We start from the raw sequence: 55,801 nt of genomic DNA, 5'->3' as shown, positions 1-55,801 counted from the left end.
CGCCGTTCATATTGCCGAAGCCATACAATTGCGCAATGATATGGGGTTAGCGATGGATTGATATGGCTTGCGGTTGGCAAAAAGGCATCAATAGCGTTATAATAAAACCCTATCGTAAAATGGACGGAAAAACTGCTTATTGGATGGTGCGGAAGATGCTGACGGCAAGTGTATTTGTGAATATCCCCGTAAAAAGCATAGCGAAGGCGTATACCTACAGCGTGCCAGCTGAGCTCTCCTTTTTGGCGACGGGCTGGCGCGTTTTTGTGCCCTTTGGCGGACGCAAAGTCGAGGGCTTTGTGTTAGCGGTGGGGGAAAAGAGTGAGGCGGAACTGCAAAATATCCAGCTGAAACCCATATTGGCTGTGGTTGATGAGGAAAGCTGGTTTACCCCGGCCATGATAAAAGCGGCCAGCTGGCTGGCGGATTTTTATCTCTGTTCCTTGGCGGAAATGATGCGGCTTTTTATGCCGGGCAAGAGCGGTCTTAAAATATCGGTGCAGTATGAAGCCACAGCTGAAGCCCGTGACCACATTCTGCTGCAGATGCCGATGTATTGCGCGGTTTATCGGTACTTGCAGGCCGAAGGGCCTAAGGGACGAAAGGATATTGCCAAGGCACTGCCAGAGCTAAAGGAGGATTTGCCCGCCATCTTAGATAAGCTCACCCAGTACAAGGTATTGGTCAAGGACTATGCAGCCCAAAAGCGCGATAACGCCCGGTATGAGAAGCTCGTGGTTTTGACTTGTCAATTGACCGGTCAAATCCGGGAAGACTACAAGCGGAAAAAGGCCCAGCTCCAGCTGCTGGAGCTATTGGCAGCGGCTCCTGAGCAGACGATGACCATGGCAGCCATCAAGGCGGCGAAGGTCTCTTCGGCAACGGTCAAGCACCTTGCCGAGGCGGGCCTGGCAGAAATCCGCCAGCGCCGCGTGCTGCGGGACAGCTATGGTGATGTGCAGGCCACGCGGCAGCGCGTGGAACTGACAGAGGAACAGTCGGTGGCCGTAAAGGCAATGGAGCCGGCGCTGGCTAGGCATGACTATCAAGGCTTTCTGCTCAAAGGCGTCACGGGCAGCGGCAAGACCCAGGTCTATATCGAGATGGCTGAACGCGTGCGCAACCTTGGGCGGCAGGTTATCGTACTGGTGCCGGAAATCGCCTTGACCGGCCAAGTAGTCATGGCATTTAAGGCTTACTTTCCCGATGATATCGTCGTCATGCACAGCCGGCTGTCCCTATCGGAGCGCAACGATGCCATTTTGCGCGTGCGCCGTGGCGGGGCAGGTATCATCATCGGTGCACGGTCGGCGCTGTTTACGCCGGCCGATGATATCGGACTTATCATCATGGACGAGGAGCAGGATATGTCTTATAAGCAGGACGAGTCGCCGCGCTATCATGCTCGGGTGGTAGCCGAAGAACTGGCCCGCATTCATCAGTCGGTGCTGCTGCTGGGCAGTGCAACGCCCTCCCTGGAATCCTATTACCGTGCTCGCAAGGGGGAGTTTACGCTGCTGACGATGACGAAACGCATCGGTGACTTGCCGCTGCCGCTCGTAAAATGCGTGGACATGCGTCAGGAGTTGCGGCTGGGCAACCGCCATATCATGTCGCGCCCGTTGCAGCAGCTCATTGAGCAGACCATGGCGAAAAGGCAGCAGCTCATCATCATGCTCAATCGCCGTGGCTTTTCGACCTTCGTCATGTGCCGTTCGTGTGGGGAAGTCATCAAGTGCAAGCTCTGCGGTCTGCCGCTGGTCTACCATCAGGGGCATGGCGGCCGGCCGGGGAAACTTGCTTGTCATCACTGCGATGTGGCAGAGCCAATTCCCGATGCCTGTCCAAAGTGTGGCAGCCGCTATATCAAATACTTTGGTTCGGGGACCGAAAAGCTCGAGCAGGAACTTCATCAAATTGTACCCTCGGCACGGGTCATTCGCATGGACCGCGATACGACCAATACGAAGTTTGCTCATCAGGAAATCCTGGCGAAATTCCGCCGGCAGGAATACGATATCCTGCTCGGCACGCAAATGGTGGCGAAGGGGCACGATATTCCCAATGTCACGGCGGTCGGTATCATCAGTGCCGATTCCAGCCTCAATCTGCCCGACTTCCGGGCGGCTGAGCGCTGCTTTATGCTTATCACGCAGACGGCCGGCCGCGCGGGCCGTCATACGGAGCAGGGCCGCGTCATCATCCAGACTTATAATCCTGAGCACTATGCGGTTAACTGCGGTATCGCTCAGGATTACGAGGGGTTTGCGGAACAGGAACTCATACTTCGGCGGCAGCTCTTTTATCCGCCATACAGCCGGCTGGTCAAACTGTTATATCAAAGCGAGGATGAACAGGCTGCTCGCAGCGGTGCAGTCCAGCTTATCGCTGCCTTTCAGCAGCATTTCCATGGGGACAAGGGGCAGCAGGTCATTGGCCCGTCACCGGCAGTTATCGCGCGGCTGCGCGGTGTCTATCGTTTTGTGGTGCTCATAAAGACCGCCAATCTTTCCGCGGTGCAGGCTTTCCTGCGGGAGCAGGGACTGCACCTGCGCACCGATGTGGCTATCGACATCGACCCTATTACCATGCTTTGAACAGGAGACGGAGGGGCGTATTCAGCCCTTTTTCCGTCTCTTTTTTTGTGCTATAATAAAACGGTATGTTTTTAAATCAGCAATAACATCTATGGATGGTGAGAAAATGAAAGTTACCAAAGAAGACTTGCAGAACGTGGCTGTCCTTTCCCGCCTCGCGATTGCCGAGGAGCAGGAGGAGAAATATCTGGGCCAGCTCGATAAGATCCTGACGTATATGGACAATTTGTCGGCACTTGACACGACGGACGTCAAGCCGACCACCTATGCCCTGCCGATGCAGAACGTATTCCGTGAGGACGTAGTCAAAGAGTCCCTCGATCGCGAGGCTGCTCTTGCCAACGCACCGCTCAAGGAAGACGGCTATTTCAAGGTACCGAAGGTACTTGAGGACTAAGCAGGGGAGGAACAAACGTGAGATTATATGAGAAACCGGCGCATGTCCTCCATGACATGCTCGTCAATAAAGAGATTACGGCCGTAGCGCTGACGGAAGATGTATTAAAGCGCATCGATGAAGTCGAGGGCGACGTTAAGGCATATCTTACCATTACCCGCGATGAGGCACTGGCTCAGGCCAAGGCCGTGGATGAAAAGATTGCCAAGGGCGAAACGATTTCCTTCCTCGAAGGTATCCCGGGGGCTATCAAGGATAATATCTGCACCAAGGGGATCAAGACGACCTGTGCATCAAAAATCCTTGAGAACTTCGTGCCGCCTTATGATGCCACGGCGATGACGAAAATCAAGGCACAGAATCCGGTCATCCTGGGCAAGGTCAACATGGATGAGTTTGCCATGGGGGGGTCCACGGAGAACTCCGCCTACCATCCGACCTGCAATCCGTGGAATACGGACTGCGTACCGGGCGGTTCCTCGGGCGGCAGTGCGGCAGCAGTTGCTGCTGGTACCTCCATCTGGGCGCTGGGATCCGATACGGGCGGGTCTATCCGTCAGCCGGCATCCTTCTGCGGTGTCGTTGGCATGAAGCCGACCTATGGACGCGTTTCCCGCTATGGCCTTGTCGCCTATGCATCGTCGCTGGATCAGATTGGTCCTTTGACCCGTGACGTCACGGACTGCGCCAACATCCTCAACATCATCTGCGGCCACGATGAGATGGACTCCACCTCCAGCGAGGCAGAAGTCCCGGATTTCACCAAGGCCCTGGTGGAAGATGTCAAAGGTCTCAAAATCGGCCTGCCGAAGGAATACTTTGTGGATGGAATGGACCCGGAGGTCGAAAAGACCGTCCGTGCGGCTATCGAGAAATACAAAGAGCTCGGGGCAGAAATCGTCGAGATTTCGCTGCCGCATACGAAATATGCGATTTCGGCGTACTATCTGATTGCGCCGGCTGAGGCCGCTACGAACCTCCAGCGCTACGATGGCGTCAGCTATGGTGAGCGCGTCGAAAGTGACGACCTGGTCGGCATGATGACGAAGACCCGTACGGAAAAATTCGGCGAAGAGGTAAAACGCCGTATTGTCATCGGCAACTATGCCCTGTCGGCTGGTTACTACGATGCCTACTACCTCAAGGCTATGAAGGTCCGCACGCTGGTACAGCAGGACTACAATGAGGCTTTCAAGAAAGTCGATGTCATCATGGCCCCGACGGCGCCGACGCCGGCCTTCAAGATCGGCGAGATGGTTTCTGACCCGCTGCAGATGTACCTGCAGGATGCCTGCACGGTTCCTCTGAACCTCGCTGGCCTGCCGGGTATGTCGATTCCGTGCGGTTACAGCAGCAAGGGCATGCCGATTGGCTTGCAGATCATCGGCAAGGCGCTCGATGAGGAAACCATCATCCGTGCTGCCTACACGTATGAGCAGAGCCAGAACTATCATAACGAGATGGCCAAGCTGGGAGGTAACAACTGATGAAATACGAAGCCGTAATCGGTCTTGAAATACATTGTGAACTGAAAACCAATACGAAAATCTTCTGCGGCTGTGCCACCACCTTTGGTGCTGACCAGAACACCCATGTTTGCCCGGTCTGCCTTGGCATGCCTGGCGTACTGCCGACCATCAACAAGCGCGTCGTCGAGTTCGGCATCAAAGCTGGTCTGGCTACGAACTGCGAAATCAACAAGTACAGCAAGTTCGACCGCAAGAACTACTACTATCCGGATCTGCCGAAGAACTGGCAGACGTCCCAGTACGACCTGCCGATTGCTGAGCATGGCTGGGTCGACATCGATGTAGAGGGCAAGAAGAAGCGCATCCGCCTCACCCGTATCCACATGGAGGAGGATGCGGGCAAGCTCGTTCACTCGGGCACGACCATCAAGGATTCTTCCTCCTCGAATGTCGACTACAACCGTACCGGTGTGCCGCTTCTCGAGATTGTCTCCGAGCCGGATATGAGCTCGGCGGAAGAAGCCCGTGCCTACATGGAGAAGATCAAATCCATCATGGAGTACATCGATGTTTCCAACTGCCGCATGGAGGAAGGCAACCTGCGTGCCGACATCAACGTATCCCTGCGCCCGGTGGGCTCCAAAGAGCTCGGTACCCGCACGGAGATGAAGAACATCAACTCCTTCAAGAACCTCGAAGACGCCATCAACTACGAGATCGAGCGCCAGGAGGAAGTCCTGGAGGACGGCGGCCATATCGTGCAGGAAACCCGCACCTTTGACCCGGCCCGCGGCATCACCCTTTCCATGCGCAGCAAGGAAAATGCTCATGACTACCGCTATATGCCGGAGCCGGACCTGCCGCCAATCGTCACCAGCGAAGAAACCATCGAGAAATACCGCAGCGATTTGCCGGAGCTTCCGGATGCACGCCGTGCCCGTCTCGAGAGCGAATATGGCCTGTCGGATTACGATGCCGGCATCATCACCAGCTCTCGCGCCATGGCCGAGTACTTCGATGCCGTAATCGCTGAGGGGGCTGACTCGAAACTGGCTGCCAACTGGATTATGGGTGACCTGTCCAAGGAGCTCAATGCTGACGGCATCGACATCAGCAAGTCCCCGGTTGAGGCCAAACGCCTCGGCGAGATGATCCAGCTCATCATGAAGGACACGATTTCCGGCAAGATTGCCAAGAAAGTCTTTAAGGAAATGTGGACGAATCCGGACAGCCCGGAAAAAATCGTCAAGGACAAGGGCCTCGTACAGATCACGGATACGAAGGCTATCGAAGGCATTGTCGATGAAGTCATCGCCAATAACCAGAAAGCCGTTGACGACTACAAGGGTGGCAACAAGAAAGCCATCGGCGCATTGGTCGGCCAGGTCATGAAGGCCTCGAAGGGCAAAGCCAACCCGCAGATGGTCAACAAGCTGCTGGTCGAGAAACTGAACTGACAGTAATTGAGAATAACAGCCTTCCCTGCGGGGAAGGCGTATTCTATTTCAGAAAGGAGAACACCATGCCAAGCACGAAAGAAAAATTGCCGGGAGAAAACTACTGCTTTGCCTGCGGGCCGGAAAATCCCATCGGCCTGCACCTCGATTTTCACTTCGAGGAAGATAAGTATGTGGCCGAAAAGACCCTGCCCCATGAATATCAGAGCTATGAAGGCGTTGTTCACGGCGGCATTATCACGACGATGCTGGACGAGGCCATGGGGGGGTATCTCTACTCCGGTGGCGAGCGCGCTGTGACGGCGCGTCTTGATGTGCGCTATCGCAAGACCACACCTGTCGGCGAGCACCTCGTGATCACCGGCTGGGAGGAATCGCGCCGCGGCAGCTTCGTCAACATGAAAGCGACGATTGCGCTGGCTGATGGCACGGTTACGGCCGAAGGCACAGCCAAGATGGCATTGGTGGACTGACTGGAGAAAACGAGGCGATATCATGAAGTATAAAGCGGCGATTTTTGACTTGGACGGCACCCTTATCGATTCCTTAGCGGATTTAGGGGACAGTGCCAATGAGATGCTGGCAAGCTATGGTTTTCCTGCCCATACCATCGAGGAATACCGGTATTTTGTCGGCAATGGCTCCCGCAAGCTCATCGAGCGCTGCCTGCCCAAGGACAAGGCGCAGGATGCTTCCTTTGTGGATGAGGCACTGGCGCGCTATAAGGCCTGCTATGAAAAGAATCTCGTCCACAAGACGAAATGCTATGCCGGCATTGACGAAATGCTGCAGGCTTTGCAGGAAAAGAACATCCCGCTGGGAATCTGCACGAATAAGCACCAGTCGGCGGCCGATGAAGTCTGCCAGAAACTGCTGGCCAAGCATTCCTTCGTGGAAATCATCGGCGACCGTCCGGGCCTGCCGCGCAAGCCGGACCCGCAGAAGGTGCTGGCCATTGCAGCCAAGATGGGCGTCAAGCCAGAGGAAGTGGCCTACTTTGGCGACACCAGCGTCGACATGGAAACAGCCCGCAACGCAGGCTTCCTGCCCGTCGGCGTGACCTGGGGCTTCCGTCCGCGCCAGGAACTCGTGGAAACCGGCGCGGAAGTGCTTTTGGATAACCCCATGGAGCTTTTTGAGCAACTGGAATTTTAAGCAAGATTGAAAGAAAGAGGAAAACATCGTAATGAGAAAACAAGTTCCCGTCGAAAAAGGAAAATCATACGAGATTGAAATCAGGACGCTGGGTACCAGCGGTGAGGGGGTTGGCCGTTATCAGGACTTTACGGTCTTTGTGCCTTACGCTTTGCCGGGGGAGAAAGTTCTAGCAGTCATTGACGAAGTCAAAAAGACCTATGCCAAGGGCCATGTGAAGGAAATCCTCACTAAGAGCGCTGACCGCGTGGAGCCCGTCTGCGGCATCTATGACAAATGCGGCGGCTGTCAGCTGCAGCATCTTGACTATATGGCCCAGCTCAAGGCCAAACGCCAGCAGGTCATCGACGCCGTCACGCGCATCGGTAAGCAGCCGGACCTTTTCGTCGAGCCGACAATCGGCGCCGCAACGCCGTGGAACTACCGCAACAAGATGCAGTTCCCCATCGGCCGGGAGAAGGGCAAGACCATCATCGGCTGCTTCGCCCAGGGCAGCCACGAAATCATCGATACCACCGACTGCCATATCCAGAAGGAAGGCAATAATGACGTGGTCAATGCCGTGCGCGAAATCGTCACCAAGCTCAATATCCCCGTTTACAACGAGGACAAGCATACAGGTGTCCTGCGTCATGTGGTGGGCCGCGTGGGCAAGAACGGCGACATCATGGTGGTCATCGTGACGGCTACGAAGACCATGCCGCGGGAGAAAGAATTCGTCAAGATGTTGAGGGCCAAACTGCCGAAGGTAGTCAGTGTCCATCAGAATATCCAGACCTATCACAACAACGTCATCATGGGGCGCGACACGAAACTCCTCTGGGGCCGTCCCACCATCCAGGATGGCATCGGCCGCCTGAACTTCCATATCTCGCCGCGCTCCTTCTTCCAGGTCAATACGGCCCAGGCAGAGGTGCTCTACAACAAGGCACTGGAATTTGCCAATCTGACCGGTCAGGAAACGGTCATCGACGCTTATTGCGGTACGGGGACCATAACCCTGTTCCTCGCCCAGAAGGCCAGAAGTGTCATCGGCATCGAAATCGTAAAACCGGCCATCCTCGATGCCCAGAAAAACGCCCGGGACAACAACGTGCGCAACGCCGAATTCATTGTTGGTGACGCAACCCAGGTCATGCCACGGCTCTACAAACAGGGCGTACGAGCCGATGTCGTAGTGGTAGACCCGCCGCGCGCCGGCTGCACGCCGACGGTACTGGAAACCTTTGCCAACATGAAACCAGACCGCATCGTCTACGTCTCCTGCAACCCCGCCAGCCTCGCTCGCGACATCGCCCTCCTGGACGAACTCGGCTACAAAGCCGAAAAAGTCCAGCCTGTGGATATGTTTCCGTGCACTTCGCACGTCGAGACTGTTGTTCTCTTGGGTAAAAATGTTACAAGGTCAAAATCTTATGTGGATCTGGGCTTGGATGTAGAGGATTACTATAGAATCAAGGATTCGGAGAAAAATGATAGATAAATAATGGATAAGATTTGAAAAAACAAGTCTATTTAACCACGCCTGCGGGCATTGGGAAGAATCCTGATGTTCGCGGGCTTTTTGTGTTAGCACAGAAAAACTTGACTGGCTAATGGATGTTAGTTATAATAAGGCTAATGCTTATTAGCGGGATGGAGGAAGACATGTCTACTAAAGAGAAGATACTAGATGCGGCATTAACGTTATTTGCAGAGAATGGATACGATGGTACAAGTGTTGAGCAGATTGCTGGTATTGTCGGAATTAAAGCTCCATCGTTATACAAACACTTTAAAGGCAAAGAGGACATCTTGAATGCGTTGATTGAGTCTGCTGAAGTGCGGTATGAGGAAATGTTTGGATCTGAAAATAATATCGGGAAAGTGCCGCAGAGCCAAGAAGAGTTCATCAAGGTGACTTTGAAAAGGATTTCATTCACAATAAAGGATCCTGTAATCCGAAAGACGAGGATGCTGCTTGTTCAGGAGCAATTTAGAAATGAAAGGATTTCTGAGGTTACAACCAGGCATCAGCTGGATGGGATACAAAGGATGTTTGCAAAGATCATCAAAGGCATGATGGATGAAGGCATCGTAATAGATGATGATCCGGAATTGCTTGCAGTAGAACTTACTGCACCGGCTGTTTTGCAAATTGCAAGATCAGACAGACAGCCGCAATGTGAGGAAGAATGCATGGAATATATCGAAAAGCATTTGCGACATTTTTGCAAGGTATATATGAGAGAGATGTGATTGTATTGGTTGTAGTAAAGAGGACTTTATTGTACGCAGGCTATCACAAAATGAGATTCCCGCGGCATTAGTGCTTGCATGGAAAGTATTTTCAGAATCTGAATCACCGGATTATGCTCCGGAGGGAACAGAAGAGTTCCGCAAGAGCCTTCATGATGAAAATTATTTGGCTGTAATAGAGTATTACGGAACATTTGCTGGTGAGAAGCTGATCGGAATGATCGGTATCAGGGCAGATAAAAAGCATATCTGCTTCTTCTTTGTTGATGGTAAATATCACAGGAAAGGCGTTGGAACCAAAATGTTCTGTTATCTGCTGAAGGATTATTCCGGCAAAACGATAACGCTTAATTCTTCACCATATGGTGTGCCGTTCTATAAGGTGGTTGGTTTCGCGCCTACTGACGAAGAAATGACAGTCAACGGAATACGTTTTACGCCGATGGAATACAACGAGCAGGGAGAAAAACATGAAAAAAGAAATTGAACCAAAAGACACAACCAGAGCCGCAGCCTATGAGTTGTGGATGAAGGCGCCGAACCCGATGGTGACCTTCTTTAAGACGCTGGATGTTACAAATCTGATCAAGGTCAGTAAAAAAGGGCATCTAAAGTTTAATATGCTGCTGGATTACTGCATAGGAATGGCAGCCGCACCGATAAAAGAGTTCTATATCCTTCCTGTCGGAGATAAGTTGATTCAGTATGATGCTATTGCAGTAAACACAATCGTTAAGAACAAGAATAATGAAGTGAGTTCCTGCGATATCAGCCAATCAGCTGATCTGATCGTTTTTAATCAGGAGTATCTGAAATACACCGCTCAAGTCGCTGAAAGCTGTAGAGACAGAGATTTGTCCGAGGAAAGAATGGTCATCGGTACATCGGCTATTATCGACACAGAGATTGATGGTGCTGTTGGAATGAACAGTGGAATATTCAATAATCCCTTTATCATTTGGGGGAAGTATCGAACAAAGTATTTGCGATATTATTTGCCGATATCGTTTCAGTTTCATCACACGCAGATGGATGGGGCGCATGCAGGAAGATTTCTGGAAAATCTGCAAATTGAAATTAACAATTTGAGGAGGTAAATTTTCAGATATGAAACGAGCGCGACAGCATAAAGAGGAGCTTATGAAAGACGCGGTATTATACATTCACGGCAAAGGCGGCTATGCGGCGGAGTGTGAGCACTACAGGCCGCTGTTCCCCGACTGCGAAGTTATCGGTTTGGATTATCACACTTCTTCAGCCTAGGAAACCAGCGCGGAGATCCGTGCTGAGGTGACTAAGCTGAAAGATGAGTTTGAGTGCATTATTCTGATTGCCAACAGTATAGGTGCATTCTTCAGTATGAATGCCGGGATTGACGCAATGGCTCAAAAGGCCTATTTCATTTCCCCCATCATCGATATGGAAAAGTTGATCGGCGACATGATGCTGTGGGCAAACATGACGGAGGTTGAGTATGAATGATTACATAGCATATTGTGGGCTGGATTGCGAGACATGCGAAGCGAGGCTTGCAACAGTGAAAAATGATAATCCCGAACGGCAAGGTCAAGGAATAGGTAAGCAGTTATTAAATGCGGTTAAAGATTACAGTAAGGACAAGGGGGGGCTGGTATTGTTCTTTATACAAGCGAGTATGCGCCAGCGGCTAAGTTTTATGAGAAGAATGGGTTTAAGTTATCAAAGGGAACTATATGTATGTATTGCGAATGATTTAGGGATGCGCAAATCACGATTGTAGAAAAGGGAATGGCTATGAAAGACAAGTATTATGAACAAGCCGTAACCTGTGTAAAGGACACTGTTCTTCCTGCACAGATTAAGTTGTATAAGTCCTGTGGTGGTAATCTTGATAAGATCTACGGCGAAGCAATGAATGGAAACGGATATTTTGGAAAAGTAGTCAAAGCCGGACATATCTATGAACTTGGATATGAGAAATGCACTTGTCCCAAAGTACAGTCTGGTCAAGTTACTGATCCGAATCAGTGTAATTGCAGCAGGCAAAGTATTTTGTATGTTTTAAACTGCTTGGAACCCAATAGCACATTTGAGGTTGAGATCCTGGAAACGATATTACGTGGAGCAGAACATTGTAGGTTTCAAATTACGAAGAATTAAAGAACCATATTTTGGTTTGGCTTCGATAACAAATTCAAACTCTGTATTTCTTTAGATCGGAGTTTGGTGTGATGAGAGAGATAAAAACTGACCGGCTGCTTTTGCGGGCTTTCAGAGAATCGGATTATGATGATCTTTTTGAATAGTTGTCACAGCTTGAAAATGACGAGTTTGAGGGATATCCAGGGATCACTTATGAAAACGGCGGGGAGCATTTAAAATATCGCATAGAGTCTGGTGAGTTTTACGCTATAGAATTTATGCTGAATGTGATCCGCGTAATACTCCATCATGGAAACTTCTGGAGAAAGTTGGATTGAATCGGGAGGCACATTTCAAGCAGAACATCTATTTTAATAAGGATTCTGACGGAAAACCTGTATGGAAGGACACATATGTGTATGTGTTAACAGAAAATGAGTACAAGAATAGAAAAATGTCAGGGTCGGCTGACGGTATACTTTGAGGATCCGTTTTGGGTAGGAGTATTTGAGAGAATTGAAAATGGAAAGCTATCGGCGGCCAAGGTGACATTTGGCGCTGAACCAAAGGATTATGAGGTCCAGGAGTTCATCAACAGGCATTACTATCACCTTCAGTTCAGTCCGGCGATTAAAACCGATGTAAAGGACGTAAAGAAAAATCCAAAAAGGGCGCAGCGTGATGCGAAAAAGCAGACCCTGGAAAATGGAATAGGCACGAAATCGCAACAGGCGCTTAAACTTCAACAGGAGCAGAATAAGCTGGTGAGAAAAGAGCGAAGTAAAATGGAACGGGAAGCGGAGAGCGACAGACTGTTTGAGTTGAAGCAGCAGAAGAAAAAGGAAAAGCATAGGGGGCATTAAGAATTATGTGCAGAATAGAAAAAGCAAATTTGGAGGATCTTGATGAGATTCTTCGACTGCAGTATCTGGCATATCAGAGTGAAGCGGCTTTGTTTGATAATATAGATATTCCTCCTCTCACGCAGACGATAGATGAAGTAACAGAAGAATATGAAAAAGGGCTTATTCTCAAAATGATCGATGATGATGGTGCTATTATCGGTTCGGTTCGTGCGAAAGAAGCTGATGGAACCATATATATCGGGAAACTGATGGTTCATCCGGATCACAGGCGTAAGGGTTATGGAAGAAGGCTCCTGACGGAGATCGAGCGCAATTTTCCGGGTAAGCGATATGAGCTTTTTACAAGTACAAGAAGCAAGGATAACATCCGGTTGTATCAGGACAATGGATATAGAGAGTTTGATCAAAGGATCGTTAAAGATGACCTGATATTTGTTTATATGGAGAAAATGAAAAGTGAGGTGTCAATTAGGAAACTTTCTGCTGAAGAAAGAGCATCAGCTCTTGACCTTGCGTGGAGAGTGTTTTCAGAGTATGAGTCACCGGATTATTCAAAAGAGGGCACAGAGGAATTCAAAAAGTGCCTGCATGACGAACAATATCTTGTAGGAATTGAATACTACGGCGCTTTTGACGGGAACAGACTGGTGGGTCTTGTTGGAATCCGGTCTGACAGAAAGCATATCTGCTTCTTTTTTGTAGACGGGAAATGTCATCGTCAGGGGATAGGCACAAGGCTGTTTAAAGCGGTACGGCAGGAATATCCTGATCAGACGATCACCCTTAATTCCTCGCCCTATGGAGTGCCGTTTTATCATGCGCTGGGATTTGAGGACACGGACAAAGAACAGACAGTTAACGGAATTCAGTTTACACCGATGAGGTATGGGAAGGATATGGTATAGTGAATCATGGCAAAGGAAATACGACCTGATGAAACAACGAGAGCAATGGCATATAGGTTATGGATGCAAGCCCCGAATCCTATGGTAACGCTTTTTAAAAGACTGGATGTGACAAATCTTATAAGAATTTGCAAAAGAAAACATCTGAAGTTCAATATGCTGCTTGATAATTGTATTGGAAAAGCGGCAAGTAGCGTGGAAGAGTTTTATATTCTTCCTGTCAGAGAGAAATTGATTCAATACGATAGCATTGCATTGAATACGATCGTCAAGAATAAAGATGGAGGGGTAAATTCCTGCGATCTCTTGTTTTCAGATGATCTGGATACTTTCAATCATGAATATCTGACACATACAGCAGAGACCGCCAAAAGCTGTACAGACAGAGACCTATCAGATGAGAATATGGTAATTGGGACATCAGCTATTGTTGATACAGAAATAGAGGGTGTTGTCGGTATGTATAGCGGTTTTAACAATCCTTTTCTGATATGGGGACGATATAGCAGGAAATTGTTTCGATATCATCTGATGATATCATTTCAGTTCCATCATACGCAAATGGACGGAGCCCGTGCAGGAAGGTTCCTTGAGAATCTTCAAAAAGAGATTAATACTTTGAGATGACACAATACATGGTTTTAAAGAGGCGAGATTATGACATACAGAGTTATTGATAAAGAGACATATTACAGGAAGGGCGTGTTCCGGCATTTTACGGAAGACTGCAAGTGCTCGACGTCTATGACGGCGAGGGTTGATGTGACGGAGCTTGTTAAGTGCTCGAAGGAGAGTAGCACGAAGTTCTATGTCAATTTCCTATATATCCTTTCCAAGGTATTGAATTCCCGGGATGATTACAAAATGGGGTATCTCTGGCAGACTGAGGAGCTGATCTGCTACGATGTAATCAATCCGGCACAATATATTTTTCATGAGGATACAGAGACCTGTACGCCGGTATATACAAGCTATGATCCGGATTATGAGACCTTTTACAAGAATGCTTCTGATGATATCGAGGCGGCGAAACAGACAAGAGAGTATGGTCTTGATATGGAAAAGCATCCGAACTGGTTTGACGCATCCTACATTTCCTGGCTATCTTATGATTCCTTGAATATTGAATTGCCGGACGGTTTCCTCTATTTTCTGCCAATCATCAACTGGGGAAAATACCGTGAAGAGAACGGGAAACTTTTGATGCCGGTATCGGTTCGTATGAATCATGCCATAGCGGATGGATATCTGGTTGCAAATGTATTCCGTCTGTTAGAAAAAGAGATAGCTGCGTTTGCAATGGTAAAGAGAGGATGAACAGAGATGAGTAAATACGAACCTCTTTGGAAATGGATTCGTGATAATGGAACGGACAACTTCAAACTGACATATGCTGAGATTGAAGAGATTGCAGGGTACCGATCGACCATTCTTTTCTCAAATACAAGAAGGAATTGTTGGAATATGGCTTCTGCGTCGGAAAGATTTCCATGAAGGAAGAGACGGTCATGTTCCAGAGAATTAAGTGATGTCAAATATAATAACAGGTTTCAGGGTACTGATCAGTGTAGTGCTGCTATTTTGCCCGGTGTTTTCGCCGGTATGCTATATGCTTTATCTGATCGCAGGATTATCTGATATAATAGACGGAATCATTGCCCGGCAAACGAATACTGTTAGCGGATTCGGAGCGAGATTTTGTAGAGACTCCATAAGTGTTACAAGGCAGGCTTTTCCTTGCTTGCCCACAACGGTATCCGCTTCCCAGTGGCCTATTTCTGAGCGGTTTTCGGCTCCTGACGGGCGTTCTGTAATATCGTGGCTGATCTGGATTTTACCACGCTTCTCCTCAATGGAGCGCTTCTTCCTGCGCGTGCCACGGTGCCTCAACTTTTTTATGACGCTTGCCGTGGAGGCTTTGGGCGCGTTCAACCATCCACTATATATCGCACGGTAGATGGTCGTGGTGCTTATTATGCACTTGCCATATTCGACTCTCAGCCGTCCGGCGATTTCTTCTGGAGACCACTGGCATTCGAGCAGTCTGTGCTTCATATGCTCCAAGAGACTGGTGTATTCCAGCCTGTTATGGGGCTTACAATACGCACGACGTGTCTGATACTGTTGTTGAGCCACTATTGGAACATACTGGCTGTCAACGGAGTTCCGACGAAGCTCACGGGATATAGTTCCCTTGTTGCGCCCCATACTTTCGGCTATAGCAGTTATAGAATAGCCCTTGGCCCTAAGAAATAATAGATTTTCTCTCTCATATAGTGTAAGATGTTTGTAATGACGCATAGTTCCTCCTGGAAATGGGTTATCGCAAACACCATTATACCAGAGGCCTATGCGTTATTTTATTTTGAGTTATATACTGTTGCACTTAGATTGTAAATCCATCGGAGGAAAAAATGGGATTACAACATGGTGGAATTGAAGCACAAGACCAGATGAACGATGCAATGACTGCTGAACAGCAGAGAGAGCTGAAAAACGGCTTGATTTTGGTTCAGTTTCGCCGCTACTGGCGGTTTATCTGCATAGGGCTTGCAGTGTTCAGCTTCTTGAAGATGTGGCTTATTACAGGGAGATCCTGTCTGATAAGCCAATTTTTGTAGTTATCTGTACATAAAGTCAGGTGTTCAGGCCGATTGAAAACAAATAGTGATTACGTACATCCGTGTATACAGTATAAATGTCAGTATTGGCTTGACAATAGCGATGATGAAAGATAGAATTAGCCACATAATATTTAAACAAGCAAAGGTGCTTGATGACAGAAGGGATATTTCTGTTGTCAGGCACTTTTTGTTTGCATAGCCCAGTAAAGGTACTGGCAATGAATCTTCAATAGCTGCAAATTATGGCAATGGGGCCGATAGGAGCAGGAATTTATTCTGCACAACCTGTCGGCTTTTTTTGAAAGGAGGGGATTTTATTGGTCATAGATTTGAATAGCGATCTGGGGGAAAGCTATGGAGCGTATACTCTGGGGCACGATGAGGAAATACTTCAAATGGTGAGTTCAGCCAATATTGCCTGCGGCTTTCATGCAGGTGATCCGTTGGTCATGCAGAGGACAGTGGCACTGGCCAGGCAGCATGGGGTGGCGGTGGGGGCTCATCCGGGACTTCAGGATTTAGTCGGCTTTGGTAGACGAAAAATGGCGGTTTCACCTGAGGAGGCATACAGTATGGTGCTTTATCAGGTGGGGGCATTGGGGGCTTTTGTCTCAGCTCAGGGGCTAAAGCTGCATCACGTCAAACCGCACGGTGCTTTATACAATATGGCGGCCAAGGACAGGGTGTTGTCAGAGGCCATAGCGGCTGCGGTTTATGACGCTGACAAGAATCTTATACTATATGGCCTGGCTGGAAGCGAGCTTATCAAGGCTGGAAAGGCCAAGGGACTAAAAACTGCCAGTGAGGTGTTTGCAGACAGAAGCTATCAGGAAGATGGAAGCCTGACTCCCAGAAGTCAGCCAGGTGCTTTGCTGGAGGATGAGGAAGAGGCAGTAGCCCAGGCACTGGCTATGGCTGGGGAAGGGCAGGCAAGGACAGCCAGTGGCAAGCTTATCCCTGTCAAGGCCGATACTATCTGTGTTCATGGTGATGGTGCAAAAGCCCTGGCCTTTGCCAAAAGAATACGGGCAGCTTTGGAAACAGCGGGTATCAAGGTGGGAAGTTGTCCTTAAGAGAATTGATGGAGGTGCATGAAAATGAAAAATACGATGACTGTGCCAGAAGAAGTCCTGGCTGCGGAGAAAGGAACTGGCGAGGAAAAGAAAGTCAAATTCAACTGGTCATTATTGATGGGAGCAGCTTTCCTGATGGCTACTTCTTCCATTGGCCCCGGCTTTTTGACCCAGACTACGGTTTTTACCCAGCAGCTGATGGCAAGCTTTGGCTTTGTTATTCTGCTATCCATCATTCTTGATGTGGGAGCTCAGTTAAATGTTTGGCGCGTGATTGGTGTTTCCGGGAAACGTGGGCAGGATGTGGCCAATATGGTGTTTCCAGGACTGGGATATGTTGTTTCATTGTTGATTGTCATGGGTGGCTTGGCTTTCAATATAGGCAATGTGGCTGGAGCAGGTCTGGGATTCAATGTCATGTTTGATATTGATCCCATACTTGGAGCTGCCGTTAGTGCAGGTATTGCTATTTCCATCTTCCTCCTCAAGGAAGCAGGAAGGATTATGGACAAGTTTACGTTGGCAGCCGGATTTATTATGATTGTACTTACTGTCTATGTGGCCATCAGTTCGGCTCCGCCTATTGCGGAGGCAGCCATTAAATCTGTTTTCCCTGATACTATTGATACGATGGCTATTGTGACTTTGGTTGGTGGCACCGTGGGAGGCTATATAACCTTTTCCGGTGGACACAGGCTGGTAGATGCCGGAGTGACAGGCAAGGAGGCTTTGCCACAGATTACCCGCAGTGCGGTTACAGGTGTATGTGTTACCGGTGTTATGCGCGTGGTGCTTTTCCTGGCAACTTTTGGTGTGCTGGCTGCGGGGATGCAGCTTGACCCAGCCAATCCTCCTGCTTCGGTTTTCAGGCTGGCAGTAGGCGAAGCCGGTTACAGGATTTTCGGCATTGTCATGTGGGCTGCTGCAATTTCTTCTGTTATTGGTGCAGCATATACGTCTGTATCATTCCTGCGTTCGTTCTCTTCGTACATAGACAGCAATTACCGCTATGTGGTTATTGCCTTCATCTTGTTCTCCACACTGGTATTCTCATTTATCGGCAGACCGGTGAATGTCTTGATACTGGTAGGCACACTGAACGGCTTGATTTTGCCCATAGCTTTGGGTGTCATGTTGTTTGCTGCCTACAACAAGAAAATTGTTGGGGATTACAAGCACCCTGTTTGGATGACGATATTTGGCGCAGTGGTAGTTCTCATGACAGCCTATATGGGAATCATGGCTGTGACTACCCAGCTGCCTAAGCTGTTTGCCTGAATCATGATTTTAGGGGGGGCCTGCATAGGGAATCTCCTGTTTTAGCTAGGGGAGACTGACATGAAAAACAGTTATCAGATTTTGCCGGTCAGCGAAGGCTGCCTATATGTGAAGTTTGGAGAAAACATAAGCCCTGAAATAAACAGGCAAGCCAGGAAATTATCCAACTATGTGGAGAAACACCCATTTGCTGGTTTTATCGAAACAGTGGTGTCCTATACAGGGCTGGCCGTATTATATGCCCCTGAGGTGGTAAGAAAAGCAGGAAAAAACAAGATGAATGCTTTTCAGATTGTAGGGGAGTTGATGGAGGAGTACCTGCCACAGATGGACAGTATGCCTGATGAGCCAAGCCGTGTGGTTGAGATTCCTGTCTGCTACGGTGAAGAATATGGACCGGATCTTGAGTATGTGGCAAGTTACCATGGTCTTAGTCAGGATGAAGTGGTTGATATACACATTGGTGGTGAGTACCTGTGCTATATGATTGGTTTCTGTCCAGGTTTTCCCTATCTTGGGGGCATGGATGAACGCATAGCTACGCCGCGCCGGGAAACACCAAGACTGGCTATACCTGCACGTAGCATTGGCATTGCGGGCAGTCAGACAGGAGGTTATCCGATAAGTACCCCGGGAGGATGGCAGATTATAGGGAGAAGTGCCGTGGATATGTATGATCCTGCAGCAGAGCACCCGTCCTTATTGCAGGCAGGAGACCTGGTAAGATTCAGGAGCATAAGTGTTGAGGAATACAGGGAAATCAGGGGGGAGGCGCTATGAGTTTCAAAGTACTCAGCCCCGGACTGATGAGCACTCTGCAGGATTTTGGTAGACAGGGCTATCAGAAGGAGGGGGTAAACAATTCTGGTGCTATGGATATCATTTCCCTGCGGCTTGCTAATATGCTTGTAGGCAATGATGAGCATGAGGCAGCACTGGAGATAACCCTGGCAGGCCCTACACTGGAATTTACCGCTGACACACTTATTGCTATTACTGGAGCTGACCTTTCGCCTATGATTGACGGCATAGGCGTGAAAATGAACAGGCCGGTGGCGGTGGTTGCTGGTTCAGTGTTGAAGTTTGGCGGCTGTCTCAAAGGATGCCGCGCATATCTTTCCATGGCAGGAGGCTATGATGTACCAATGGTTATGGGTAGCAAGAGTACCTATGTTCGGGGCAGCGTGGGAGGATATAAGGGCAGGGCGCTTGCCAAGGGAGATGTTCTTGGCAGCGGTCAGGCAGGCAGCTATGCCAGACATCTATTGAAAAACTTGCTGTGCAAGGGTGCCAGATCTTTTCGGGCTGCTTCCTGGTATGTGAGTTTGCCTCATCTAAGCGGGAAAGAAATGAGGCATCCTATAGGTATACTGCAGGGGTTGCAGATGGGGGCATTCAGTGATGAATCATTGCATGATTTATTGACGAAACAATTCACGATAACCAATGCCTCAGATAGGATGGGCTATCGCCTGGAAGGTCCCAGGCTGCTATTGAAGGAGCCACTGGAGATGATCAGCGAGATTGCTGTTTTAGGTACCGTGCAGGTGCCTGCCGATGGAAATCCTATAATTCTGATGGCTGATCATCAAAGCATAGCTGGCTATCCCAAGATTGCCCAAGTCATAGGGGCAGATTTGCCCAGATTGGCGCAGATGCGGCCAGGTGCGAAGATTTCCTTCAGGGAAGTGCCTTTGAAGGAAGCAGAAGAGCAATTGCTGGAGATGGAGCGCTATCTGAGCAGTCTGAAAATCACATTGAAGCATAAGGCGTAGGGGGAATGGCAATGATCAGCATTGAGGAAATAAAAGATTTGATGAAGACTTTGGATGCTTCCAGTTTGCAAAGATTGGAAATCAAAAATGGCGATTGCAGTCTGACCATCGAAAAAGGAAGCGACGGCAAGGCAATGGTGGCTGCGCCGCCTGCTCAGAGATGGAAGCAGGAAATTCGCAGCGGGGCTATGGTAGAAATAAAAGCGCCCATGGTGGGAACTTTCTATGCAGCTGCAGACCCGGAAGCTGAGCCATTTGTGGAAGTTGGCAGTGCAGTAAATCCCGACACGGTGGTTTGCGTTCTTGAAGCCATGAAACTCTTTACGGAGGTTACGGCAGATTGTGGCGGGGAAATTGCAGAGATATTGGTCAAAAATGGAGATTTTGTGGAGTATGGACAGTCACTTTTCAGGGTTAAGGTGTGAGGCATAATGATTAAAAAGCTGTTGATAGCGAATCGGGGGGAGATTGCCTGCCGAGCAATCAGGGCTTGCCGTGAGCTGGGTATAATTTCCGTTGTAGTTTGCTCTGATATTGATTTGGATAGTTTGGCCGCGCAGCTGGCTGATGAAAGCTATTGCATAGGCAGTGCACAAGCTAAGAAATCTTATCTGGATATTGCCAGCATTATAGCGACAGCAAAGGCTGCAGAAGCTGATGCAATCTATCCAGGCTATGGCTTTTTGGCTGAAAATGCGGAATTTGCCGAGGCCTGTCTGAATGAGGGACTGATTTTTGTAGGGCCAAGCCCTGAGGCCATCAGGGATATGGGGGACAAGGCCGTGGCCAGGCAGACTATGAAAAAGGCTGGAGTGCTCATCATACCGGGGACGGAAGACGTAATTGAAGATATCGGGCAGGCGTCAGAAGCGGCGCAGGCAATCGGTTATCCTGTGCTGATCAAGGCCTCGGCAGGAGGTGGCGGCAAGGGCATGCGGGTGGTTGACAGACCTGAGGATTTGGAACGTGAAATCCGTCAGGCTATGCAGGAAGCAGAGCGTTCCTTTGGCAATTCAGGCGTTTATCTGGAAAAATATCTGACAAGCGCCCGGCATGTTGAAATACAGATTATGGCTGACCAATATGGTGAGGTGGTACATTTAGGAGAAAGAGATTGCAGCACCCAAAGGCGGCACCAGAAATTGTTGGAGGAGTCACCTTCTCCTGTGGTGGATGAGAATTTGCGGCAACAGATGGGAAAAGCGGCAGTACTGGCAGCCAAAGCCGTAAACTATGCTGGGGCAGGTACAGTGGAATTCATAGTTGATCGGGAAAAGAATTTCTATTTTATGGAGATGAATACCCGTATACAGGTGGAGCATCCTGTTACTGAGGCGGTTACGGATACAGACCTGGTCAAAGCACAACTGCTGGTGGCAGGAGGGAGCCATCTGCCTTGGAGGCAGCAGGATATAAGGGTTAAGGGATGGGCTATAGAATGCAGGATCAACGCAGAGGACTATCGCCATGGCTTTATTCCCTGTCCAGGACAAATCAATATATATAGGCCACCCAAGCTGGAAAATGTGCGTATTGACAGCGCTGTATTTGAAAACTGCAACATTACGCCTTTTTATGATTCCATGATTGCCAAGGTTATTGCTTGGGGGGCCAGCAGAGAAGAAGCTATAAAGAGAATGCTTATGGCATTGGAAGATTTTAAGATTGAGGGGGTGCAGACCACGATAGGACTGCATGAAAAGGTACTATCTACTGAGGCTTTCAGGCAGGGGAAAATAGATACCAGCTACCTGGAAAACCATCTGGAGGAAATTCTCAAAGCATGATGGAAACATGAGGTGCTTCTTGAAGCGATAACGAAGGGATGATAAATATGGATATGATGAATGCAAAACCATCAGAAGTCAGGCATCAGATAAGGGCGGGCAGGATTACTGGCCAGACCTCCGGCATGTGCAAGGGATATGCACAGGCGAATCTGGTGACTCTGCCCAAGGATATTGCCTATGATTTCCTGCTTTTTGCTCAAAGAAACCCCAGGCCTTGCCCCTTGCTGGAAGTCAGCGATACGGGGCAAAGGCTCCTCAAGTATATAGCCAGGGAGGCGGACATAGCTACAGATATTCCCAAGTACAGAATTTACGAGCAGGGTGAATTGAAGGGGGAGTACGAAAATGTAGTTGAGTTTTGGCGAGATGATTTAGTCAGCTTCCTTATAGGCTGCAGTTTCTCCTTTGAAGGTGACCTGTTGGAAGCTGGGGTGCCCGTACGGCAGATAGAAGAGGGAAAAAACGTACCCATGTACAATACAAATATACCTTGCCATCCTGCAGGCATCTTCCACGGCAATATGGTGGTATCCATGCGCCCCATTCCCTATGAACTGGTCCCTAAGGCTGTGCTCATTACCGGACAGATGCCAAAAGTCCATGGCGCCCCCATACATATAGGTAACCCGGAAGCTATTGGTATAGAGGATTTGTCCAAGCCGGATTATGGAGAGATGGTAACTATAAAAGATGGGGAAGTACCTGTGTTTTGGCCATGCGGCGTGACACCTCAGAATATCATCATGAATTCCCTGCCTGATTTCGTGATTACCCATGCACCAGGTCATATGCTGATTACAGACACGAAAAATATAAATTTGAAATTTTAAGGTGAAATAGTTAGAATGAGCACTAGATGATGCCATGCAATAGCGTCAGCTGATAGCGATTGCTGGGCAGCTTTTCGATGATATTGGTGGTTTGCTTTTTGGGGAAGGAAGCGCATAGTATTGGAATTCTCGATTGGTCACATGGCTATAATGGCTATGACCATTTGTCTGGTTCTTGGTGGCGGTTTGTATGCGGCCAGGTCTGTGCATTCATCTGAAGGCTTCAGCCTGGGAGGCCGCTCGGCAGGTGTTCCCATGATAGCGGGGAGCATTGCCGGTACCTGTGTGGGAGGCGGTGCCACTATCGGCACGGCACAGCTGGCTGGTTCTATAGGCCTGTCGGCTGTATGGTTTACTATAGGTGAGGGGTTGTCCCTGCTGTTTATGGGGCTTATCTATGCCCGTCCTTTGCGCTATACGGGGCTGGAGACAATATCCCAGTATATTGTTGGCAATTATGGGAAAGGGGCAGGCAGGATTACCAGTTGCGCCACTTCCTTTGGCATATTGTTCAGCGCAGTATCCAGCATCCTTCCTGGGATTGGCTTGCTGTCTGCCTTGACGGGACTTTCACCCGTGATATCGGCGGGCTTGCTATTGCTATTGGTGCTTCTGTATGCTTTTTTCGGGGGAATGAAGACGGCCTCTATAGGTGGAATCCTGAAGATGCTGGTGCTCTTTGTGACGCTTTTTGCGCTGGGATTTTCGGCCTGGCAGGGGCTGGCTGCCTCACCAGAACTACTGGGAGAGAAACCTGAGGGTTTCCTCAGCATATGGGGCACCAGCACAGGCTCTATTCTGACCAATGTGGCTTCGGTATTGGTGGGCATGATCTGCACTCAGACATATATTCAGGCAATTTTCTCAGCGGCCACACCCCGAACTGCAGCTGTAGGGCTTATTCTGGCAGCAATGGTTGCCATACCTATAGGGCTGCCCTGTGCCATGATGGGCATATACATGCAGTCTGCACATCCTGAACTTCCAGCCATGCTGGCACTGCCAGCATATCTGCTGCGATATGCCTCGCCATTGATGGGCGGAATGGCACTGGGGGGCATTGTTCTGGGGGTTATAGGGTCCATTGCAGGTCTTAGCCTGGGTGTGGGCACTATGGTGGCCAGAGATATGCTGGAACCTCTGTTGAAGGTGCGGACGGAAGCTGGAAAACTCATGCTTATGAGGCTGTCTGTGGTGGGAGCCATTGTTGTGGCTATGGCCATTGCGTTGGCAAATCAGGGATCACAGATTCTGTTCTGGAATTACCTGTCCATGTCCCTTAGAGGATGCGGTGTATTTATTCCTCTGACACTGGCTATATTCAGGCCCAGGGCTTTGGATTCCAAGTGGGCAATGGCTTCCATGATACTATCAATATGCTCCGCTGCAGCAGCTGGTCTGATTCACACGGCCGTGTCTCCTATATTTGTCGGCTTGGGGGTAAGTCTGGCAGTGGTTCTGCTGGGGATAGTGTGTAAGCGGGTGATGAGACGATGCGTTGCATCACAATTTCACGCATGAATTCGCTGGTGATAGTTCTAATGGCAAAAATTATACACATTAGAATGTGTAGAGACCAAAGAAATTTTATATTTTTTTATTGTCCTCTTGACGGGGAGCAGTTCAGCAAGAACTATACATGAGGAAACTTTGCAGTCTGCGGTAGTTACAGCTGTGAATGATGCATGGTATTGTAGGGATAAAATTTTGCCGAAATTAAAGGAAAATCTACGCTCGGTTATTGAGAATGATATAGAGGCTAGCTTGAGAGAAATTGACGTTGCAGCTAGGAAAAAACAGTCTGAACTGCTTGAGGCAGGAAATGACCAGAAAAAGATTGAGCTAATAGGTGAAGAAATAGTTGCACTTCGTGACAAACGTCAGGCTATCTTGACAGAAGCGGCAAAACAGAAGAATGTGGATGAACGTATTGAAGACTTAGCAAATTTTTTTAAGGAGCAGACTGAGATGATTACAGAATACTCCGACAGACTGGTGCGCAGGCTTATCGAAAAAGTTACCATTTACGATGAGATGATAGTGGTGGAGTTCAAATCTGGACTGAAGATGGAAGTCGAAGCATAATAAAGATACGAAAAGAAGAAATTATAATGGGGAGTCAAGAAAAACCGTTCCATAGGAGCATTGTGGCACCAGACAGTCTGGTGCCTTTCTTTGTGTGTAGAGGCTAGGTCATACGTTTTTCATGGGGGGATATAGTTAGCGGTATGGGGGAACGACCATGATTGACAAGCTTGTTTGAATTGACAAGGTATATCCATACTACTCTATCGGGGCACGTCGAAAGCGTCTGCCTGCTGATGCGGAAAGAGAAGATGGTGGAATAAACGATAGCGGAAAGCTGCTCAGCGGTATGGGCGTATAGCTGCGCCGCTGGTTCATTGCTGAAAAGCCTGTGTTCCTATCAGAAACGATAGGAACACAGGCTTTTTTTCTTGAGGAGAGTAACACTTTCTGAAGTACAGGGATATAAAGAACAGAAGCTTGAGATAGCAAGCTGCCGAACATGATTCTCAGCAATAAGTTTTTCAATGCTGCATAGGCATATCGATATTGAAATAATATTTAAGAGTATGAATATTTATGCCGATAAAGTCATAAAAGAGAAGAAAATCAGTGAAAGTGTAGGGAGCAAGAGGAGGGAATCATTATGAAAAAAACGTATCTTGGTTTTGGTAGCAGTTATGATGATGGCTCTGTCGGGGCTGTGCATGGCGCATATGACTGGCGGCAGCATCAATGGTCTGGTCAATACGGATGATGGACAGAAAGTTGCTATCTTTACCGCTGAAGGCTATTCGGTGGCAACGGTTTTGGAATACCCTGTCGACTATCCGCTGGAAGACCATGATGTCATCGAAGCGGTTAATGGATACCTGACGCAGACTGGCCGTTTGCGGATCAAAGATATGCATAACGGTTCCAGCCGCATCATCGTTCAGATTGAGGGCGTGAACCTGTCTGAGACTGAGGCTATGAGCTGGCTGGCACATGGCGGCAAATTCTATTGATGAGATATGAACGTTTCCTTTCCCTGTGCAGTTGAGCTGCTTACAGGGGAAGTTTTTTGTGTTCTGAAAAAATGATTAGCTCAAGAGGGGAATAAAGATTTTCCATAGCTTGAGGTGTTAATATATAATAGGTGGTGAGCCAATATTTTTTCGGTTTGGGGAACGTCAAACTGAAGTTTTACCTCTGGTGAAATTTGAACCATGGCGTTTAGTTTTAGAAATTGATGGTGATGGCATATGTACGAATTGGATTGGCAGCATTTTTCAGCTACGGATTTTGCTGATTTGCAGGCACGGTTGCGGGACGCTTGGCAGGATATTTTGCCGGGTGGGGAGTATTATGGGCAGATTCGCATTTGCGATGTCTGCTATGATATTCAGGCCGAATGGCTGAATTGCGAGGATTATGAAGACATCTTTGTGACGATGAGTCCGTTCTTTCCCCATGATGGGGAATCTATGGAGGAACCTTATCAGGAAATGGTTGAAGGTATGCCCTTTGATACGGCGGATGATGCCAGCATCGTTTATGCGAAAGAAGATTTCCTGGCGTTCAGCTATCTGCGTTTTTGTGATGATGCCACGCAGAAAATACAGCAGATGTTGCAAAGGGATGTATTTGCTAAGGCACTGGAAACGGATACGAATTTTTGGGAGCGCCATGATGAAAAGCTGCGGCAGAAAAGAGGTCGGTTAAATGAGTGATATGGGGAAAATGCTTATCGGCATGGGGATATTGCTGATTATTGTCGGTGGAATCCTGCACTTTGGCGGCAAGTTTCTGCCGCTGGGAAAACTGCCCGGTGATATCAGTATCACGGGCGAACATGGTTCTTTCTATTTTCCTGTGGTGACTTGCATTATCATCAGCATTGTGCTGAGTGTGATAGCGAATTTGTTTCATCGATAAAAAAGAGATTTCGTTAGTGGGCTTGTAAAAGCTGCTAGCGAAATTTTTTTTTATCGATGAAGTTGGAGAAGTAAGAGGGGGGGCAAGGAGGCTCGATTTTATGAGGAGATGCTTTTCTGCATATTTTATCCTGATTTAATACTGGGGGCGTAGACTGAACAGAGCTAGATAGGGGAGTGGTGTTTATACCCGCTGAAGGGGATTTTTTGTAAAGTGTATGAGATAGAAGAAGGGGAGGTAACGGATGAGACGATGACAAGCAGAGATTTAGAACTATTGGAACTTTTGGATGCCTATTCGTGCCATGCGGATATTGTTGAGCTGGTCACGAAGCTGGAAGATGCATTTGATTTGGATGCGTTGCTAGCATTGAGTGATGCCGCCTGTCAAGAGGGAGCATGCAAGGAACTGGCCTTTTGGGTGATACCGTTCCTGCTTCGCCTGAGTGAAGACGTGGCTGAAGAAGATAAACTGCATATATTCATAGAGGCGGCTATGATTTATGCGTACAGTTATGAGATTGAGGATATCGTCCCCGAAGAGTTGGTACGCTTACTCGAGGAGTCTGTGGTGAAGCATAGGGAAAGTGTGCTGGAATACTATGGGGCCAACGCCTTTGCGCTGAACGATGTATATTATCTGGTGGCTGCCATCATGACGTTTTATCAGCCACAATGGGGAGCGTCCATACTTTATGGGAATCTGTTTCCGTATGATAGTGAAATAGAATTAGAGTATTGCTGTCCCCAGGCACATGATATCGTGGTGCATATTGATGCTGTGGGCAGTCATTGTGCTGGTGCTAAGCGGGACAATAGGGAGGTGGGTGGCAATAGGCTGAGGACAATCCATGCATGGAAAAAAGGGGCCGGCAGGCAGGATTTGCTGGCATTGATCAATTGCAGGCTGGGGGATAATGGCTTGCCGGCAATAAAGCAGTTTGCAGAAATAAGCAAGGCAGAAGCGAGGGTATTGTTTGTAGTGTTGGGAACGATGTTAGAGTATGCTGGGTATAGGGAAGAAGCAAATCGGTATTATCATATGCTCTCTACTGTGACATGCCCGGTCTGTAAGCAGCGGTTTGTCCTGGCAGATTGCTGGGGGGTTTGACAGGCAAGTGCTCGGAAACAAGGATTTTGGGCGTGCAGGAAGATAAAATCAGGGGTAAATGCAGGAGAAATCAAGACAAATCGAGAATTAATCAGAAAGCATTCGCCGGAGGAGGGGGAATTTTGATGAATATCTTGGTTTGTATCAAACAAGTTCCGGGGTCGAACAAGGTGGAGGTAGATCCGGTGACAGGCGTGTTGAAACGCAACAGTGCCGATGCCAAGCTGAATCCTTATGACCTGTATGCGCTGGAAACGGGGCTGCGGCTGCGAGAGCAGTATGGCGGCTCAGTCAGTGTACTCACCATGGGACCGCCGCAAGCGAAGGCGATACTCTACGAAGCCTTTGCGATGGGGGCTGACCGTGGCTGCCTCATCACAGACCGCAAGTTCGGCGGTGCAGATGTGCTGGCTACCAGCTATACCCTGTCCCAGGGCATCAAGCGGTTTGGCGATTTCGATCTGATTCTCTGCGGCTTGCAGACTACGGATGGAGATACTGCTCAGGTGGGCCCTGAGCTATCGGAGCAGCTGGACATCCCCTGTGTCTGCAATGTGCGGCAGATACAGGAAGTCCAGGGGCAAACCATCTGTGTGGAGATGGAAATGTCTGAGGATATGGAAGCCTTGCAGGTTGCTTTTCCCTGTCTGCTGACGGTACAAAAAGATATTTACGAGCCTCGCCTGCCTTCGTATAAAAAAGCAAAGGAAACCTGTGAGCGGACGATTGAGATGTATACGCTGACGGATATGGCGGATACGGATGAACACCACTATGGGTTGGATGGCTCGCCGACACAAGTGCAGCGGATCTTCCCGCCTGAGGTGCATAAGGCACAGGAAACCTGGCAGGGAACCGGCCAGGAGCTGGCAGATCGCCTGCATCAGCTTTTGAAGCAGCAGAAGTTCATCGTCTAGGAGGCGCGCTATGGGAAAATTAGTCATCCATCCCGATAAGATCCAGGATATCAAGGCCTTAGTGGCTATCTGTCCCTTCGGTGCCATGCAGGAGCAAGGTGGCAGTGTGGAGATCACAGCTGCCTGCCGTTTGTGCAAGCTTTGTGTGAAAAAGGGCGGCGGTGCTGTTGAATTCGTGGAGGAAGAACAGCAGGCCCAGATCGATAAGAGCAAATGGCAGGGGGTGGCTGTCTATATCGATCACGTTGATGGCCGGGTGCATCCGGTGTCCTATGAGCTTTTGGGCAAGGCACGGGAGCTGGCCGATAAGATCCAGCAGGAATTGCTGGCCTTGTTCATGGGGGAGAATATCGGTGCAGCGGCCGAGGAACTGCGCCATTATGGTGCGGATCGGATATTTGTCTGTGACAAGCCTGCTCTGGCGAAATTCAATATGGAACCCTATGCCAATGTCTTTGCGCAGTTCATCCGGCAGGTGAAGCCTGCCGCTATCCTGGTCGGAGCGACACCGGTAGGACGGCAGCTGGCTCCGCGGGTGGCCGCACGCTTCCACACGGGACTGACTGCTGACTGCACCGTGCTGGATATCCGCGAGAACACCGACCTGGTGCAGATCCGTCCAGCCTTTGGCGGCAATATCATGGCGGAGATCCTCACGCCCAACAACCGCCCGCAGATGGCTACCGTCCGCTACAAGATCATGGATGCGCCGCAGCGCAGTGAGGCGGCCCGCGGGCGCATCGAAACCTTGGCGGTGGACGATGCTGCGCTGGTATCCCGGATTGCCGTGCTGGGCATTACGAAAAAGCCCAAGGAAAAGAGCATCGAGCAGGCCGATGTGCTTGTGGTGGCAGGCCGTGGCATCAAGAAGAAAGAGGACTTGTCCTTGGTTTATGATCTGGCAGAGGCATTGGGGGGCGACTTTGCCTGCACGCGGCCGCTGATCGAGAATGGCTGGTTGGACCCTCGGCGGCAGATTGGCCTGTCCGGGCGCACAGTGCGGCCGAAGCTCATCATCACCTGCGGGGTTTCTGGAGCAATCCAGTTCGTGGCGGGGATGGACCACGCCGAGGAGATCGTTGCCATCAATAGCGATCCCAAAGCGCCGATTTTCAAGGTGGCAAATTATGCAGTGGTGGGAGATCTATATGAGATCGTGCCACGGCTCATTGCCGATATCCAGCAGGGGAGGGAGCGGGCATGACGGAGTATAAACAGGTGACCGAAGAAGACCTGGCAGTGCTGGCTGGTTTTGTGGACCGGGAGCGGTTGCTCTTCGGGGACGAAATCAATGAGGAGTACAGCCATGATGAGCTGGCCAGCGAGCGTGTCTATCCCTCGCTGGTGGCACGGGTGACCTCGACGGAGGAAGTATCAAAGCTCATGGCCTATGCCAATGAACATCATATCGCGGTCACGCCGCGCGGAGCAGGTACGGGGCTCGTGGGAGCCGCTGTGGCGGTGGAACGTGGTCTCATGATTGACACCACCCTGATGAATCATGTGCTGGAGCTCGATGAGGAGAACCTGACCTTGACGGTGGAGCCGGGTATGCTGCTGATGGAACTGCGCAGTTATGTTGAGGAGCGGGGCTTCTACTATCCTCCTGATCCGGGAGAGAAATCTGCGACCATCGGTGGCAATATCAGCACCAATGCTGGCGGCATGACGGCGGTGAAGTACGGGGTGACCCGCGACTATGTGCGCGGTTTGGAGGTAGTGTTGGCCGATGGCACGGTTCTCCAGCTGGGGGGCAAGGTGGTGAAAAACAGTTCGGGCTACGATCTGAAGGACATGATCGTTGGCTCGGAGGGCACCTTGGCCTTCGTGACCAAGGCCATATTGAAGCTCCTGCCCTTGCCCAAAAAGAATGTGAGCCTGCTCGTGCCTTTCCCTACGCTGGAGCAGGCCATCGGCACGGTGCCATTGATCATCAAGTCCAAGGCGGTGCCTACCGCCATCGAATTCATGGAGCGGGAGGTGATCCTGGATGCGGAGGAATTCCTCGGGCGGAAATTCCCCGACAATCAGGCCGATGCCTACCTGCTGCTGAAATTCGATGGCAATACGATGGAGGAGATTGCTTCGTATTACGATGATACGGCGCAGATCTGCCTGGATCAGGGAGCCATCGACATCCTTATCGCCGATACCGAGGAACGCAGTGCGCCGGTCTGGAAAACGCGCGGTGCCTTCCTGGAAGCCATCAAGGCATCGACCAGCATGATGGATGAAGTGGATGTGGTAGTGCCCCGCAGCCGGGTCAACGACTTTGTGGAATTTGTCCATCAGCTGCGTCAAGACATCGGCATACGCATCAAGTCCTTCGGCCATGCGGGAGATGGCAATCTCCATGTCTATATCCTGCGGGATGACCTGTCCGATGAAAAGTGGCGGGAGCTCATGCGGCTGGCGATGAAGCGCATGTATGCCAAGGCGCGGGAGCTGCAGGGACAGGTATCGGGAGAGCATGGCATCGGCCTGGTAAAGCGCCCCTATCTGAAGGAATCCCTGCCGGAAGCGAGCCTGGTGCTGATGCGGGGCATCAAGCAGGTCTTTGATCCGAATAATATTCTCAATCCACATAAGGTATGCCAGATGTGAGATAGGACATACTTTATCTGTTGATGTTTTTCCGTATCTGAGGGGAATGGTGCAAAAAACTTAGGGACAAGCAGGAATTTTGGCTATTCGCAGGGAAAATCAAAAGCTGGGAAGCGTGTATATTTCTTTGAGGAGGAAGCACATATTATGAAAGACTTACATCGAGCCGTAGATGCTATGCATCATCCCTATCAGTATTCCGATTTGGAGTTGGAACGCGCCCTTGAAGCCATCCAGCAGAGTCCTCTAAAACAATTCTATAAGGAATATTACAAGAATCTGTACAAGCGTATCCTGGAATGCAAAAAGAAAAATAGGAGTGTATCAGAGAAACTGGGATATTTCGGCGGCTAAAAAAGCAAATATTCTGAAAACGTATTGACTAAGTTTCCTTTTTATGGTATCTTTTAGATAATGATTTGTTTTTATTTCGTAACAAGGAGGTAGGATGGTATGAGAAAATGTTTATCCGTGTTGGTTGCTTTTTTGGTCATGATGGTAGGGTCAGTGTGTTTTGCGGCTAGTTCGGTTAATGGCAGTACCAGTGGTTCGAATGCCTGCCGGATAGACGTGCAGGCGCCGAGTAATTCGAAGCTGAGTTATTCCAAGATGCCTGCTTTTATTGTCACGTTTAAAGACACCAAGGGAAAGGCAGCCAATGGAACCATGATTTTTGTTGACCGGTCGACGGGAAAAGTGTTATCGTCCCGTAGTGTTTACGGCAAGACCAATTTTGTTCCGCCCAATGAAAAACGCAGCTATATTGTCGTCTTTAAACCGAAAGTAAAAAATCAGGTCATCAAGTGGAGAGTAGAGAAGAATCATTCGGCGGTAGGCAACCGTTATTTCAGTGAATTGTATACGACAAGTTATCGCATCAAAGCGGTAGGCTAAAACATCGAGTGGATTCGATGGCTGGCGGTCTTCATGAAGTTGTTCATGAAGGCCGCTGGTTTTTTATGGGGGATTTATGGTATGGCCGATTGACTTTTCCCCATGCCCGTCCTATACTATCTACCCATGGGAGGTAGTTGTTTCATGTCCATGGTGGTCCGTTATGTTTTGTTTGTTGTTGCTGTTATTGTGCAGGCTTCTGGTATTGCCTTGGTGGTTAAAAGTATGCTGGGGACATCGCCAATTTCCAGCCTGCCCTATGTGATAAGTCTGGTCTCGCCCTTTACCTTGGGGCAGATGACTTTTACGATAAATATGGTGATGGTGCTCGGGCAGTACCTGTTATTGCGCAAGGGCTTTGATACGATACAATTCCTGCAGATTCCAGTCACCTTGATATTTTCCTGGTTTATTGATTTCTTCATGGATGCATGGGCGTGGGTGATTCCAACGAACTATGTGTTGCAGCTGCTGCCACTGCTAATCGGAACTACGCTGATTGCCTTTGGCGTTGCAGTTCAGGGAATTGCCAATGTGTTGATGCTTCCGGGTGAAGGAATCGTATATGCTGTGTCGCGGTGTTTTCAAATCGAGTTTGGCCGGGTGAAAACGGGCAATGATGTCATTTTGGTAATTTTGGCCGCAGTTATATCCCTTATATATTTGGACGGGATTGAGGGAATCCGGGAAGGAACCTTGATATCAGCGCTGATTACTGGAACGATAGCCAGGTTCTTTTTAAAGCATTTAGGCAAGGTGGATGCGAAGGGAAAGCTGGTATTCCGTCCGCATTGGTAGGTAGAAATATATAACGAGTAAGACAAGAGTGAGCTGCAGAGAGAGGTAAGCGCTCTTGTTTTTTTATGGGAAATAAAGGATATGGACTATCGAACACGAAGAATACGGGAGGAGGTATTATCATGAATAAAGTATATTGTTATAGCAAATGCTCGACCTGTAAGAAAGCGTTGAAGTGGCTGGATGCACATAAGGTGGCGTATGAGCTGGTGGATATCAAGGCGGATCATCCCTCGGAAGAAGACCTGCGCAGGTATCATGAGCAGAGCGGGCTGCCGCTGAAACGGTTCTTCAATACCAGCGGGCAGTTGTACCGCCAGCTGGAGTTGGCCAAGAAGCTGCCGGCGATGCCGGAGGCAGAGCAGTTCAAGCTGTTGGCATCTGATGGCATGCTGGTAAAACGGCCGCTGGTCATAGCAGGGGCGAAGGTCCTCACGGGATTCAAGGAACCGGAGTGGGAAAGGGTATTCTTGAACGGCAGCCGATAACTGCTATAATGAAAGTAGTCAAGATTAGTCATCCGGTTAGCAGGAATTGAGGGTTGAAGATGAAGATATATTTTGCTGGTTCCATCCGTGGCGGCCGACAGGATGCGGAGCTTTACCGCAAGGTCATAGCCGTCCTGAAGGAAAACCATCAGGTGCTCACGGAGCATGTGGGGGACTTGAGCCTGTCCACGGTGGAAGATAAAGGCGATAAGGCCATCTATGAGCAGGATACGGCCTGGCTCAGGGAATGTGATGTGGTAGTGGCCGAATGCACGCAGGTATCGTTGGGGGTGGGCTATGAGCTGGCCTATGCGGAGGCCCATGGCAAGGAAGTTCACATCTTCTATCGTCCGCAGGATACGCAGCTTTCGGCCATGCTGACGGGAAATGAACGGTTCCATATCCATCGTTATGCCGAGGAAAAGGAGTTGTTGGCGCAGATAAGGGCTATGTGGAATTGAGTTTATCGTAAGGGTGAGGGAGGTAGGCTTTATGACAAAGATAAGGACAGAGCTTGGCGATATTACCGCCAAACATTATGCTGAGGCAATCGTTAACGCTGCCAATGAAAGTCTGCTGGGCGGCGGTGGTGTCGATGGTGCGATACATCGGGCGGCAGGGCCGGAACTTTTGGCTGAGTGCCGGACGCTTCATGGCTGCAAGACCGGGCAGGCGAAAATAACAAAGGCCTATAAACTCCCTTGTGATTACGTCATTCATACGGTGGGACCGGTCTGGCATGGCGGTGACCAGGGCGAAGAAGTGTTATTGGCGGACTGTTATCGCCATTCGTTGACACTAGCCATGGAGCATAATATTCATAGCGTGGCCTTCCCTTCAATATCCACCGGGATCTATTCCTATCCTGTTCAGCAGGCGGCAGCAATTGCCGTAGGGACGGTTCGGGATTTTGTGGTCAAACATCCGCAGGCGTTTACGGACATCCTTTGGGTGCTTTTTGATGCGCGGACGAAATTGGTCTACGATGGGGAATTATACTGATGGTTGAGGGAATACGATGATTATAAGTGTCAGTCGCCGGACGGATATTCCAGCCTTTTACTGGGATTGGTTTTGCGGGCGGCTAAAAGCAGGTTATGTGGATGTGGTAAATCCCTTCAATCGCAAGCAGGTGAGCCGCATATCTCTTCAGCCTGAGTGGGTAGACTGTCTGGTGTTCTGGACGAAGGACCCCACGCCGATGCTCGATAAGTTAGCGTTGCTTGGTCACTATCCTTATTATGTGCAGGTATCCCTGACCCCTTACGATACGGATATTGAGGAGAATCTTTGGCCAAAGGAAGAAATCATAAAGGCCATGCAGGCACTGTCGCTGCAGTTGGGGCGTGAGCGGGTAGTTTGGCGTTATGACCCCATTTTGCTGAACGCTGTTTATACCAAGGAGAAGCACTTTGCCTGGTTTACTCAGGTGCTTGCGCAGCTGGCACCCTATGTTGAGCGGTGCGTTATCAGCTTTATCGACCTCTATGCCAAGACAAAGAAGAATACCCAAGGCCTCAATCTGCATGAACTGTCAGAAGCGGAAATGCGGGAAATAGCGGCAGGGCTGGCAGGCCTTGCGAAAGGAAGCGGCGTTGTGCTGCAGACTTGTTCGGAGGCCATCGACCTTGCCGCCTATGGCATTGGCCATGGTGCCTGCCTTGACGGTGTGCTCATCGAGCGCATCACGGGAAAGTCCTTCAAGAAAAACAAGGCCAAAAGCCAACGGCCGCTATGCAACTGCGTGGAAAGCTTTGATATCGGGCAGTATGACACCTGTATCCATGGCTGCCGCTATTGCTACGCCAATGCCAGCCCGCAGCGGGCACAGCAGGGCTTTGCGGCCCATGTGGACAGTTCTTCTCTTCTTACCGGGAAGCTGCTGGGGGACGAGCGTATTACCGAGCATGGAAGAGAAAAGCGGAAATGATGAGAGGTCAGGAGGTGCCGAATGGAGAGCAAGATCGATACACTGGCAAAAATCCTCAAAGACAGCACGCGGGCAGTGTTCTTCGGCGGGGCGGGCATGTCAACGGAGTCGGGGATTCCGGATTTCCGCAGTGCCGATGGGATTTATAACCAAAACCTGCATCGTAGGTTCCGCCCTGAGGAGATGGCATCGCATAGTTTTTTGGTCAAGCATCCGGAAGAATTCTTTGATTTTTATCGTCAGCGCATGATGTTTCTAAGCGCAGCGCCCAATGCTGGCCACAAAGCACTGGTGCGACTGGAACAGCAGGGCATCCTTGCGGCTGTAGTCACGCAGAACATCGATGGCCTGCATCAGCTGGCTGGTTCCAAGATCGTCTACGAATTGCATGGTTCAAGTCGCCATTGGCATTGCATGGACTGTGGTAAAAACTATCCGATGGAATATGCCTTGCAGGAAAAAAATAAGCCCATTCCGCATTGCGTGGAATGTGGCGGTGTGGTGCGTCCTGGCGTAGTCCTCTATGAAGAGGGCCTTGAGGATGAGGTGGTGCAAAAGGCACTGCGGGCCATAAGTGCGGCCGATACCTTGATTGTCGGCGGTACTTCGCTGGTGGTATATCCGGCAGCTGGGATGATTGACTACTTCCGCGGGAAACATCTGGTGCTCATCAATAAGACGGAAACGAAAGCTGATGTACGGGCAGAACTCGTTATCCGCGAACCAATCGGCAAGACACTGGCAACGGCGGTGGATAGGTTGATGAACGAGTGGTTTTTGGAAGTTAGGTATTGAGGGAGACAAAGGGACTTTGAAGGAAAAGAAAATCTCCCGAGAAAATAATTGGTGCGGTGGTTACTTATCATGCGACTATGCATAACATTTGATGGCAATAGTTTCAAGGAGATTTTTAGGTATTATAAAATGCCCAGAGGATTTATGTCGAAATCCTCTGGGCATTTTTTTATCTGTCAGAGATAGGCGTCGTATTTTCCTGTATGGAACTCGCAGGCTTCGGTGATGAAGTTGCAGTCGACCAGCAGGCTTTCGATTTTTTCTCGATGCTGATTGGCCTTATGCAGTCTGGCCAGCTCCTTGATATCGTCGTCGGTGAAGCTCCAGCCGATGTCCATGGAGAGGTCTTCGCCCTCTTCGACGGAGGCCAGGGCGGCTGACCAATCCTGGCGGATCTCTTCGTCACGTTCTTTTGTCATAAAATGTCCTCCTGTTCGCAATAGAAATGTATTTGGCTCTAGGATAGCAGGCAATTTTTAAAGATAGCTTATCAATATTTCAGAGAATCATTAGGGTTATAATTTTTGGTCAGAGGTCAGTAAGGCCAGATTTCCAGTTGCTATGGGAATCTGGCCTTTTGTTATATTTTCATTCTGGTTATTTTTATATAGTCAGTTTAGCGCTATCCTAAGGGTGTTCCGTTCATTTCTGGATAACGCAAAGGAGACTTGGCAATGGCAGTGAAAACAGAAGGTATTGGCAATCGTTATGAACTCAATAAGAATTTGGCCCAGATGTTAAAGGGCGGCGTAATCATGGATGTGACGACGCCGGAGCAGGCAAAGATTGCGGAGGAGGCTGGTGCTTGCGCCGTTATGGCGCTGGAGCGTATTCCCGCCGATATCCGCGCGGCAGGTGGTGTGGCCCGCATGAGCGATCCGGCGATGATTCGCGGCATCCAGGAGGCCGTGAGTATCCCCGTCATGGCCAAGTGCCGCATCGGTCATATCGTCGAGGCGCAGCTGCTTCAGGCCATCGAAATCGACTATATCGATGAGAGTGAGGTCTTGTCCCCGGCAGACGATGTCTATCATATCGACAAGCGGAAGTTTGCCGTGCCCTTTGTCTGCGGTGCCCGTGACCTTGGCGAGGCCCTGCGCCGCATCAGCGAGGGCGCGGCAATGATCCGCACGAAGGGGGAGCCGGGAACCGGCGATGTGGTGCAGGCCGTGCACCACATGCGGAAAATCAATCAGCAAATGGCGGCCATCGCTTCCCTGCGGGAGGATGAACTTTTCGAGGCGGCTAAAAAGTATCAGGTTCCCTATGATCTGGTGACCTACGTGCATGAACATAAAAAACTGCCGGTGGTCAATTTCGCCGCTGGTGGTGTGGCGACCCCAGCCGATGCAGCTTTGATGATGCAGTTAGGCGCCGAGGGCGTGTTTGTGGGGTCTGGCATCTTCAAGTCCGGCAATCCGGCCAAGCGGGCCTCGGCAATCGTGCAGGCGGTCACCAATTACGAGGATGCGGAGCTCATCGCAAGGCTTTCGGAAAATCTTGGCGAAGCCATGGTGGGCATCAATGCCGATGAGATCGAGCTGCTCATGGCAGAGCGTGGCCGATAAAGCGGTGAGAGGAGGTTGGACAAAATGACGATTGGGGTATTAGCCCTGCAGGGGGCTTTTGCTGAACATGAGGCAATGCTAAAAAAGCTTGGGGCAGATTACCGGGAAATCCGTCAGCGCAAGGATTTGACCGACGACCTCGCTGGCATAATCCTTCCCGGCGGCGAAAGTACCGTACAGAGCAAGCTCCTGCATGAGTTGGGGCTGTTTGAACCGCTGCGGCAGAAAATCCTCCAAGGGCTGCCCGTGCTGGCGACTTGTGCAGGGCTTATCCTGCTGGCCCAGGAGGTCAGCAATGATGAGTCTTCGATGGCAACCCTTCCCGTACGGGTACGGCGCAATGCCTATGGCCGGCAGCTGGGCAGTTTTGCGAGGGCTGGTGATGTGGCTGATTTGCGGGGATTTTTGCTGCGGTTCATCCGCGCTCCCTATATCGAAGCATGTCTTGACAAGAAGGTGCAGGTGCTGAACGAGACGGAAGGACATATCACAGCGGTGCGGTATCACAATCAGCTGGCCATGGCTTTCCATCCGGAGCTGACCCGTGACCTGCGGATTCATTCTTTTTTCCTGGATATGGTTGCGAAACGTAAAGAGCTTGCGCTGGGCGCATAAAAGAAAAGCTGGCATTGGGCCAGCTTTTTTCGTGGAAACAGGCAAGAGATGATATAATTAGGGAAAGACGAAGTATCAGCGTATGGATAGAAAGTAGGATAGGAAAGACAATGGCGTATTTCTATGTGTTTATTGGCGGCGGCCTGGGGGCCGTGTGCCGTTATGGCGTGACGACGACGGTGGGGGCGCTGCTGGGGAGTCTGTTTCCCTGGGGAACCCTTGTCGTCAATCTGGTGGGAAGTCTGCTGATGGGGTTGGTGCTCGGGGCATTATTGCCACTGGCCAAGTCCTTGCAGCTGCTGCCCGAATCGCTGCGGTTGCTCTTGACCGTAGGGTTCCTGGGGGGCTTTACGACGTTTTCGTCCTTCAGCATGGAGACGCTGACGCTGCTGCGGGGGGATAGTTTTTTCCTGGCGGCGGTCAATGTGGTGGGCAGTATTGTGCTGGGATTGGCGGCAGCTTATATCGGCTATCAGCTAGCGATGGTATTTCAGCGCTGAGGGAGAGTTTCTATGGATGTAATAGATTTTTCGGCGGCCCGCCAGCGGCGGCTGGCGGCGATGGCGCGGACCAAGGCCGGGCCTCAGGCGCGGTTTGCTGCCATGCAGGAGGCGCTCAGCCAGGATGAGCTGACGGCTATGGGGCGCATTGTCCAGCAGCATGCCTTGCGGATGGCCTATCGTATCGTGGCGGCCAGTCCTATGTGGGGAAAGCCTGATGAGGCAGAGCCACAGAGAACCTGGGTGGAACTTGAGGCAGTGGTGCCCGTGCTGGCGGATCTCATCATGGCGGAAAGCTATATGCCAGCGGCGGTGCGTATGGCAGGTGTCCGGCTGACTTCCAATGAGGTGGGATTATGGGCCGCGCGCCGTCTGGTGCTCGACTATCTGCTGATATTGATTGACGATAACAGCCGTCCCGACGATTGGCTTGATATCCGCGACAAGGAACCACTGCGCAATGTATTTGCGTATTTAGGCTATGTGATGGATTGACTTACAGGAGAGTCGGTGAGGGAATGACGAAGGCATATGATGAAGAACTGCGCACGAAACTATTGGGCAAGAACGGCCGGAAATTACCTGTGCTTTGGCTGACGGCTTTACGGGAGGAGCCATTTTCCTATTCCTACAAATTGACAGAGCCAGACGAGCTCGCAAGTAGTGTGGGGCAGCTCCACAAACGGGCGGAATGGGCAGCCTTTTGGAAGCAGTCAAAGGAGCCTTGGCGAGTCGAAACCGCCAATCGCAAGCCCAAAGGCTTGGGGATTCAGCATGATTATCCCGTGAGGATTCACTTTGATGCGGCAATTGAGGTTCTTCGTTTATGGTGGCAGATACGGGAAATGAATGGGCAATGCCGGATGCGTTGACCGGGGAGGAGCAGGCCTGCTGGCAGTATTTGACTTGTCAACCAGCGGCAGCCAAGCGTTTAGAGCAGGAGAAGATTCCAGCGTTTGAAGTGAGGGCGGCTTTGGATCGTCTGTTGGGACAGAAAGGCGACGAATAAGCGGAATTGGTTAGAAAAGCGGTAGGAGGGATGGCGATGACTAAGGTAATCTGTACGTTATGCCCGCGGGAGTGCCGGCTCTCCGAGGGACAGGTGGGCTGGTGCCGGGGGCGGATTTGCCGTGAGGGGAAAGTGGTGGCACAGAATTATGGCCGATTGACATCGGTGGCCTTAGACCCCATTGAGAAAAAGCCCTTGGCTCGTTTCCATCCCGGGAGTTATATCTTATCTGTCGGCAGCTTTGGCTGCAATCTGCGCTGTCCGTTCTGCCAGAATCACGGGATTTCCCAGGCGGGGGCAGAGTTTGCCACGCAGGATGTGATGCCAGCAGATCTCGTGGCCTTGGCCAAGGAGCTGGCGGCCCGGCTCGCAGGCAATCTCGGCGTGGCGTTCACCTACAATGAGCCGCTCATAGGCTATGAATTCGTTCGTGATACGGCAAAGTTGCTGCATGAGGCGGGGCTCAAGGTGGTACTGGTGACCAACGGCATGATAAATGCAGGGCCCTTCCAGGCCCTGCTGCCACTGGTGGATGCTTTCAATATCGACTTGAAGGGCTGGCGGCAGCAGGTCTATGATGTCTGCGGCGGCAGTCTGGCGGTAGTGAAGCAGAATATCGCGGCGGCAGCAGCTGTGACGCATGTGGAGGTGACGACATTGGTGGTGCCGGGACTAAATGACAGTGCCGCAGAGATGGAGGCGGAGGCAGAATGGCTGGCGTCGTTATCGGTGAACTTGCCGCTACATGTGAGCCGGTATTTTCCGCGCTGGCAAGCATCAGAACCTGCTACGCCGGTTCCGGTGATTTATAAATTAGCGGATATCGCACGGAAGTATTTGTCCTATGTCTATACGGGAAATTGTTAGGAGGCTTCATGGATATTCAGACAGAATTGTTTCGTTTGCAGGATAAGACTTATCGGGCATTTCACTGCAAATTGATCCCCACCGTTGACCCGGAACGGGTCATTGGGGTGCGGACGCCTGCCTTGCGTCAGCTGGCAAAGAAATTGAATCGCGAGGAGGCGGACAAATTTTTGTCAGCACTTCCCCATCGGTATTATGAGGAAAATCAGCTCCATGCATTTCTCTTAGCAGCGAAGAAAGATTATGCGGAATGTTTAAATGGGGTAGAAGTGTTTTTGCCATACGTGGATAATTGGGCTACCTGTGACCAGCTGTCGCCGAAAGTTTTTCGGAAACAGCGGCACAAGCTTTTGGAACGGATTAACGTCTGGCTGCAGTCAGCGGAAACGTATACGGTGCGTTTTGCCGTGAAAATGTTAATGGAACATTTTCTCGATGAAGATTTTGACCGGTCCTATTTGTCCACGGTGGCAGAGCTTCACTCGGAGGAATACTATATCAATATGATGATTGCCTGGTACTTTGCCACGGCACTAGCCAAGCAATATCAGGCGGCACTGCCCTTCCTGGAAGAAAAACAGTTGGCGGTGTGGACCCATAACAAGGCGATTCAAAAAGCCATAGAAAGCCGGCGGATAACCTTGGAACAAAAGACATATCTGCGCACGTTAAAAATATCAGCAGGCAGAAAGTGTCAGCAGTGAAGCACCCTGAATATGTGCTCACTTGACTTGTCAATGCCACTTGACAAGTCAGCAAAAGCGAAGTATACTCCTATTACTGACTTAGGTCAATAATAGGAGGCTTTTATGACGAGAGTTCGTAAGGACCCCGCCGAACGCCGGCAGGAATTGATGACAATTGCCAGGGAGCTCTTTTGTGAAAAGGGCTATGAGCAGACCATGGTTCAGGACATCTGTAAAAAGGCCGGCGTGGCGAAGGGGACGTTCTTTTATTATTTCCCGACGAAGGAAGATGTGCTTAAAGCTATTTTTGAAGCATGGATGAAGAAGTTCGTGGGGGAATATACACACAAGGCAGAAGGGCTGGATGCTGTTCAAAAGCTGCGTCTCTTTTTGCGGATGTCAGCGCGGGATAATTCCATCGAACCATTGGTCGATAATCTTTGGGCAGAACATTACAAAGAGCTGGTTATGGCGCTTTGGCAGCGGATTGTGATCGATGGATTCAATCCACTGCTGCAAAAGATTATTGCCGAAGGCAATGCGGCGGGGTCGATGCAGGTCCTGCATTCGGAGGAATGTCTGGATTTCTTTTGGAGTCTCACGGAAGCGATATGGCCGGATGAGAAGAAGGATATCGTTACCGATGAGAGCATGGTTATACGCATGGAGATGGCAGCCAGTTTGATTGAACAGTTATTTGGCATGGAAAAGGGAAGTATGGCTCATTGGGAAAATGCGGAGTGAGTTCCGCATTTTATTTTTACAGTCTACTGACCTTGGTCAATAAAAGGAGATTGATGATGAAAAACAATAAGGTTCGCAACATGATGCTGGGGTTATTTGTCGTGATACTGGCGGTAATGGGGTGGCGTATGGCTGGGGCGGAAGAGGATGACACTGGGGAACCGCAGCCTTTGGCGGTGTCGACGGATTCGGTTACCTATATCGAAAAGCCAGCGGTTATGCCACTTTCGGGAAATGTGGAGGGATTTACCTCGTCGATTATCAGCAGCCGGTTTTCTGGGCAGGTGACCAATGTTTTGGTGGAAGATGGTCAGTCCGTAAGCAAAGGGCAGCCGCTGTTGGTGATGGATACGGTAGAGCTTCGCAACGCCTTGCGGGTTGCGAAGAATAGCGTGAATCAGACAAGGGCGAAATATGCTAACGACTGCGATGAATACAATCGTTATCAGATTTTATTTGACCGAGGCGCTTATTCCCGTCAGCAATTGGAAACAGCCCGCACGAAGATGCTGGCCAGTCAAGCGGATTATGATTCGGCGCAGGCAAATCTAAGCAGTGCGGAAAAGCAGGTGGCGGAAGCTACGGTGGTAAGCCCGGTAGATGGCGTCATTGCTAATAAAAATCTCACCAATGGACAGAATGTTTCGGCTGGCAATCCGCTTATGACCGTTGAACAGCTTGATGCGGTTCACGTGGTTGTACAGGTCGAGCAGCAGGATATGGCCTATCTGAAAATGGGGGATTCGGTTGCTATTACGGTAGATACGTATCCAGATAAAACCTTCACGGGCACAGTGGATGTCATCAGTCCGGTGGCAGGGAAAGAAAGCCGCATGTTTCGGGTTAAAGTCAAAGTGGATAATCCCGATGCTTTGCTGAAGCCGGGGATGTTTGTGCAGGTGCAGTTGAATCTGGGAACGCCCAAAACCGTATTGTCGGTTCCGCAAAAGGCAGTGCTAGGACAAAAAGGGGTTCAGTATGTGTTCACGGTGGAAGATGGCAAAGCCAAAAAGGTTCGGGTGGAAACGGGAGATATTGTAGGTGACCGTATCGAAATCGTTACCGGTGCTGATGCGGGGATGGTGGTATTGACGGATAATCTCGATAAGCTAAAAGACGGTAATCCGGTGCAATTAGGAGATGAAGCATGAGTTTACCAGAAATCAGTATTAAGCGGCCGGTGTTTGCCACGGTGATTTTGGCGGCATTAATCCTCATGGGGATTGTGAATTATGGCAAAATGAATGTGGATGAAATGCCGGATACAAGCCTTCCCTATGTTTCGGTGAGCATTACCTATGAAGGGGCGCAGCCGGATCAGGTGGATGCGCAGGTAACGCAAAAGGTCGAGGAAGCCGTAGGTGAGGCCCGCGGTGTCAAACATATTGAATCGACTTCCCGTGAGGGCGAGGCGGAAATCAATGTGGAATTTAATTTTGGCATTGATTCAGCGGCTGCTGCCCAGGAAATTCGCGATAAGGTCGGTGCGATTCGTGGTGAATTGCCCGATACGGTCAAAGAACCGGTTATTTCGCGCTTTGACATGAATGCCCAGCCGGTGGTGTCCATTGCCCTGACCTCGGAAACTGCCAGCCTGCGCGAAATCAGTATCTTTGTTGAGGATGTCTTAAAACCGCGCTTGCAGAAAATCAATGGTGTGGGCTAGGTGACCATCAGCGGGCGGCAGGAGCGTGAGATTCAACTGCTGTTAGACCAGGAAAAGTTGAATGCCTTTGGGTTGACGGTGGCGGATATCGGGCAGCAATTGAAGGCCGTCAATCAGGATGTGCCAGCCGGCAAACTTCAGGATAAAAAGCAACAGCTTTCTGTGCGGACGGCGGGGGATTTCAAGAATGTGCAGCAGTTTGATTCGGTTATCGTCGGGCTTCGCGATAATACTCCCCTATATTTTTGGCAGGTGGGCGAGGCCAAGGATACCGTCAAGGATATTACGAGTACCGCCCGCTATGATGGCAAACCGGCGATTGGCATTGCTATCGGCAAGCAGTCCGGCGGCAATGCCGTCAAGGTGGCGACAGCTGTCAAGCAGGAACTGGAAAAGCTGAAACAGGAACTGCCAGCGGGGATGGAAATCCAGCTGGTTCGCGATGATGCCCAGCGCGTGGCCGAATCCATTACCGAAGTTTGGTTTGACCTCATAATCGGCAGTATTTTTGCGGTGCTTATCGTATTTTGGTTTTTGGGCGATTGGCGCAGTACCGTTATCAGTGCTTTGGCAATTCCGGCCTCCATTGCGTCGACGTTCTTGTTTATGAAGGTGGCAGGCTTTTCCATCAACAGTATGTCCCTGTTGGGGCTGTCCTTGTCGGTGGGCCTGCTTATCGATGATGCCATTGTGGTCATTGAAAACATAATCCGTCATCGCAATATGGGAAAAGAGGCCAAGCAGGCAGCGATAGACGGTACGAAGGAAATCGCCTTGGCTGTTATGGCGACTACCTTTACGGTGGCGGCGGTATTTTTACCCGTGGGCTTTATGTCTGGGGTAGATGGCCAGATGTTTAAGGAGTTTGGCTTGTCGATTGCCTTTGCGGTGCTGGTGTCCCTGTTCGTTTCCTTTACCTTGACGCCGATGATGGCGGCTCTTTATCTGCCGGTAGGGGAGCCATCTATGCCCCGTTGCCTGCAAAAGGGCTGGCAGCGTTGGCAGGTGGGCTTTGACTGGGTGACGGCGTGGTATGGCCGAACCTTGCGTTGCTTGCTCCAGGGGTATCGCGGGCGGGTGCTTGGGGTGGCGCTGGGCTTGTTTTTGCTGAGTCTGTGTATTTTCCCCTTTTTGGGTTCCACCTTTATGCCTGCTACCGACCAGTCCCAGTTTACGGTTAAGGTACAGGCGGCATCCGATGCTACGGTGGAAGCAATGGATGCGCAGTCGGCAGAACTTACTGCCGTGCTGCAGCAGCTTCCCGAGGTTCGGCACGTTTATGCCACAACGGCAAATCGGGAGCACAATCTCTTTGTGCAATTGGTGCCAAAGAAAGAACGCAGCCGCAGTCAAAAGGAAATCATTGGGGAGATTCGCCAGCAGTTCAATAAAATTCCAGGGGTTCGCGCGGATTTTGTGGAGAGTGAGGATAAGCCCATTGCTATTTCGATAACGGGGCCATCCCAATCGGAATTGGTACCCTTAGCCGATAAGGTGCAGCAGGAATTGGAAAAGGTGCCCGGCGTACAGGATATTGCCTCAACGTACCATGCGGGACTGCCAACCTTGAATTTGCAGGTTCGAGAAGAGCGCGCCAGTGACCTGGGGATTTCTTCCAGCGCAATTGGCACGACGATGCAGACCATGCTTAGCGGGGCGACGGTGGGAAAATTCAGCGATAAGGATGAGCGGGTGGATATCCGAATGCGACTGGCTGACGATGCCCGCAATCGGGTGGATATGCTGCGTAAAGTTTATGTGCCCAGCGAACATCAGATAGAAGGCAGGTCCATGTTGGTGCCGCTTTCCCAGGTGGCGGCTTGGCAGTACAGCACCAGTTCCAGCGATATTCGCCGCTATGACCGTCAAAAGGAGATTCGCTTGAGTGCCAATGTGGAGGGAACTTCGATGGGAGAGGCCAATGAGGCCTTTTTTGAAAAGATGGAATCCATGCAGGTGCCGATGGGTTATAAAGTCGGACAGGCTGGTGCCGGAAATGATATGGATGATTCCTTTTCGAATATGGCTATGGCACTGGCCATGGCGGTGGCCTTCATCTTTATGATATTGGCGGCTCAGTTTGAAAGTTACAGTGAGCCTTTTGCTATTATGTTTTCACTGCCGCTGGCTATGATTGGTGCTTTGGCGGGGTTGTTTATCGCCGGCAGCGAATTGAGTCTCGTATCCCTTATCGGCATTATGATGCTGATGGGCCTGGTGACGAAGAATGCGATTTTGCTCATCGATTTTGCCAAGCAGCGTATTGAGGCCGGGGTTCCCTGTAAGGAAGCCTTGGCGGAAGCTGGATGCATTCGCCTGCGTCCAATTTTAATGACTAGTATCGCGATGATATTTGGCATGTTGCCGATAGCCTTGGGGCTTGGCCCCGGCGCAGAGGCGCGGGCTCCGATGGCCCATGCTATAATCGGCGGCGTGCTCACTTCAACTTTGCTGACGCTGGTGGTAGTTCCCACTATCTATGATTTGATTCATCAGTGGCGAAGACGGGAAGAAAATCGTTAAGGTTTTGCTGGTTTTGTGTTATAATGCTAATGGATAATTTCGGCAAGGGAAAGTCGGTGCTTAGGTACTGCCTTTCCCTTGCCTTCGTTTAAGATGAGGACGCGTATAACAGTTGTGAGGAAGGGGTAACGATGAAATTCTTCCACCTGTCGGATTTACATATCGGCTTGAAATTAATGAACCATGACCTGGCGGAGGACCAGGATCACATTCTTCGGGAAATCGTGGAGCTGGCAGAGGCGCGGCAGCCAGATGCCGTGGTTATTGCCGGGGATATATACGACAAAGCCATTCCGTCGGCTGATGCCGTGTCGCGGTTTGACCGGTTCGTGACAAACCTGTCCCAGAGTGTGCCCAAGGCGGAAATTATGATGATTTCGGGAAATCATGACAGCGCCGAACGGGTCAATGTATTCCGTCAGGTGCTGGCGCGTCAGCACATCCATATGATTGGCCGGCCGCCTGAGTTGCCTGGTGAGTGGATTGCGAAAGTCACGCTCACCGATGCCTATGGCCCCGTGAATTTTTATCTGCTGCCCTTTGTGAAGCCTTCCATGGTCAAATTGATTACGGGGACGGATAAAGATGGCAACAATTTTTCCTATGATGAAGCGGTGCATCGCTTGATTATGCGGGAAGAGCTATCTGAGCAGGAACGAAATGTACTAGTCAGCCACCAGTTTTATCTTTCCACGGGAAAAGACGATACAATTGAACGGTCGCCATCGGAAATGGTGACCGTGGGCAATATCGATTCGGTTCAGGGGGATATTTTAAATCGCTTCGATTATGCGGCGTTAGGGCACATCCATAAGGCCCAGCGGTTAAATGGCAAGGACTGCTATCGCTATTGTGGTACGCCGATTGCCTGCTCCTTTGGTGAGGAAGGCCAGGTGAAAGGCGTGATAGAAGTAGAGCTCAAAGAAAAGGGAGAAGTCGTGACGACGGTGCTGCCCTTGAAACCCTTGCGGCAGGTGCGCACCATTAAGGACACGCTAGAAAATGTGCTGGCCCAGAAATCGGAGGACTATGTCAGCATTACCCTGACGGATGCAGAGAATCATTTGGCAGTTGATGTGCGTGACCGGCTGGAGGTTTGCTTCCCCAATTTGCTGCATGTAGGGCGTGAGAGCCGGGAGGAAGCGAACTATCAGCTGGAGCAGGAGCGGGCCGTACAGTTGTCTCCCTTTGCTCTTTGCAAGGATTTTTTGCAGGATCTCGACGGGGAGGAAGAGAATTTGTTGGCGTCGATTATCAATGAGGTGCAGGAGGCGGAGAAATGAAACCAATCCAGTTGACCATTCAGGCATTTGGTTCCTATGGGGAACGGGCCGTCATTGATTTTACCAAACCAACCCAGAATCTTTTCCTGGTAACGGGGGATACTGGTGCGGGCAAGACCACGATTTTTGACGCCATTGTCTATGCCCTTTATGGCGACAAAAGCGAAAAAAATACCAACAAAAATGCCTTGATTCCCAATCTGCAAAGTCAGTTCGCGACGCTGGATGTGACGCCCTTTGTGGAGCTGGCCTTTAGTGAGACGGTGGGGGGACGGGATGAGCTTTATATCGTCCATCGGGTGCCCCATCATCGGCGTAAGGCCAAACGCGGCAATTCCGAAGTAGAGGAGAAGGAATCGGTAACGCTGACCCTGCCGGACCATACGGATTATCCGGGCAATAAGGAGGCCGTCAATGAAAAACTTCGTGAGCTGGTGGGGCTTACGAAGGAACAGTTTATGCAGGTGGGCATGATTGCCCAGGGCGATTTTATGCGCATCCTGCGGGCGCCTACCAGCGATAAACGCGAAATCTTCCGGCGCCTCTTTAATACGGAAATCTTTGATAAGATTGTCAGCCGTTTGGGGGAACGCAACAGTCAGTACCGGGAGGAGCTGCAAAATGTCCTGCGCCGCTGCCAGACAAAGGCCGAAGATGTGGTGGTTCCTGAGAACTTTCCACAGCAGGCAGAAATGGAAGAGCTAGTGCAGAAAATCCGCAAGGATAAGATGCCAAGTCTCGTGGACTTTGAGACGCTGCAAAGCTATCTAAAGTCGGCCTGTGAAATGCTGATTAAGGAGACGGAAACAGCTGCTGCCGAATCCGCTGCTGCCCAAAGGGACTATGATGCCGCCAATGTGGAACGGACAAAGGCGGAGGCTCTGCAGGTGTCCTTTGATCAGCTCGCTGAGGCCACGGAAAGATGGCAGGCCTATAAAAAGCAAGTGGACGCCATGACGGATAAGGAGCAGCAGGCGGCAAAAATTCAAGCCGCTTATGGGATTTCGGGGGCGTATGAGACCTTTGACCGTCAGCGGCAAGTGGTGGCGGAGACCGAAGCGCTGCAGCAGCAGTATGCAGCAGCACTGCCAGAATGGGAACAGCAGGAAGCTGCCGCTGGGAAAGCTGTGGAGGCCGCCAAGCAGGAAAAGGATAAGGCGACGGAAGTTTTTGGCAAAGTTCAGGCAGAAGTTAAGGCCTCCTTGGAAATTTTTGCAGAAGTTGCCACGAAGACTGAGGAGATTCAACGGGCAGCCCAGAACTTGCAGGGGGCAAAGGATGCCGGCCAACAGGCGCAGCAAAAATTGGACGCCTATCAGAAGCAATTGGAAGACTGGCGGCAGCAGGTGAAGCAGCTGCCAGAGTTATCGCTGGCTAAGGTTAAAGGCGAGCAGCAGCAGCAGGCCCTGAGGCAATATGAAAAAGAAATTCATGACGGAATTGATTTAGGCCAGAAGATGAAAAGAGCCGAGGCTGAGGTCAAGCAGGCAATGGCACAATATCAAGTGGTGCAGCAGGCTTATCAGGAAAAGCGTGCTAACTACGAGCGGGAACAGCAAGTGTTCCTCAATGCCCAGGCGGGGCTGTTGGCCGAGTCTTTGGTAGTGGGACAGCCCTGCCCGGTCTGTGGTTCGCGGGAACATCCGCAGCCCCAGGTGCTGGAGGCGGCGGCGAAACCATTGGCCCGCGAAGAATTGGAGCATTTAGCGGCTGAGGTGACAGCCCTTAATGCGAAACAACAGGCGGCTGCTGAAACGTCAGGCAAGGTAAAAGTTAATTTTGACAAATCAAAAGAGCAATTTGACTTGTCACTGGATAAACTGCGTCAGGAGGTACCGGGTTGTGAGGGGGCGAAAACCCTCAACGAAATCCGGCAGACGGTTAGGAAACAGCTGGAAGCCTGTGAGGAAGAACTGCGCAATTTGACAAGTCAAATTACAAGCTTGGAAACCATCCAGCGGCAGCTTGACCAGTCAACGGAAACGTTGGCAAAGTTGCAGGAGGATAAAGAGGACTTGGCGGAAAAATGTCAGTTGGTTAAATCCCAGTTGGAGACTGCGGAAAAAACGCGGAAGGTCTTATTGGATAAACTGCATTTTGCCACCCAGGAAGAGGCGAAAAAGGCCCAGGCGACGGCCCGGGAAAAACTAGCCGGCTGCGAAAAGGCCTATGATAAAGCCGATAAGGTGGCCAAGGATTGGCAGGGAAAGCTGGCGGAGGCCAAGACGGTGCTCAGCCGCTGCCAACAGGAACTGCCGGGGAAAAAGAGGCAGTGTCAAGAACTGCAGCTTGCCTATCAGAAGGCTATGCAGGAAAATGCTATGAGCGAAGAAACTTGGCAGGAGGTTGTCCGCCAATACGAGGAAAAAAGTGCTGCCGTTATGCAGCAGGAGGTTCAGGCCTGGCGGGATGCCTATCATGCTGCTAATGGCAGCCGTGAGGCTGCCCAGAAGGCAGTGGCAGGAAAAGCACTTCCCGACCTTGCGGCTCTTCGGGAAAAAAGAACTGCGGCCCAAGCGGCGCTTCAACAGGCGACGGAGGGGCTGGCAAAGGTCAAGGGGCAGTGGGAACGCAACGAACGGGTCAGGGCCCAGCTTAATCAGCAGCTCAGCCTGCGGGTAGACTTGGGGAAAGAGGCCTGTGCGACCAATAACCTCTATGAGCGTTTGTCGGGTAAGCGCAGCGGCGCGCGCATGGATATCGAAACCTATGTCCAGCGGTACTATCTGCGGCAGATTTTGGGAGCGGCCAATCGAAGGTTCCGGGCGATGTCCGGGGGCCAGTTCGAGCTCAAGATGCTCGACGATACCGAGGCGGCACGTGGCGGCAATCATGGCTTAGACCTCAAGGTGCTACATACGGTGACGGGCAAGGAGCGGGCGATACAGACCCTGTCCGGTGGGGAATCCTTTATGGCGGCCCTTTCCCTGGCTCTGGGGTTATCTGACCAGATTCAGGCCAATATGGCTTCGATTCATCTGGATGTATTGTTTATCGATGAGGGCTTTGGTTCCCTTGACGATAATTCCCGCAATGAAGCTGTTCACGTCCTGCAGAAGATGGCGGGAAGCGCCAAGCTTATCGGTATCATATCCCATGTTACGGAACTCAAGCAGGAAATCGATAATCAACTGGTGGTCACCAAAAATGACAAGGGAAGTCATGTTGCATGGCAAATCAGTTAAGGATATAGTATACTAGGAATGCTCTGACAGTTGTTTATAAATCGGTATTTTATCAATGAGGTATGAAAGAATAGCATGGATTATCAGGATAAAACAAAATCGATTGAGGAGATGCAGGAACTCTTCCGCTTGATGGTAAACGCCCATGAGCAGATGAAGTTTGCTACGTTGTCCTTATATCAGGCTTGTAAGGAAACCAAGGATGTTGTGGGAAAACGAGGGATTGAAGAATATCTGAAGATCCTGTCAGTGCAAGAACGCTGGTTGGATTTGGTGAAGAAAAACAACAAGGCAATAAAAACAACTTATGATAATGTCGTTCCATTGCCGAATCTTGATGCTTTGGATCTGGTGGACAATACGCTGGAGGAATACTGCCCCACGCGGATTCGCCGTCAAATCGCTAAGCACGTGTCCCTGTTGGAAACGTTTAAGGATGATTTGAAGCATATGCCAAGTTATATTGCTGAGCCATGCCGGTATCATGTCGTGACAAATATTGGCAAGATTATGCCAGGGGAATGTTACCGTTGTACGGTTTTATATGATACCTATGAGTTAGACCCTCCCAAGCGGTTACGGGCAGAATGCCGCTGCAAATATGGAGAAGAAAGCCGCTGATTTAGGGCGAGAAAGGTCGAAATGATATCATGGGATATGTTCGGACATTGTTTACCGCTCTGGTGGGTGGTGTGTTATTTTCGTATATAAACGCACCTCTCCCCTGGACTTTGGGGCCGATTGTGCTGGTAGCTGGTGTGGGATTGGTACAAAAGCACCCGATGGTATGGAGTATAAAAGTCCGCAATGTGGCGCTGGTGCTATTAGGATATGCTATGGGAAGACCTTTTACCATAGAGACGTTACAGGCAATTGGCTCTCAGCTGCCACTTATGTTATTGGCGACGTTGATTACGGTCAGCGCTGGTATTTTTACTGGCTGGCTCATGTATAAAAAAACAGCAATCAACTTTACTACCTGCTTGCTGGGGTGTGTACCAGGCGGGCTTTCGCAGATGGTAGTTCTGGCTGCGGAGATGAAAAATGTGGATCTTACGGCTGTGACGATTATGCAGACGCTGCGCATGTTGTCGGTGGTGTTTACGATTCCCTTTTTGACTATTCACATCCTGGCGGATGGTCCGGTAGCGAGCAGTGATGGAATGAGTTTGGCAACAACGGCGGATATGTCTACGGTACTGATGTGGGCGGTAGTAGCAGTTTCTGGTGCTGTTGTGGGAAAATGGATTCATTTGCCTACGGCAACGATGCTGGGGCCAATTCTGGCCGTAGCGGCTGTTGTCATCACGACGGACTTGACAGCGGTTCCTGTCCCGCAGCCGATTCTTTATGCGGCGCAGCTTTGCGTGGGGGCTTTTATCGGTACCAGCATTGAACTGCAGCGCATTGTGAGTTATCAAGGCATGGGGCCGGTGCTATTGGGCGGCGTCTTATTGGTCCTTTCGGTGTCGATGGGGATGGGAGTGATTGTGTCGGCTTTGACGGGGGAAAGCTTTGCCACGTCTTTTTTGAGCACGGCTCCTGGCGGTTTGACGGAGATGGGCATTACGGCCCTTACCGTTGGGGCGAACATTTCTACGATGACAGCCTACCAGCTGACGCGGCTGCTCTTTATCATGTTGGTATTCCCCTATGTGGCAAAGGGCGTAGTGGCATTATATGAACGAAAGTACGGAGGTCATGAAAAAGATGACGCGTGAAGAGCAATTAGAAAAAATCAAGGCGGCGGATGAGGCTTATTATGGCAGTACAGGAGAGACAATCCTGTCTGATGCGGAGTACGATGCACTGCGTCACGATTATATTGAGCGTTACGGGACAGAAGATCTCGATTATGTTCCAGGGGCTGAACTGGGGACGGAAAAATTTCGTCATCCCCATGAGGCAAAGTCCCTGGGAAAGATTGACGAATCGGAAGCGGACAAGCTGCAGGCCTATATTGAAAAGTTTATGCCGATTATCGTTGAGCCCAAGTTGGATGGCTGTAGTGTTGTCGTATATCCGCAAAATGGCAGCCCCATGTATGTAACCCGCGGCGGTGGTGATGAGGGCGATATCCTGCCCCGGTTCCCAAACCATCCCCGTCAGGCAGCTTATACCGCTGAATATCCGATACGCGGGGAAGTTTTTATGGACTTTGCGGCCTTTGAGGCCATGAATGGGGAATTGACCGCAGCTGGGGAAAAGACGATGGCCAATCCCCGCAACAGTGTCAATCCGATTCTTACGGGGGGGAAGCATCCAGAATTTGTCAAATATCTCCGGTTTATGGCATATGATGTCATGGGCGTCGATTGGAGCGAAACGGAAAAAATCGAATACATCAAGAGCCATACGCCCTTTGCTGTACCAGAACATAGCCTTCACAGGTTCTCCGGTAAGACCCCCGCAGAAATTGCCGCTGCTATTCCCGAAATTTATCGTGAATATGAGGAAAAACTCGGCTACCCCATTGACGGAATCGTCATCAAATGTGATTGGGAGGATTCCCTGGAAAAATTCGGTACCACAGGACATCATGACAACAACGCGATTGCCTGGAAGCCGAATCAGATCCCTGTGACCAGTATTGTCCGCGATGTGCACTGGCAGGTGGGCAAGACTGGTGCGCTGACTCCGGTGGCAGATATCGAACCGGTGGATATTCTTGGTTCCACGGTATCGAATGTCAACCTGCATAATATGAATGTGGTAAAGCGTCTGGGGGGCGTGGCAAAGGGAGACAAGGTGGGCGTTATTAAGGCAAAGCTCATCATCCCGCAAATGGTCATTGTGTATGAGCACAACGGTGGCGAGGAAATTGAGGCAATTACAAACTGTCCTTATTGTGGTGCCTCCCTGCAAGAACGGGAGAATGCTGCGTCAGACAGTGAAGATGACACGAATCTGTTTTGCGTGAATCCGCACTGTAAGGAACGCATTGCACAGCAGATCGGTTTCTTGGCCAAACGAAATGTATTGGATATTAGGGATCTTTCGATTGAACGGGCCAGAGCAATTGTGGAGGCTTTTCCGGAAAAAGCCGAAAGGCTTGGGCCTTACATGATTTTTGACTTGACGGTTGAGGATATTCGCCGAGCAATCATTACGCCTTTTGCGGAACTTACTTCCACCAAGGCAAAGATTGAAGCGGAAGCCAAGAAGGGGAATATCATCACGGCGGCTGATCTCGAAGATAAGCGAGATCTCAAGAGCCCGGATAAGTTAAAAGAAGCCATTGATGGTGCGGTTAATGCCGTAGACATTCCCCGCTTTGTCAAGGCCCTGCTCTTTGATGGCATTGGCGATAATGTGGGGAAACTCTTGGCAGAAAAATATCATACCGCTGCTGAAGTCCTGGCGGCCATCAAGCGCCAGGATGCCTTCTGCGAAATTGACGGAATCGGCCCCCGGACCGAAGGGATTTTGCAGGGAGAGGCGTTTTTGCACCGCTTTGAAGAACTGCTGAATTACATCAAGCCGCAGGACTATGTGGTTCGTGTAATCGATGCGGAGGCGATGCCCTATGCCGGAAAAGTGTTTGTCTTGACGGGGAAAGACCCGGCTGGCAAGCCGCGGAGCTTTTATAAGGCACTGATTGAAGGCGTGGGGGCCAAGATGGGCTCTGCGGTCAGCGGTAATACCGATTATCTAATCCTGGCAGACCCCAACAGCACTTCAAGCAAGGCAGAGAAGGCACGCAAGCTGGGGACGAAGCTTTTATCCTATCAGGAAGCATTGGAAATGCTTCAGTGATTCATCCGATGAAGGTTTTTGGGGCTCAATCGCGAATAAGTAATGTAGATAAATAGTTTTCGCCAGGATGGGAGGAATCCAAATGACAGATGTAAAGAAGCCGGTGCGCGATGCATTGGAACAGCTCAAAGAGAAACAGTCTTTTGAAAGCAGTTATGCAGAAATCAATAAATTCCAGGCATTAATCAATACTTTTGCAGGTTTGGAATACGCTTGTGAACTTATGGCTGATGAAATCAGTGTGAAGACAGGGGAAAGCCGCGAAAAAATCCTGGAGGAATATTATCGCCGGGCTGGAATCTTAGAATAAAGGGAAAAGAGGCTGCGAAGAACAGCTCTGCAAATAGGAAAATCCGTTGACGTAGAAAAAAGTCAGCGGATTTTTTTGCTCTAATAATAATGAGAAAATTTCAACAAATACTTTCCTTTGAAAGCGAATTATGCGATAATATAGATAGAAATAGTTGTAATCGGATATTTTGAGGAGGCTGATGAACATGGATGTCAACCTTGAAATTCGCACGGAATCGATTGCAGCGGCGCCTCGTGTTAATATTGATGAGGCCAAGACCTCTCGTTATGGACTAGGGAAGGCCCGGAAGAGAAAAGAAGAAGAACCCGAGCGCGGAGCTGAGGGGGCGGCGTATAATCTTGAGCTTATGGATGGCAGCAAATCGAGATTATCCACGGCCTTAGGGCGATTGTCACCGGAGCAAATGCGTATTTTTCGTGCGGGAGTATTACAAGTGTACGAAAAAATGAATTCAGCACAAAAGACCTGAGCATGAAGTTAGCGGAGTAACGAGTCAGGTCAGAGGCAGAAATCAATGAGACCAGAACCAACAGGCCGGCAGGGGGAGCAATAGCCCCTGCCGGCCTGTTTCGGTAAAAATGAAGAAAATATGAAAAAACTGTTGACAAGGTGAGAAGATGCGTGTAATATAGTACAAGTCGTCGGCAAACGCGATGGAGCGATTGCTGGGGCAAAAGGATTCTCAGGGTAAGCTAAAAACTTCAAAAAAGTTGTTGACAAGCTTGAGAGAATGAGATATGATATAAAAGCTGAATCGCGCAGGACTTCAAAAGATTCTGACGATAAGGCAAGATTGTTCTCTGAAAACTAAACAATGTAAAATGAAATCATGCAACATGATTTAAGCCAGATGTTAATGAAACTTCGGTTTCATATTTAAAACATCGATTGGTATGAACAACATAGCAATCGGCAATTTCTTTTATAGATAATTGAGAGCTTGATTGAGTTCTTCAATATAATTTATTGGAGAGTTTGATCCTGGCTCAGGACGAACGCTGGCGGCGTGCTTAACACATGCAAGTCGAACGAG

General features: G+C 50.1%; 63 protein-coding genes, 1 rRNA gene and 2 pseudogenes (1 of these 66 cut by a window edge). 64 read left to right on the top strand and 2 right to left on the bottom strand.

The window, feature by feature from the left end:
* The 20 genes and pseudogenes from BLQ36_RS00330 to BLQ36_RS13630 all read left to right on the top strand — a co-directional run.
* On the top strand, nt 1–61 hold the final stretch of the coding sequence (locus tag BLQ36_RS00330; RefSeq protein ID WP_074513474.1) for a YifB family Mg chelatase-like AAA ATPase. The gene continues 1,466 nt to the left of window position 1, outside the view; the window shows 61 of its 1,527 coding nt (coding positions 1,467–1,527); its start codon lies beyond the left edge, outside the window; its stop codon occupies nt 59–61.
* Nucleotides 62–155: 94 nt separating this feature from the next.
* Nucleotides 156–2,597, top strand: coding sequence for a primosomal protein N' (priA, locus tag BLQ36_RS00325; protein WP_074513665.1), 2,442 nt, complete (start codon nt 156–158; stop codon nt 2,595–2,597).
* A 106-nt stretch (nt 2,598–2,703) separates the two neighbouring features.
* Nucleotides 2,704–2,994 (top strand): Asp-tRNA(Asn)/Glu-tRNA(Gln) amidotransferase subunit GatC, encoded by a 291-nt coding sequence (gatC, locus tag BLQ36_RS00320; RefSeq protein ID WP_074513664.1) that lies wholly within the window; start codon nt 2,704–2,706, stop codon nt 2,992–2,994.
* 17 nt (nt 2,995–3,011) lie between these two features.
* Nucleotides 3,012–4,481, top strand: a complete 1,470-nt coding sequence (gene gatA / locus BLQ36_RS00315) for an Asp-tRNA(Asn)/Glu-tRNA(Gln) amidotransferase subunit GatA (protein WP_074513473.1) — start codon at nt 3,012–3,014, stop codon at nt 4,479–4,481.
* Entirely contained in the window at nt 4,481–5,920 is a 1,440-nt protein-coding gene (gene gatB / locus BLQ36_RS00310; protein ID WP_074513472.1) for an Asp-tRNA(Asn)/Glu-tRNA(Gln) amidotransferase subunit GatB, read from the top strand. The genes gatA and gatB overlap by 1 nt, the downstream gene beginning before the upstream one ends.
* A 65-nt stretch (nt 5,921–5,985) precedes the next feature.
* Nucleotides 5,986–6,393, top strand: coding sequence for a PaaI family thioesterase (locus BLQ36_RS00305; RefSeq protein WP_074513471.1), 408 nt, complete (start codon nt 5,986–5,988; stop codon nt 6,391–6,393).
* Nucleotides 6,394–6,415: 22 nt separating this feature from the next.
* Nucleotides 6,416–7,075, top strand: coding sequence for an HAD family hydrolase (locus BLQ36_RS00300; RefSeq protein WP_074513470.1), 660 nt, complete (start codon nt 6,416–6,418; stop codon nt 7,073–7,075).
* A gap of 31 nt (nt 7,076–7,106) precedes the next feature.
* Complete coding sequence (gene rlmD, locus BLQ36_RS00295; protein WP_081342160.1) at nt 7,107–8,558, top strand: 23S rRNA (uracil(1939)-C(5))-methyltransferase RlmD; 1,452 nt, start codon at nt 7,107–7,109, stop codon at nt 8,556–8,558.
* Nucleotides 8,559–8,722: 164 nt separating this feature from the next.
* Nucleotides 8,723–9,313, top strand: coding sequence for a TetR/AcrR family transcriptional regulator (locus tag BLQ36_RS00290; protein WP_074513469.1), 591 nt, complete (start codon nt 8,723–8,725; stop codon nt 9,311–9,313).
* A gap of 70 nt (nt 9,314–9,383) precedes the next feature.
* On the top strand, nt 9,384–9,800 hold the full coding sequence (locus BLQ36_RS00285; protein WP_180364812.1) for a GNAT family N-acetyltransferase: 417 nt from the start codon (nt 9,384–9,386) through the stop codon (nt 9,798–9,800).
* The gene (locus BLQ36_RS00280; RefSeq protein ID WP_074513467.1) at nt 9,784–10,410 is read left to right on the top strand and encodes a CatA-like O-acetyltransferase, family 2; all 627 of its coding nucleotides are present in this window, start codon (nt 9,784–9,786) and stop codon (nt 10,408–10,410) included. Before BLQ36_RS00285 ends, BLQ36_RS00280 begins: the two co-directional genes overlap by 17 nt.
* A 10-nt stretch (nt 10,411–10,420) precedes the next feature.
* Nucleotides 10,421–10,576: a hypothetical protein gene (locus BLQ36_RS13555; RefSeq protein ID WP_318260881.1), complete on the top strand. Its 156-nt coding sequence runs from the start codon at nt 10,421–10,423 to the stop codon at nt 10,574–10,576.
* Between the two features lie 27 nt (nt 10,577–10,603).
* Nucleotides 10,604–10,795 (top strand): hypothetical protein, encoded by a 192-nt coding sequence (locus BLQ36_RS13550; RefSeq protein ID WP_074513466.1) that lies wholly within the window; start codon nt 10,604–10,606, stop codon nt 10,793–10,795.
* Nucleotides 10,788–11,072 (top strand): GNAT family N-acetyltransferase, encoded by a 285-nt coding sequence (locus tag BLQ36_RS00270; RefSeq protein ID WP_074513465.1) that lies wholly within the window; start codon nt 10,788–10,790, stop codon nt 11,070–11,072. The genes BLQ36_RS13550 and BLQ36_RS00270 overlap by 8 nt, the downstream gene beginning before the upstream one ends.
* A 14-nt stretch (nt 11,073–11,086) precedes the next feature.
* On the top strand, nt 11,087–11,452 hold the full coding sequence (locus BLQ36_RS00265; protein ID WP_074513464.1) for a hypothetical protein: 366 nt from the start codon (nt 11,087–11,089) through the stop codon (nt 11,450–11,452).
* A gap of 416 nt (nt 11,453–11,868) precedes the next feature.
* The gene (locus tag BLQ36_RS00260; RefSeq protein ID WP_412582071.1) at nt 11,869–12,297 is read left to right on the top strand and encodes a YjdF family protein; all 429 of its coding nucleotides are present in this window, start codon (nt 11,869–11,871) and stop codon (nt 12,295–12,297) included.
* Nucleotides 12,298–12,302: 5 nt separating this feature from the next.
* Nucleotides 12,303–13,205 (top strand): GNAT family N-acetyltransferase, encoded by a 903-nt coding sequence (locus BLQ36_RS13500; RefSeq protein WP_081342157.1) that lies wholly within the window; start codon nt 12,303–12,305, stop codon nt 13,203–13,205.
* Nucleotides 13,206–13,211: 6 nt separating this feature from the next.
* The gene (locus BLQ36_RS00245) at nt 13,212–13,832 is read left to right on the top strand and encodes a CatA-like O-acetyltransferase, family 2 (RefSeq protein WP_074513463.1); all 621 of its coding nucleotides are present in this window, start codon (nt 13,212–13,214) and stop codon (nt 13,830–13,832) included.
* Between the two features lie 30 nt (nt 13,833–13,862).
* Nucleotides 13,863–14,522 (top strand): CatA-like O-acetyltransferase, family 3, encoded by a 660-nt coding sequence (locus tag BLQ36_RS00240; protein ID WP_074513462.1) that lies wholly within the window; start codon nt 13,863–13,865, stop codon nt 14,520–14,522.
* A 211-nt stretch (nt 14,523–14,733) separates the two neighbouring features.
* Nucleotides 14,734–14,838: pseudogene (locus tag BLQ36_RS13630) on the top strand (hypothetical protein); the annotation flags it as partial.
* Here the strand turns inward: BLQ36_RS13630 and BLQ36_RS13280 are convergent.
* A complete protein-coding gene (locus BLQ36_RS13280) occupies nt 14,820–15,506 on the bottom strand; it encodes an IS30 family transposase (protein ID WP_074513461.1) in 687 nt (228 codons plus the stop codon). The pseudogene BLQ36_RS13630 and the gene BLQ36_RS13280 sit on opposite strands and share 19 nt — an antisense overlap.
* A 113-nt stretch (nt 15,507–15,619) precedes the next feature.
* On the opposite strand from BLQ36_RS13280, the gene BLQ36_RS00220 reads away from it, so the two are divergent.
* The 25 genes from BLQ36_RS00220 to BLQ36_RS00100 all read left to right on the top strand — a co-directional run bounded on the left by BLQ36_RS00220 (nt 15,620) and on the right by BLQ36_RS00100 (nt 36,053).
* Nucleotides 15,620–15,826, top strand: coding sequence for a hypothetical protein (locus tag BLQ36_RS00220; protein WP_074513460.1), 207 nt, complete (start codon nt 15,620–15,622; stop codon nt 15,824–15,826).
* Nucleotides 15,827–16,146: 320 nt separating this feature from the next.
* Nucleotides 16,147–16,902 carry a LamB/YcsF family protein gene (locus BLQ36_RS00215; protein ID WP_074513459.1) on the top strand — a complete coding sequence of 252 codons (756 nt, stop codon included), beginning with the start codon at nt 16,147–16,149 and terminating at the stop codon, nt 16,900–16,902.
* Nucleotides 16,903–16,926: 24 nt separating this feature from the next.
* Nucleotides 16,927–18,180: an NRAMP family divalent metal transporter gene (locus BLQ36_RS00210; RefSeq protein ID WP_318260880.1), complete on the top strand. Its 1,254-nt coding sequence runs from the start codon at nt 16,927–16,929 to the stop codon at nt 18,178–18,180.
* A 60-nt stretch (nt 18,181–18,240) separates the two neighbouring features.
* Nucleotides 18,241–18,960, top strand: coding sequence for a 5-oxoprolinase subunit PxpB (pxpB, locus tag BLQ36_RS00205; protein ID WP_074513458.1), 720 nt, complete (start codon nt 18,241–18,243; stop codon nt 18,958–18,960).
* On the top strand, nt 18,957–19,955 hold the full coding sequence (locus tag BLQ36_RS00200; protein WP_074513457.1) for a biotin-dependent carboxyltransferase family protein: 999 nt from the start codon (nt 18,957–18,959) through the stop codon (nt 19,953–19,955). Before pxpB ends, BLQ36_RS00200 begins: the two co-directional genes overlap by 4 nt.
* Nucleotides 19,956–19,966: 11 nt before the next feature.
* Complete coding sequence (locus BLQ36_RS00195) at nt 19,967–20,380, top strand: acetyl-CoA carboxylase biotin carboxyl carrier protein (protein ID WP_074513456.1); 414 nt, start codon at nt 19,967–19,969, stop codon at nt 20,378–20,380.
* Between the two features lie 6 nt (nt 20,381–20,386).
* A complete protein-coding gene (gene accC / locus BLQ36_RS00190; protein WP_074513455.1) occupies nt 20,387–21,742 on the top strand; it encodes an acetyl-CoA carboxylase biotin carboxylase subunit in 1,356 nt (451 codons plus the stop codon).
* 47 nt (nt 21,743–21,789) lie between these two features.
* Nucleotides 21,790–22,575: a putative hydro-lyase gene (locus BLQ36_RS00185; RefSeq protein ID WP_074513660.1), complete on the top strand. Its 786-nt coding sequence runs from the start codon at nt 21,790–21,792 to the stop codon at nt 22,573–22,575.
* Between the two features lie 120 nt (nt 22,576–22,695).
* Nucleotides 22,696–24,096: a sodium:solute symporter family protein gene (locus tag BLQ36_RS00180; RefSeq protein WP_074513454.1), complete on the top strand. Its 1,401-nt coding sequence runs from the start codon at nt 22,696–22,698 to the stop codon at nt 24,094–24,096.
* A 129-nt stretch (nt 24,097–24,225) separates the two neighbouring features.
* Nucleotides 24,226–24,660: a hypothetical protein gene (locus BLQ36_RS00175; protein ID WP_081342156.1), complete on the top strand. Its 435-nt coding sequence runs from the start codon at nt 24,226–24,228 to the stop codon at nt 24,658–24,660.
* A gap of 602 nt (nt 24,661–25,262) precedes the next feature.
* Nucleotides 25,263–25,607: a hypothetical protein gene (locus tag BLQ36_RS00170; protein ID WP_074513452.1), complete on the top strand. Its 345-nt coding sequence runs from the start codon at nt 25,263–25,265 to the stop codon at nt 25,605–25,607.
* Nucleotides 25,608–25,844: 237 nt separating this feature from the next.
* Entirely contained in the window at nt 25,845–26,312 is a 468-nt protein-coding gene (locus BLQ36_RS00165) for a hypothetical protein (RefSeq protein ID WP_074513451.1), read from the top strand.
* Nucleotides 26,305–26,517: a DUF2905 domain-containing protein gene (locus BLQ36_RS00160; protein WP_074513450.1), complete on the top strand. Its 213-nt coding sequence runs from the start codon at nt 26,305–26,307 to the stop codon at nt 26,515–26,517. Before BLQ36_RS00165 ends, BLQ36_RS00160 begins: the two co-directional genes overlap by 8 nt.
* A 252-nt stretch (nt 26,518–26,769) precedes the next feature.
* Nucleotides 26,770–27,627, top strand: a complete 858-nt coding sequence (locus BLQ36_RS00155; RefSeq protein WP_143558639.1) for a hypothetical protein — start codon at nt 26,770–26,772, stop codon at nt 27,625–27,627.
* 125 nt (nt 27,628–27,752) lie between these two features.
* Nucleotides 27,753–28,544, top strand: a complete 792-nt coding sequence (locus BLQ36_RS00150) for an electron transfer flavoprotein subunit beta/FixA family protein (RefSeq protein ID WP_074513448.1) — start codon at nt 27,753–27,755, stop codon at nt 28,542–28,544.
* A gap of 10 nt (nt 28,545–28,554) precedes the next feature.
* Nucleotides 28,555–29,748, top strand: a complete 1,194-nt coding sequence (locus BLQ36_RS00145; protein ID WP_074513447.1) for an electron transfer flavoprotein subunit alpha/FixB family protein — start codon at nt 28,555–28,557, stop codon at nt 29,746–29,748.
* Nucleotides 29,745–31,148, top strand: a complete 1,404-nt coding sequence (locus tag BLQ36_RS00140) for an FAD-binding oxidoreductase (RefSeq protein ID WP_074513446.1) — start codon at nt 29,745–29,747, stop codon at nt 31,146–31,148. Before BLQ36_RS00145 ends, BLQ36_RS00140 begins: the two co-directional genes overlap by 4 nt.
* 147 nt (nt 31,149–31,295) lie before the next feature.
* Nucleotides 31,296–31,502, top strand: coding sequence for a hypothetical protein (locus BLQ36_RS00135; protein WP_074513445.1), 207 nt, complete (start codon nt 31,296–31,298; stop codon nt 31,500–31,502).
* A gap of 99 nt (nt 31,503–31,601) precedes the next feature.
* Nucleotides 31,602–32,042 carry a hypothetical protein gene (locus BLQ36_RS00130; protein ID WP_074513444.1) on the top strand — a complete coding sequence of 147 codons (441 nt, stop codon included), beginning with the start codon at nt 31,602–31,604 and terminating at the stop codon, nt 32,040–32,042.
* A 144-nt stretch (nt 32,043–32,186) separates the two neighbouring features.
* Complete coding sequence (locus BLQ36_RS00125) at nt 32,187–32,840, top strand: YczE/YyaS/YitT family protein (RefSeq protein ID WP_074513443.1); 654 nt, start codon at nt 32,187–32,189, stop codon at nt 32,838–32,840.
* A 122-nt stretch (nt 32,841–32,962) separates the two neighbouring features.
* Complete coding sequence (locus tag BLQ36_RS00120; protein ID WP_074513442.1) at nt 32,963–33,328, top strand: arsenate reductase family protein; 366 nt, start codon at nt 32,963–32,965, stop codon at nt 33,326–33,328.
* 59 nt (nt 33,329–33,387) lie between these two features.
* A complete protein-coding gene (locus BLQ36_RS00115; protein WP_074513441.1) occupies nt 33,388–33,789 on the top strand; it encodes a nucleoside 2-deoxyribosyltransferase in 402 nt (133 codons plus the stop codon).
* A 31-nt stretch (nt 33,790–33,820) separates the two neighbouring features.
* A complete protein-coding gene (locus BLQ36_RS00110; RefSeq protein ID WP_074513440.1) occupies nt 33,821–34,330 on the top strand; it encodes an O-acetyl-ADP-ribose deacetylase in 510 nt (169 codons plus the stop codon).
* Between the two features lie 16 nt (nt 34,331–34,346).
* Nucleotides 34,347–35,258 (top strand): DUF1848 domain-containing protein, encoded by a 912-nt coding sequence (locus tag BLQ36_RS00105; RefSeq protein WP_074513439.1) that lies wholly within the window; start codon nt 34,347–34,349, stop codon nt 35,256–35,258.
* Nucleotides 35,259–35,279: 21 nt separating this feature from the next.
* Complete coding sequence (locus BLQ36_RS00100; RefSeq protein ID WP_074513438.1) at nt 35,280–36,053, top strand: NAD-dependent protein deacylase; 774 nt, start codon at nt 35,280–35,282, stop codon at nt 36,051–36,053.
* A gap of 176 nt (nt 36,054–36,229) precedes the next feature.
* Here BLQ36_RS00100 and BLQ36_RS00095 read toward each other — a convergent pair whose 3' ends face one another.
* Entirely contained in the window at nt 36,230–36,472 is a 243-nt protein-coding gene (locus BLQ36_RS00095) for a hypothetical protein (RefSeq protein WP_074513437.1), read from the bottom strand.
* A 255-nt stretch (nt 36,473–36,727) separates the two neighbouring features.
* On the opposite strand from BLQ36_RS00095, the gene pdxS reads away from it, so the two are divergent.
* The 19 genes and pseudogenes from pdxS to BLQ36_RS00005 form a co-directional block, all read left to right on the top strand.
* Nucleotides 36,728–37,621 carry a pyridoxal 5'-phosphate synthase lyase subunit PdxS gene (gene pdxS / locus BLQ36_RS00090; protein WP_074513436.1) on the top strand — a complete coding sequence of 298 codons (894 nt, stop codon included), beginning with the start codon at nt 36,728–36,730 and terminating at the stop codon, nt 37,619–37,621.
* A gap of 24 nt (nt 37,622–37,645) precedes the next feature.
* Nucleotides 37,646–38,236, top strand: coding sequence for a pyridoxal 5'-phosphate synthase glutaminase subunit PdxT (pdxT, locus tag BLQ36_RS00085; protein WP_074513435.1), 591 nt, complete (start codon nt 37,646–37,648; stop codon nt 38,234–38,236).
* Between the two features lie 110 nt (nt 38,237–38,346).
* Nucleotides 38,347–38,736 (top strand): fluoride efflux transporter CrcB, encoded by a 390-nt coding sequence (gene crcB, locus BLQ36_RS00080; RefSeq protein WP_074513434.1) that lies wholly within the window; start codon nt 38,347–38,349, stop codon nt 38,734–38,736.
* 12 nt (nt 38,737–38,748) lie between these two features.
* Entirely contained in the window at nt 38,749–39,231 is a 483-nt protein-coding gene (locus BLQ36_RS00075; protein ID WP_074513433.1) for a hypothetical protein, read from the top strand.
* Between the two features lie 23 nt (nt 39,232–39,254).
* Entirely contained in the window at nt 39,255–39,608 is a 354-nt protein-coding gene (locus BLQ36_RS00070; protein ID WP_074513432.1) for a hypothetical protein, read from the top strand.
* Nucleotides 39,593–39,745, top strand: coding sequence for a hypothetical protein (locus BLQ36_RS13275; RefSeq protein WP_180364811.1), 153 nt, complete (start codon nt 39,593–39,595; stop codon nt 39,743–39,745). Before BLQ36_RS00070 ends, BLQ36_RS13275 begins: the two co-directional genes overlap by 16 nt.
* A 36-nt stretch (nt 39,746–39,781) precedes the next feature.
* Nucleotides 39,782–40,612 (top strand): AmmeMemoRadiSam system radical SAM enzyme, encoded by an 831-nt coding sequence (gene amrS / locus BLQ36_RS00065; protein ID WP_074513431.1) that lies wholly within the window; start codon nt 39,782–39,784, stop codon nt 40,610–40,612.
* 8 nt (nt 40,613–40,620) lie between these two features.
* The gene (locus BLQ36_RS00060; protein ID WP_074513430.1) at nt 40,621–41,316 is read left to right on the top strand and encodes a DNA alkylation repair protein; all 696 of its coding nucleotides are present in this window, start codon (nt 40,621–40,623) and stop codon (nt 41,314–41,316) included.
* Between the two features lie 105 nt (nt 41,317–41,421).
* Entirely contained in the window at nt 41,422–42,042 is a 621-nt protein-coding gene (locus tag BLQ36_RS00055) for a TetR/AcrR family transcriptional regulator (RefSeq protein WP_074513429.1), read from the top strand.
* 56 nt (nt 42,043–42,098) lie between these two features.
* Nucleotides 42,099–43,193: an efflux RND transporter periplasmic adaptor subunit gene (locus tag BLQ36_RS00050; RefSeq protein ID WP_180364810.1), complete on the top strand. Its 1,095-nt coding sequence runs from the start codon at nt 42,099–42,101 to the stop codon at nt 43,191–43,193.
* Nucleotides 43,190–46,231, top strand: a pseudogene (locus BLQ36_RS00045) (efflux RND transporter permease subunit). Before BLQ36_RS00050 ends, BLQ36_RS00045 begins: the two are co-directional and overlap by 4 nt.
* Nucleotides 46,232–46,362: 131 nt before the next feature.
* A complete protein-coding gene (locus tag BLQ36_RS00040; protein ID WP_074513427.1) occupies nt 46,363–47,514 on the top strand; it encodes an exonuclease SbcCD subunit D in 1,152 nt (383 codons plus the stop codon).
* Nucleotides 47,511–50,699 (top strand): AAA family ATPase, encoded by a 3,189-nt coding sequence (locus BLQ36_RS00035; protein WP_074513426.1) that lies wholly within the window; start codon nt 47,511–47,513, stop codon nt 50,697–50,699. The genes BLQ36_RS00040 and BLQ36_RS00035 overlap by 4 nt, the downstream gene beginning before the upstream one ends.
* A 75-nt stretch (nt 50,700–50,774) precedes the next feature.
* The gene (locus tag BLQ36_RS00030) at nt 50,775–51,320 is read left to right on the top strand and encodes a hypothetical protein (RefSeq protein WP_074513425.1); all 546 of its coding nucleotides are present in this window, start codon (nt 50,775–50,777) and stop codon (nt 51,318–51,320) included.
* Nucleotides 51,321–51,349: 29 nt separating this feature from the next.
* The gene (locus BLQ36_RS00025; RefSeq protein ID WP_074513424.1) at nt 51,350–52,420 is read left to right on the top strand and encodes an AbrB family transcriptional regulator; all 1,071 of its coding nucleotides are present in this window, start codon (nt 51,350–51,352) and stop codon (nt 52,418–52,420) included.
* Nucleotides 52,380–54,455: a BRCT domain-containing protein gene (locus tag BLQ36_RS00020; RefSeq protein ID WP_081342155.1), complete on the top strand. Its 2,076-nt coding sequence runs from the start codon at nt 52,380–52,382 to the stop codon at nt 54,453–54,455. Before BLQ36_RS00025 ends, BLQ36_RS00020 begins: the two co-directional genes overlap by 41 nt.
* Before the next feature lie 82 nt (nt 54,456–54,537).
* Nucleotides 54,538–54,765, top strand: coding sequence for a hypothetical protein (locus tag BLQ36_RS00015; RefSeq protein WP_033169566.1), 228 nt, complete (start codon nt 54,538–54,540; stop codon nt 54,763–54,765).
* Nucleotides 54,766–54,952: 187 nt separating this feature from the next.
* Complete coding sequence (locus tag BLQ36_RS00010) at nt 54,953–55,237, top strand: hypothetical protein (protein WP_074513422.1); 285 nt, start codon at nt 54,953–54,955, stop codon at nt 55,235–55,237.
* Between the two features lie 494 nt (nt 55,238–55,731).
* A 16S ribosomal RNA gene (locus BLQ36_RS00005) occupies nt 55,732–55,801 on the top strand; the annotation flags it as partial.

Origin of the sequence: Selenomonas sp. WCT3 (assembly GCA_900100835.1) — a bacterium.
Taxonomy (GTDB): domain Bacteria; phylum Bacillota; class Negativicutes; order Selenomonadales; family Selenomonadaceae; genus Selenomonas_A; species Selenomonas_A ruminantium_E.
This window is presented reverse-complemented; position numbering and strand designations above follow the sequence as displayed.

What these genes read in the sequence shown, in the direction of transcription:
- accC (WP_074513455.1), top strand. Translation starts at nt 20,387, where the DNA reads ATGATTAAAAAGCTGTTGATAGCGAATCGGGGGGAGATTGCCTGCCGA.
- pxpB (WP_074513458.1), top strand. Translation starts at nt 18,241, where the DNA reads ATGAAAAACAGTTATCAGATTTTGCCGGTCAGCGAAGGCTGCCTATAT.
- BLQ36_RS00280 (WP_074513467.1), top strand. Translation starts at nt 9,784, where the DNA reads ATGAAAAAAGAAATTGAACCAAAAGACACAACCAGAGCCGCAGCCTAT.
- BLQ36_RS00060 (WP_074513430.1), top strand. Translation starts at nt 40,621, where the DNA reads ATGGATATTCAGACAGAATTGTTTCGTTTGCAGGATAAGACTTATCGG.
- BLQ36_RS00025 (WP_074513424.1), top strand. Translation starts at nt 51,350, where the DNA reads ATGGGATATGTTCGGACATTGTTTACCGCTCTGGTGGGTGGTGTGTTA.
- crcB (WP_074513434.1), top strand. Translation starts at nt 38,347, where the DNA reads ATGGCGTATTTCTATGTGTTTATTGGCGGCGGCCTGGGGGCCGTGTGC.
- BLQ36_RS00040 (WP_074513427.1), top strand. Translation starts at nt 46,363, where the DNA reads ATGAAATTCTTCCACCTGTCGGATTTACATATCGGCTTGAAATTAATG.
- BLQ36_RS00075 (WP_074513433.1), top strand. Translation starts at nt 38,749, where the DNA reads ATGGATGTAATAGATTTTTCGGCGGCCCGCCAGCGGCGGCTGGCGGCG.
- BLQ36_RS00055 (WP_074513429.1), top strand. Translation starts at nt 41,422, where the DNA reads ATGACGAGAGTTCGTAAGGACCCCGCCGAACGCCGGCAGGAATTGATG.
- BLQ36_RS00300 (WP_074513470.1), top strand. Translation starts at nt 6,416, where the DNA reads ATGAAGTATAAAGCGGCGATTTTTGACTTGGACGGCACCCTTATCGAT.
- BLQ36_RS00030 (WP_074513425.1), top strand. Translation starts at nt 50,775, where the DNA reads ATGGATTATCAGGATAAAACAAAATCGATTGAGGAGATGCAGGAACTC.
- BLQ36_RS00210 (WP_318260880.1), top strand. Translation starts at nt 16,927, where the DNA reads ATGAAAAATACGATGACTGTGCCAGAAGAAGTCCTGGCTGCGGAGAAA.
- BLQ36_RS00095 (WP_074513437.1), bottom strand. Translation starts at nt 36,472, where the DNA reads ATGACAAAAGAACGTGACGAAGAGATCCGCCAGGATTGGTCAGCCGCC.
- BLQ36_RS00145 (WP_074513447.1), top strand. Translation starts at nt 28,555, where the DNA reads ATGGGAAAATTAGTCATCCATCCCGATAAGATCCAGGATATCAAGGCC.
- BLQ36_RS00125 (WP_074513443.1), top strand. Translation starts at nt 32,187, where the DNA reads ATGTCCATGGTGGTCCGTTATGTTTTGTTTGTTGTTGCTGTTATTGTG.
- BLQ36_RS13500 (WP_081342157.1), top strand. Translation starts at nt 12,303, where the DNA reads ATGTGCAGAATAGAAAAAGCAAATTTGGAGGATCTTGATGAGATTCTT.
- BLQ36_RS00100 (WP_074513438.1), top strand. Translation starts at nt 35,280, where the DNA reads ATGGAGAGCAAGATCGATACACTGGCAAAAATCCTCAAAGACAGCACG.
- BLQ36_RS00020 (WP_081342155.1), top strand. Translation starts at nt 52,380, where the DNA reads ATGAACGAAAGTACGGAGGTCATGAAAAAGATGACGCGTGAAGAGCAA.
- BLQ36_RS00200 (WP_074513457.1), top strand. Translation starts at nt 18,957, where the DNA reads ATGAGTTTCAAAGTACTCAGCCCCGGACTGATGAGCACTCTGCAGGAT.
- BLQ36_RS00070 (WP_074513432.1), top strand. Translation starts at nt 39,255, where the DNA reads ATGACGAAGGCATATGATGAAGAACTGCGCACGAAACTATTGGGCAAG.
- BLQ36_RS00120 (WP_074513442.1), top strand. Translation starts at nt 32,963, where the DNA reads ATGAATAAAGTATATTGTTATAGCAAATGCTCGACCTGTAAGAAAGCG.
- BLQ36_RS00115 (WP_074513441.1), top strand. Translation starts at nt 33,388, where the DNA reads ATGAAGATATATTTTGCTGGTTCCATCCGTGGCGGCCGACAGGATGCG.
- BLQ36_RS00135 (WP_074513445.1), top strand. Translation starts at nt 31,296, where the DNA reads ATGAAAGACTTACATCGAGCCGTAGATGCTATGCATCATCCCTATCAG.
- BLQ36_RS00245 (WP_074513463.1), top strand. Translation starts at nt 13,212, where the DNA reads ATGGCAAAGGAAATACGACCTGATGAAACAACGAGAGCAATGGCATAT.
- BLQ36_RS00105 (WP_074513439.1), top strand. Translation starts at nt 34,347, where the DNA reads ATGATTATAAGTGTCAGTCGCCGGACGGATATTCCAGCCTTTTACTGG.
- BLQ36_RS00150 (WP_074513448.1), top strand. Translation starts at nt 27,753, where the DNA reads ATGAATATCTTGGTTTGTATCAAACAAGTTCCGGGGTCGAACAAGGTG.
- BLQ36_RS00160 (WP_074513450.1), top strand. Translation starts at nt 26,305, where the DNA reads ATGAGTGATATGGGGAAAATGCTTATCGGCATGGGGATATTGCTGATT.
- BLQ36_RS00050 (WP_180364810.1), top strand. Translation starts at nt 42,099, where the DNA reads ATGAAAAACAATAAGGTTCGCAACATGATGCTGGGGTTATTTGTCGTG.
- pdxS (WP_074513436.1), top strand. Translation starts at nt 36,728, where the DNA reads ATGGCAGTGAAAACAGAAGGTATTGGCAATCGTTATGAACTCAATAAG.
- BLQ36_RS00155 (WP_143558639.1), top strand. Translation starts at nt 26,770, where the DNA reads ATGACAAGCAGAGATTTAGAACTATTGGAACTTTTGGATGCCTATTCG.
- BLQ36_RS00015 (WP_033169566.1), top strand. Translation starts at nt 54,538, where the DNA reads ATGACAGATGTAAAGAAGCCGGTGCGCGATGCATTGGAACAGCTCAAA.
- BLQ36_RS00265 (WP_074513464.1), top strand. Translation starts at nt 11,087, where the DNA reads ATGAAAGACAAGTATTATGAACAAGCCGTAACCTGTGTAAAGGACACT.
- BLQ36_RS00240 (WP_074513462.1), top strand. Translation starts at nt 13,863, where the DNA reads ATGACATACAGAGTTATTGATAAAGAGACATATTACAGGAAGGGCGTG.
- BLQ36_RS00305 (WP_074513471.1), top strand. Translation starts at nt 5,986, where the DNA reads ATGCCAAGCACGAAAGAAAAATTGCCGGGAGAAAACTACTGCTTTGCC.
- pdxT (WP_074513435.1), top strand. Translation starts at nt 37,646, where the DNA reads ATGACGATTGGGGTATTAGCCCTGCAGGGGGCTTTTGCTGAACATGAG.
- BLQ36_RS00130 (WP_074513444.1), top strand. Translation starts at nt 31,602, where the DNA reads ATGAGAAAATGTTTATCCGTGTTGGTTGCTTTTTTGGTCATGATGGTA.
- BLQ36_RS00270 (WP_074513465.1), top strand. Translation starts at nt 10,788, where the DNA reads ATGAATGATTACATAGCATATTGTGGGCTGGATTGCGAGACATGCGAA.
- BLQ36_RS00195 (WP_074513456.1), top strand. Translation starts at nt 19,967, where the DNA reads ATGATCAGCATTGAGGAAATAAAAGATTTGATGAAGACTTTGGATGCT.
- BLQ36_RS00110 (WP_074513440.1), top strand. Translation starts at nt 33,821, where the DNA reads ATGACAAAGATAAGGACAGAGCTTGGCGATATTACCGCCAAACATTAT.
- BLQ36_RS13555 (WP_318260881.1), top strand. Translation starts at nt 10,421, where the DNA reads ATGAAACGAGCGCGACAGCATAAAGAGGAGCTTATGAAAGACGCGGTA.
- amrS (WP_074513431.1), top strand. Translation starts at nt 39,782, where the DNA reads ATGACTAAGGTAATCTGTACGTTATGCCCGCGGGAGTGCCGGCTCTCC.
- BLQ36_RS00185 (WP_074513660.1), top strand. Translation starts at nt 21,790, where the DNA reads ATGGATATGATGAATGCAAAACCATCAGAAGTCAGGCATCAGATAAGG.
- BLQ36_RS00165 (WP_074513451.1), top strand. Translation starts at nt 25,845, where the DNA reads ATGTACGAATTGGATTGGCAGCATTTTTCAGCTACGGATTTTGCTGAT.
- BLQ36_RS00260 (WP_412582071.1), top strand. Translation starts at nt 11,869, where the DNA reads ATGAGTACAAGAATAGAAAAATGTCAGGGTCGGCTGACGGTATACTTT.
- gatC (WP_074513664.1), top strand. Translation starts at nt 2,704, where the DNA reads ATGAAAGTTACCAAAGAAGACTTGCAGAACGTGGCTGTCCTTTCCCGC.
- BLQ36_RS00035 (WP_074513426.1), top strand. Translation starts at nt 47,511, where the DNA reads ATGAAACCAATCCAGTTGACCATTCAGGCATTTGGTTCCTATGGGGAA.
- rlmD (WP_081342160.1), top strand. Translation starts at nt 7,107, where the DNA reads ATGAGAAAACAAGTTCCCGTCGAAAAAGGAAAATCATACGAGATTGAA.
- BLQ36_RS00220 (WP_074513460.1), top strand. Translation starts at nt 15,620, where the DNA reads ATGGGATTACAACATGGTGGAATTGAAGCACAAGACCAGATGAACGAT.
- BLQ36_RS13280 (WP_074513461.1), bottom strand. Translation starts at nt 15,506, where the DNA reads ATGCGTCATTACAAACATCTTACACTATATGAGAGAGAAAATCTATTA.
- BLQ36_RS00140 (WP_074513446.1), top strand. Translation starts at nt 29,745, where the DNA reads ATGACGGAGTATAAACAGGTGACCGAAGAAGACCTGGCAGTGCTGGCT.
- BLQ36_RS13275 (WP_180364811.1), top strand. Translation starts at nt 39,593, where the DNA reads ATGCCGGATGCGTTGACCGGGGAGGAGCAGGCCTGCTGGCAGTATTTG.
- priA (WP_074513665.1), top strand. Translation starts at nt 156, where the DNA reads ATGCTGACGGCAAGTGTATTTGTGAATATCCCCGTAAAAAGCATAGCG.
- gatB (WP_074513472.1), top strand. Translation starts at nt 4,481, where the DNA reads ATGAAATACGAAGCCGTAATCGGTCTTGAAATACATTGTGAACTGAAA.
- BLQ36_RS00290 (WP_074513469.1), top strand. Translation starts at nt 8,723, where the DNA reads ATGTCTACTAAAGAGAAGATACTAGATGCGGCATTAACGTTATTTGCA.
- BLQ36_RS00010 (WP_074513422.1), top strand. Translation starts at nt 54,953, where the DNA reads ATGGATGTCAACCTTGAAATTCGCACGGAATCGATTGCAGCGGCGCCT.